Consider the following 57,157-nt stretch of genomic DNA (forward strand, 5'->3'; position numbering starts at 1 on the left):
CGCTGCGCTTACCGGGGCTACAAAACCGTACCCCGGACAAAGTGCGCAGCACCGCCTCCGGCGAAAATTACGCCATGTTCGCTCCATTATCTCCTTTCAACGCAAAATAAAACCCCGTCATGGCAATCCCTTCGCCATAATCCACTTTTTCCCTGCCCCTGCGCTGGCGATGATCGCGAAAACCGTGCTTGCGAAAAAAAATGTGAATCCAATCACATATAAAAATATAACAATTATATAACATTTAGTTTACTAATTAATTTGTCTGCGTGACGTGGTACGCCCGACAAGACAGATTGCAGTCTTTGCTGGAGCAATATAACAATGACAGAAAGTAGCATTACCGAACGGGGCGCGCCGGAACTGGCCGATACCCGTCGTCGTATTTGGGCAATTGTTGGCGCTTCCTCGGGGAATCTGGTTGAATGGTTTGATTTTTACGTTTACTCATTCTGCTCGCTCTATTTCGCGCACATCTTCTTTCCATCCGGAAATACCACCACCCAACTGCTGCAAACGGCAGGCGTATTTGCCGCCGGATTTCTGATGCGTCCTATCGGTGGATGGCTGTTTGGTCGGATCGCTGACCGCCGGGGACGTAAAACGTCCATGCTTATCTCGGTCTGCATGATGTGCTTTGGCTCACTGGTGATTGCCTGTCTGCCGGGTTATGCGGTGATCGGCACCTGGGCCCCGGCGCTGCTGCTGCTGGCGCGTCTGTTCCAGGGGCTGTCTGTTGGCGGAGAATACGGCACCAGTGCGACCTATATGAGTGAAGTCGCGGTGGAGGGAAAGAAAGGCTTCTATGCCTCCTTCCAGTACGTTACGCTGATTGGTGGTCAACTGCTGGCTGTATTAGTGGTTGTGGCGCTCCAGCAGGTGCTTAGCGATGAAGATCTCCATGCCTGGGGATGGCGTATTCCTTTTGCCCTCGGGGCGGTACTGGCTATCGTCGCGCTGTGGCTGCGTCGCCAGCTGGACGAAACCTCGAAGCAGGAGACCCGGGCGCTGAAAGAGGCTGGCTCATTTAAAGGGTTGTGGCGCAATCGCCGGGCCTTTGCGATGGTGTTAGGCTTTACCGCCGCCGGATCGCTGACCTTCTACACCTTCACCACCTATATGCAAAAGTATCTGGTCAACACGGCGGGCATGACGGCCAGCACCGCCAGCGTGATCATGACCGCGGCGCTGTTCGTTTATATGCTGGTTCAGCCGCTATTCGGCGCCTTCTCGGATAAAGTTGGCCGCCGGACCTCCATGCTGTGCTTTGGCGTGCTGGCGACGTTATTTACCGTGCCTATTCTCAGCGCCTTGCAAAAAGTGAGCTCACCCTATGCCGCCTTCGGCCTGGTGATCTGCGCCTTACTGATTGTCAGTTTCTATACCTCGATCAGCGGCATCCTGAAAGCAGAGATGTTCCCGGCTCAGGTTCGCGCGCTTGGGGTCGGGTTGTCCTATGCCGTCGCGAACGCATTGTTCGGCGGCTCTGCGGAGTACGTCGCGCTGTCGCTTAAGTCGGCAGGGATAGAGCACGCGTTCTACTGGTATGTGACGGTGATGGCCGCCATTGCCTTCCTTGTCTCCCTGATGTTGCATCGCAAAGGGAAGGGGTTGCGTCTGTAACGCTTACTGATGAGCCAACTGCCATACAGCGTAGCCGGTGGTCGCGCCGGCGACATCCCAGGCAAAATCCTTCCAGCTCCAGCCGCTCCCAGCCGGGCGGCTGTCCCAAAGCTCTTTTGAGGCGCCAAGGCTGACGGAAAACATCAGGCCGATAGCGGCGCTGCGGTCCCGGCTGTAACCCTGATGTTGCGCATATTCATTGCCAGCGGCAGAGAGCATCGCTGAGGCCAGAAAATGCTGGGCTTTGTCCTGACCGGACCATGCATCATTTGCCATGTGGCTGCAGCCGGTTAACAGCAGCGAAGCAATCACTATTATCGTACGCATAGCGCTTCCAGAAAAAAGCCCCGTCGAGGCGGGGCTGATAGTCAGAGAATACGGCTGATCAGCCGGTCAATGCGGATCCGCCGCAGGCGGCGGATCAGTTTTCGCACTTTCACCGGATAGTCGGCGATACTTTGCAGATCCCGATAATGTTTCACTACCGTGGTGTGGGTGCGGATGAGCTTCAGCTCTTTCTCCCGCATGGCCCCCAACTGCCGCTTTGGATCGTGGATCAGAATGGCGTTTTCCAGATCGAGCCGCCAGGCGCGCGGGTTCAGGTTGTTGCCAGTGAGCAGCATCCACTCATCGTCAACCCACATGCCTTTCAGGTGGTAGCTGTTATCATCATCCTTCCACAGGCGGACGATCAGCTGATCGGTATTGACATAATACTGCAGCCGGCTGAGGAAACGCCGCAGGTTGATCTCATACAGATAGGGAAGGGCGCCGATGATTTTAAACGGCTGATCTTCAGGAATGTAGAAATCGTTAGCCGTTTTATCGCCGACAATAATCTCCACCTGTTTTCCATCGCGCAGCAGCTGGATGATATTTCTTACCAGTACGGCAGGGAGGTTGAAGTAGGGGGTGCAGATCGTCAGCTTGTGTTCGGCACAGGGCATCAGGTGAAAGATGGTTTTATTCAGCAGGCTCGATTTACCCAGGCCTACCAGCGGGGTGACGGAGAGTTCTTCGTCACCAGCGGTGCCGACAAAATGGTAGCTGCGGTCGCGGAGCTCCTGACGGTACTGGCGAATGTCGTTTTTGATTTCCGGGCTTTTTGGCCGATCCGGTCTGTCGAGACGGTTAACGCCGCGCCCCTGAACCAGATTGTTGTCGACCCAGTCGAACATGATGTCCGCCATTTTGCCGTTACGGATGCACTGATAGCGATCATAGCGATACTTATCATGCTGATGCAGATAAACATCATTCAGGCTGGCGCCGCTGTAGAGGACGCAGTCATCAATAATAAAGCCTTTGAAATGGAGAACGCCGAGCGCCTCCCGAGTGTTAATCGGCACGCCGTAAACGGGGATATCTACCCCTGGATTTTCATTGGCCATCCGACAATACCAGTCGGCATTGGTATTAGAGGCGGCGGCGCCGATACGGCCACGCTGAGCGCGGTGCCAGTCCACCAGAACGCGGACATCCAGTTCCGGACGCTGGCGTTTGGCGTCATAAAGGGCCTGCAAAATTCCTTTTCCGCCATCATCTTGCTCCAGATAGAGCGCAATAATGCATATACGCTGAGTGGCGTGGGCAATCCGGGTCAGTAACGCTTCCCTGAATTCCGCAGGGGCGTAAAAGAACTCTACATCATCAACTGACTGAGAAAGCTTAGGGAGTTGGGCAAGGTGTTGTTGATGTTTATTACGCTTAAATTTTGACAACATCACAGTGCGTTTCTTCTCTGTTTATTGAAGGGTCTTCTGTACCATGCAGACGACGTAAGCGGGCAATAATACCATTACTACCCGCTAATGTGGTCAACAATTGCGGTCAGCGTCGCGCGATTATCCCTGATTCAGGGGCAGCGACAGGCTGACAATCCCATCTTCCAGCTGAATATCGACGGTGAATCCCAGCTTTCTGGCGAGGCCTATCATGCCTCGGTTATTTGGCATCGTAATACCATTAAGGCGCCGCAGGCCATGGCTTTGCGTATAGGCGATCAGCTTTTCCAGCAACCTTCGCCCCAGGCCTAACCCTTTTAAATCTGAACGGACCAGAACGGCAAACTCGGCGTCAATATTATCGGGATCGGAGATCGCCCGCGTCACGCCGAGGATCTCGCTCTTCTCTGCGCTGGTCCTGACGGCAACGAACGCCATTTCTCGATCGTAGTCGATCTGGGTCATATTGGCTAAGTCGTCATGGGTAAATTCGTTGATCTCACTAAAATAGCGATAATAGAGATCTTCTTTGGTGACCTGGGCGATAAATGCGAGCAACTGTGGCTCATCTTCCGGGAGGATCGGCCGGAACAGACAGCGATCGCCATTTTTCATCACCACCCACTCCTCCAGTTGGTGCGGATAGGGACGAATAGCGAGACGGCTTTCACTGTCGCCGCTGAAGGGAGCAAGCCCCAGGGTAACGTCCAGCGCCGTAAACTCGTTGCCGGAGGCGAGCAGGGGATGAATATCCAGGCGCTGGATCTCCGGGCAGTCGACGATCAGGTTCGAGACCTGAACCAGCAGCTGGCTTAAGCCAGCGATATCCAGCGGGCGCAAGGCGCTGCGGCCGCGGATCTTCTTATTTTTGATCGCCTGGATCACCAGATAACGCGCCAGGTTCATATTCAGCGGCGGCAGCGCCACGGCGGCCTGGTCCTCGGCCCGCCACTCCACGCCGCCCTCGCCCAGCATAATCAACGGGCCGAAGACGGGATCGTGCTCAACCACTACTCTTAGCTCCTGGGCGCCAGCGCGATTGGCCATGCTTTGCACCAGCAATCCATGGATGCGCGCCTGGGGCCAGGCCAGTTTGACGCGATCGATCATCGCATCTGCAGCCTGCTGCACCTCGGCGGCGGTACGCAAATAGAGCATGACCCCCTGTACTTCTGATTTGTGCGGGATATCCGGAGAACGCAGCTTCAGCGCAACCGGATAGCCTATCTGCTCAGCGATATGCACCGCTTCCGCGCTGTCAGCGGCAATCCAGGTTGGCAGCGTGTGGATGCCATAGGCCCGAAGCACCGGGCTGACCTCGTGAGTATCCAGCGTGGTGGCGCCGTCTTCTATCGCTTGCTGCAGCAGAGCATGCGCCTCGCTGGTATTGGCGGTTAAGGAGTCTGGTAGCACCGGCGTCTCGCGCAGTTGTTTCTGGTTGCGACGGTATTCCACCATATGCATAAAAGCGGTGATCGTGCCCTCCGGCGTACGGTAGGTAGGGAGGCCGGCATCGCTGAATAAACGTCGCGCTTCCTGAGAGGAAAATTCGCCGCACCAGTTGGTCAGTACGGTGACATATTTACCGCGCGGGTGATGCTTCAGAGCGTCAATCAGGGCCAGGGCACTCTCGGTGCCCGGCGCGGCGGCGCTGGGAGAGTGGATCACCAGCAGCGCGTCATAGTCCTGACTGTTGAGCAAAACATTCACCGCCCGCTGATAGTGTTCGCTACTGGCGTCATCGCGTAGATCCAGCGGGTTGGCGATCTCCACGCCAACCGGCAACGCCTGGCGCAGGGCGTCGCGCGTCTCCTCGCTGAGAGCCGCCAGCTTACCGTTTCGCAACCAAAGCTCATCCAGCGCCAGCGCCGCCGGCGCCGCACCGTTGCTGACGATCATCAGTTTTTCACCGCGCAGCGGGCGCATGTGGCTGAGCGTTTCCACCGCAGAGAACAGCTCATGGGTATCCTGCACCCGCAGCAGACCAGCGCGCTGAATGGCCGCATCCCATGCCGGGTCCATCCCGGAATTGGCGTGCAATAGCTTCTGCGCCGCCGGACTACGGCCGCTTTTAATCACCAGGATAGGTTTGTTTCGCGAAGCGCTGCGCGCGGCGGAGACAAAGCGGCGCGCGTCGCTGAGATGCTCGAGGTACAGCAAAATGGCGCTGGTCTTGCTGTCGCGGGCCAGAAAGTCCAGCAGGTCATCGACATCAATATCCAGGCTATCGCCCAGGGCGATGAAGTAGGAAAAACCCATCTCGCGCTGTTGCGCCCAGTCAAGGATAGTATTGGAGACGGCGGCCGACTGCGAGATAAAGGCCAGTTTACCGCGATGGATCGGCACCGGTGAAAAGCTGGCGTTCAGCCCTTGCCATGGGGCCAGCAGTCCGAGACTGTTGGGGCCGAGCAGACGCATCTGATAGCGCGCGGCGCATTCGAGCAGCGCCGGGTACTGTTCCGGCTGCGAAGAGAGGATGATGCAGGTCTTGCAGCCTTTTTGCCCTAAGGCTTCGAGCAATTCGAGATTACGCCTGGCGTTAGTACAGAGCACCGCCAGATCCGGGGTAAACGGCAGGCTCTCGATGGTAGGCCATGCCAGTACCCCAAGAACCGCCTTCCAGGCGGGGGTGACCGGCATCACCGGGCCATTGAAGCCGCCGGCTAACAGGTTGCGCATCATGAGATAGCCAGCGCGCTGCGGCTTCATTGATGCGCCAATAACGGCGATGGACTTTGGTCGCAGCAGCGCTTCCAGGCCTCGTTGGCTCATACCGGTCTCCTTTCATCCCAGTGACCGAATGATTTTAAACGTTTTCCACCTGGCCCGCTGTGATACTGCCCTTATGCTGGGTTTTTCCCGCCAGATAGCGGGTCCGGAAGCGGGTGAAGTGCTCGCCAAGCGCAGCGGCGGCCGGGGCATCGCCCGCCAGATCCAGCAGGGCGATGGCCACTTCCGCGGTACAATATTGTCCGTCGGCGTGCGCCTCGCGCAGATGGTAGGCAGAGATGCGCGACAGATCGACGGAGATAATCGGCAGCGCGTCGAGATAAGGACTCTTACGGAACATTTTGCGCGCTTCGGTCCAGGTGCCGTCGAGCATGATAAACAGCGGCGGTTTACCGGACGGCGGCGCGCTCAGGACCTGGCGATCCGGCCCGGCATAGGAGGCCGGAAATACGACCATGGGCTGATAATCAGGATGGGCGACCAGATCGAGCAGCGCCTGCGGCGGTTCGGTACGCGACCACTGAAACGCTTCGGTATCTGGCAGAATATCGGCGATGAGCCGGCCAGTGTTGCTGGGCTTCATCGGTTCCGTATCAAACATCACCAGGCAGAAGCGGCTGGCGGCCTGCGCTGAGGTTAACGTGGCGCACAGGCACTGCTTGAGCGGCAGCAGACAGCGCTGGCAGCGGCGGATGCGATTGCCGCGCGCAAGGAAAGGGCGGGTAGCTCGCGCGAGACGTTCGGCGCGCAGGCGAAGGACAGCGTTATCAGTCATGGGAGTCGCTAGTGAAAAACGCTATTGTCGCAGAGGTGAAAACGGGGCACAAGCGGTGCCCCGGAAGGGTTATTGTTGGCCGGCTTCGTTAAGCCAGCTATCGAATGGCGCTTTTGGCACTGCGCCATTGAGCATGTCGATCACTTCGCCATTTTTGAACATCATAATGGTCGGGATGCTGCGGATACGAAACCGGGCGCTAAGCTCACGTTCCGCTTCGGTGTTGACTTTCACAAAACGCATCTTCCCGCTACGCTCTTCCGCGACGTCTTCAAAGATCGGCCCGAAGCTACGGCAGGGTCCGCACCATGGCGCCCAGAAATCGACAACGACCGGCAGATCGTCCTTCAAGAGTTTATCCAGCGTTGCCCCGGTCGCGTTGATGACGTCGCCGTCAAAAAGATCGTGACCGCAGCGTCCGCACTTTGCGCCATCCGCGCTACGATCGTCCGGGAGGCGGTTCAGAGCCTGACAACTGGCACAAACGGTATTCATAACTAACCTCTGGTTATGGGTTGCAACGTGGCACTTGGCCGATATGTTTCTGTGATGTTACATATTATCGATGAAGTGTTATTTGAGGACAATGCGTTTTGTTCGATGAGTGCAATAGAGGCCGGCTTTTAAACGAAATCATGGCGAAGCGATGGCACATCGGGTAATCTGCGCGCTTCGCGCAGCGCAGGTGGAGAAAATTGATGAGCGACGAACTGAAAAATAAAAGCGGCAAGGTCAAAGTGATGTATGTCCGCAGTGATGATGATTCTGACAAACGCACCCATAACCCACGTACCGGGAAAGGGGGAGGTCGTCCAGGAAAATCTCGTGTTGACGGCCGCAGCCGCCCTGCGCGTGACGAACGAAACAGCCGCGGCGACGATCGCAAACGTGACGACCGTAAGCGTGACGATCGCAAACGCGATGATTTTCATCGCGACGATGCGTCTCCGTGGCGTACCGTTTCCCGCGCTCCTGGCGATGAGACGCCGGTAAAAGAAGATCACGGCGGGATCAGCGGGAAGAGCTTTATCGATCCGGAAGTGCTGCGTCGTCAGCGTGCGGAAGAGACCCGCGTATATGGCGAAAACGCCTGCCAGGCGCTGTTCCAGAGCCGTCCGGAAGCTATCGTTCGCGCCTGGTTTATTCAGAGCGTGACGCCGCGCTTTAAAGAGGCGCTGCGCTGGATGGCGGCCAACCGTAAGGCCTATCACGTGGTGGACGAAGCCGAGCTGGCGAAAGCCTCCGGCACCGAGCACCACGGCGGCGTCTGCTTCCTGATCAAAAAACGCCACGGCACTTCTGTTGCTCAATGGGTCGCGAAGGCCGGGGAAGAAGATTGCGTTCTGGCGCTGGAAGATGTGGGTAACCCACATAATCTCGGGGCGATCATGCGCAGCTGCGCGCACTTTGGCGTGAAGGGCGTGGTGGTTCAGGATGCTGGCGTGCTGGAGTCCGGGGCGGCGATCCGTACGGCGGAGGGCGGTGCGGAGCATGTTGAACCGATCACTGGCGACAGCTTTATCGATACCCTCGATCAGTTCCGCAAAGCGGGCTACGCGATTGTCTCAACGTCCAGCCATAATGGTACCCCGCTGTTTAAAGCCGAGCTGCCGAAGAAAATGGTGCTGGCGTTAGGCCAGGAACGTGATGGTCTGTCCGATGCGGCGATTTCCAGCGCCGATCTCAGCGTTGCCATCGACGGTACCGGCAACGTTGAAAGCCTGAACGTCTCTGTGGCGACCGGCGTCCTGCTGGCGGAATGGTGGCGTCAGAACAAGGCGTGATTCGCCTGCCTGAATGCAAAAAAGCCAGCTGATGCTGGCTTTTTTTTATGGCTGTCAATCACTCGCTTTCAGCGGGAAGGACCGGCATCCAGTCGATCGGCGTTTCGCCGCGGTCAACCAGCCACTGGTTGGTCTGTACGAAATGGTTGCAGCCAAAGAAGCCGCGATGCGCAGAGAGCGGTGATGGATGCGGCGCCTTCAGCACGCAGTGGCGCTGACGATCGATAATCGCGCCTTTCTTCTGCGCATGGGAGCCCCACAGCAGAAAAACTACTCCCTCGCAATGCTCATTGATTAAAGCGATAACCTTATCGGTAAAGGTCTCCCAGCCCAGACTGGCGTGCGAGTGCGCCTGTCCGGCGCGGACGGTCAGGACCGTATTCAGCAGCAGCACGCCCTGTCGTGCCCAGCTTTCGAGATAACCGTGGGTGGGGCGGGTAAAGCCGGGGATCGTGGCCTCCAGCTCTTTATACATATTCAGCAACGAAGGCGGGATCGCGACGCCCGGACGAACTGAGAACGCCAGACCATGGGCCTGACCCGGGCCGTGATAGGGGTCCTGGCCGAGAATGACGACTTTGACATCGCCCAGTTCAGTAAAGCGAAACGCATTGAAGACGTCTTTTTGCGGTGGATAGATGGTAATCCCCGACTGGCGCTCTTCGGCGACGGTCTTCAGAGTATTGAGAAAATAGGGTTGTTGCTTTTCATCCGCCAGCACGTCATGCCAGGTTAAAGGGGTGGTCATCTTGCTCTCCTGCAAAAGGGTCATCGCTATAGCTTAACGGCTTCTTTCTATAGAACAAAATCGGCACGGCTTGATACCAGCTTTTATGCAAAAAAAATTGAAAATTTACAAAATTATTTATAGCTCACAATGGCGTAACTTGATGTAAAACAATAAAAACCTCCTATACCCACGTTGGGTGAGTGGTTTTTATTGATTTATATCAAGGAATGCCGAGGGGGCGGCTGATATATATACACTCATACAACAATGGTTTTACCAATTGGCCGCGAAGAGGCCAAAATCGAATAAACACTGCCTGGGAGGCATCAAATGATTACTGGTATCCAAATTACTAAAGCGGCAAACGACGACCTGCTCAACTCTTTCTGGCTGCTGGATAGCGAAAAAGGCGAAGCGCGCTGCCTGTGCGCCAAAGGTGGTTTTGCGGAAGATGATGTGGTTGCGGTAAGTAAACTGGGTGAAATCGAATACCGTGAAATCCCGGTGGACGTGAAACCGGAAGTGCGCGTCGAAGGCGGTCAGCACCTGAACGTTAACGTGCTGCGTCGCGAAACCCTGCTGGACGCGGTTGAGCATCCGGAAAAATATCCGCAGCTGACCATTCGTGTTTCCGGCTACGCGGTACGCTTCAACTCTCTGACGCCGGAACAGCAGCGCGACGTTATCGCCCGTACCTTTACCGAAAGCCTGTAAGGCTAACGCCAGATGTGAAAACGCCGGGATATCCCGGCGTTTTTTTTACTCATCGCTGGACGCTGATGGCGTCCCGGCCGCGCTTGGCTTCCGGCGCTTACCGATATTTTTCGTATCGCGGTGGCGCTTCTTCACCCGCGGTTTCTCTTTTTCATCTTTTTTCTTCTGCGCACGCTTCGCCAGCACTTTCTTCGATGGCTTACCCGTCAGCTTCTCGCTCGGCGCACGGGTCGTCGGGCGCAGTTCATCGATAACTCTGGCTTTCAACGGCTCTTCAATATAGCGACCAATCTTACCCAGCAGCAGGTGGTCATGAGCCTCGACCAGAGAAATGGCGGTCCCTTTTTTACCGGCGCGGCCGGTACGACCGATACGGTGCAGGTAGGTATCCGCGGTACGCGGCATATCGAAGTTAAAGACGTGGCTGACGTCCGGAATATCGATACCGCGGGCAGCGACGTCGGTGGCGATCAGCACGTTGACGCGGCCGTCGGTCAGGCGCTTGATAGCTTCGTTTCGCTTGGCCTGCACCATCTCGCCTTCCAGCCAGCAGGTGTTAATCCCGGCCTCACGCAGCCAGTTAGCCAGCTCATGCACGCGCTCACGCTTACGCACAAACACGATAGCGCGGGTGGCTTCCGGCTGTTGCAACAGATTCACCAGCAGTTTGGTTTTATGTTCGATATCGTCGGCGCGGTAGTACCACTGATGGATTTTCTTACGCTCGCGGGTTGACGGATTGGCGGAAACTTCAACCGGCTCCTCCAGCAGACGCTCAGCGAAGTCTTTGATCGCATCGCCTTCCAGCGTCGCGGAGAACAGCATAGTCTGCTTGCGCCAGCGAGTTTCACCGGCGATGGTTTCGATATCCTGGGCAAAACCCATATCCAGCATGCGGTCGGCTTCATCGAGGATTAGGGTCTCGACGGCGCGGCAGTCGAAATTCTCTTCTTTAATATATTGCAGCAGGCGACCGGTGGTGGCGACTACGATGTCCTGGTTTTCGCTGAACACTTCCGCGTGGTTCATGTACGCCACGCCGCCGGTAATGGTAGCGATGTCCAGATGGGTATGCTTCGCCAGCTCGCGGGCGTGGTCGGCTACCTGCATCGCCAGCTCACGGGTCGGCGTCAGGATAAGAATGCGCGGCGGGCCGGATTTCTTACGCGGGAAATCGAGCAGGTGCTGCAACGCTGGCAGCAGATACGCCGCCGTTTTACCGGTGCCGGTCGGCGCTGAACCGAGAATGTCACGGCCATCGAGCGCAGGCGGAATAGCGGCGGCCTGAATGGCTGTCGGGCGAGTGAAACCTTTATCCTGGAGGGCTTCCAGCAGGTTTTCGTCGAGTTCAAGTTCGGAAAAAGTCGTTACAGTCATGTTCTACCTCTGAGTGGGCCGCCGATTATAGACGTTACTGACGTAATGTTCATCTGTTTGTAAGGCTATCTGTTCTCCGGTATTGTGCATAGCCTTAGGTTCAGGAGTTTTTGTCGGCAAGGTTATTGAGGATGTCTCAGTCGAAGTTTGCGCTGCCGCGCAATGGTTTTACCTTCAAACGGTTCTTTGTCGCTCACGATCGCTGCGCCATGAAGGTGGGTACCGACGGCATTTTGCTGGGCGCCTGGGCGCCGATTGCCGGAGTGAAGCATGTGCTGGATATTGGCGCGGGCAGCGGCTTGCTGGCGCTGATGCTCGCGCAGCGTACCGGAGATGATGTGCATGTCGAGGCGGTAGAACTGGACGAAGAGGCCGCCGCTCAGGCGCGGGAAAACGCCCTCGCGTCGCCGTGGGCTTCGCGGATTGAGGTCTGGCAGGCCGATATTCATCAGTGGCAGCCGTCGCAAACTCGACGCTATGAACTGATAATCAGTAATCCGCCCTTTTTTGCCGAAGGCGTGCCATGCGCGACCTCGCAGCGAGAGCAGGCGCGGTACACCACTACGCTCGATCACGCCTCCCTGCTGACCTGTGCCGCAGAGCATATTACCGAAGAAGGTTTTTTTTGCGTGGTGTTGCCGGTGGATATTGGTAATGCGTTCATCGAACGGGCAAGGGCGATGGGCTGGCATCTGCGACTGCGTACTGACGTGGCGGAGACCGAGCTGCGACCGCCGCATCGGGTGCTGCTGGCTTTCTCCCCGACGGCAGGGGAGTGTTTCAGCGACAGGCTGGCGATCCGCGGGCCAGAGCAGCAATATTCGGAAGGCTTTACCGCTCTGACCGAGGACTTTTATCTCTTTATGTGAGCCAGGGGCGAGAGTATCGACGGGCCGCTGTCAGGCAGCGGCTGCGGATAGTCGAGGGTATAATGCAGACCGCGGCTCTCCTTACGCAACATCGCGCAGCGTACGATAAGCTCCGCCACCTGCACCAGATTGCGCAGTTCCAGCAAATTATTCGAGACGCGGAAGCGGGCGTAATACTCATCCAGCTCCTGCTGGAGCATGGTAATGCGCCGCAGGGCGCGCTCCAGCCTGCGGGTGGTGCGCACAATCCCCACGTAATCCCACATCAGCAGGCGCAGTTCGTGCCAGTTGTGCTGGATAACCACCAGTTCATCCGGGATCTCCACCTGACTTTCATCCCATGCTGGCAGCGTGGCGACCTTCTGGGCGAGCGGCAGGCGCCGGGCAATATCCTCCGCGGCGGACCAGCCATAGACCAGGCACTCCAGCAACGAGTTCGACGCCATACGATTCGCGCCGTGCAGCCCGGTGTAGCTAACTTCGCCGATGGCGTATAAACCATCGACGTCGGTGCGGCCATTATCATCCACCATCACGCCGCCGCAGGTGTAATGCGCGGCGGGGACGACCGGCACCGGCTCTTTGGTTAAATCAATTCCCAGGCCGAGCAGCTTTTCATAAATCATCGGGAAATGCTGGCGAACAAACGCCTCGGGTTTATGGCTGATATCAAGGAACATACAGTCTACGCCCAGGCGCTTCATTTCATGGTCGATGGCGCGGGCGACGATATCGCGCGGGGCCAGCTCGCCGCGCTCGTCAAAGTCCGGCATAAAGCGGGTGCCATCCGGGCGTTTAAGGTGGGCGCCTTCGCCGCGCAGCGCTTCAGTAAGCAGGAAATTACGCGCCTGGGGGTGATATAGCGCGGTGGGGTGGAACTGGTTAAACTCCAGATTCGCCACCCGACATCCCGCCCGCCAGGCCATCGCAATCCCGTCTCCGGAAGAGACGTCGGGGTTAGTGGTATATTGATAAACCTTCGCGGCCCCGCCGGTAGCGAGTACTACGGCTTTCGCGCTGCAGGTTTCCACCCGCTCTTTATTACGATTCCAGATCCATGCCCCGACCACCCGGCGGGTGCCCGGCAGGCCAATCTTATCCGATACGATTAAATCGACGGCATTGCTGCGCTCAAGGATGCGGATATTAGGATGGGCAAGCGCTTTATCGACCAGCGTCGTCTCTACCGCTTTGCCGGTGGCGTCGGCGGCGTGAAGAATGCGCCGATGGCTGTGCCCCCCTTCGCGCGTGAGATGATAGCTCTCTTCGCCATTGGCCTGGACCTGGGTGTCAAACAGCACTCCCTGATCGATAAGCCACTGGACGCATGATCGGGCGTTGCTGGCGACGAAGGTGACCGCATGACGATCGCAGAGCCCCGCGCCGGCGATGAGGGTATCTTCGACATGGGATTCAATACTGTCCGTCTCATCGAAGACGGCGGCAATCCCACCCTGGGCGTAGAACGTCGAACCTTCGCTGATCGGCCCTTTACTCAGCACGGTCACCGAACTGTGCTCAGCCAGGCGCAGGGCAAGGGAAAGACCGGCAGCGCCGCTGCCGATAATCAACACATCACAAGAGAAGTCAGGAGTGGTATTCATTGTCTTTGTTTAATTTACTAAACACATTTAGCTCACAATAGCACCGGTCCGTGAGGAATCGTACAATTTTTTTGTCTGCTGTTGTGACGGCTAAACAAAAGGCGAACGGAAACGGCGTCTTGCGCGCTGAAAATGAGACGCGGGGAAGGTTGATGGCATTGGATTTTATAGTGAAATAAACGGCGTGTTACGATACCCTTCAGACGGGCCTGCGCTTTTTCTTATTGACTTACCTATCGTTTAGCAACCTGGGCATATAATGATTGATAACGATCTGCCGCCGTTGCCAGACAAAAAACAAAAAGCGTAACGGAACTTTATTGTTTTCATGCACTCCAACAGTCAGCTTGCTCATAATGCAGATTTTGGGTGGTGTTTTGAAGACGCATGGGAATTGGGTTTGGGGAGACATTACCTCGGATGAGCGAGCAGTTAACGGATCAGGTCCTTGTTGAACGGGTCCAGAAAGGAGATCAGAAAGCGTTTAATTTGCTGGTAGTGCGCTATCAGCATAAGGTCGCGAGCCTGGTTTCCCGCTATGTACCGCCGGGCGATATCGCTGACGTTGTTCAGGAATCGTTCGTTAAGGCATGGCGTGCGCTGGACTCTTTCCGGGGAGATAGCGCTTTTTACACCTGGTTATACCGTATCGCCGTCAACACGGCGAAGAATTATCTGGTTGCTCAGGGGCGCCGTCCGCCGTCCAGCGATGTTGACGCCAACGAGGCGGAAAACTTCGAAAGCGGCGGGGCGTTGAAAGAAATTTCGAACCCTGAGAACTTAATGTTGTCAGAAGAACTGAGACAAATAGTTTTTCGTACCATTGAATCGCTCCCGGAAGATTTACGCATGGCAATTACGTTACGGGAGCTGGATGGCCTGAGCTATGAAGAGATAGCCGCTATCATGGATTGTCCGGTTGGGACGGTGCGTTCGCGTATCTTCCGGGCGCGAGAAGCTATTGATAATAAAGTTCAACCGCTTATCAGGCGTTGACGATAGCGGAATACTGGAAAAGGGTATCAGGCATGCAGAAAGAAAAACTTTCGGCTTTAATGGATGGTGAAACGCTGGATAACGAACTGCTCAACGAGCTGAGTCGTTCTTCTGAGATGCAAAAAACCTGGGAGAGTTATCACCTTATCCGCGATACGCTGCGTGGCGATACCGCTGAGGTGCTGCAATTTGATATCTCCGCCCGGGTGATGGCCGCCATTGAAAATGAGCCCGTTCGTCAGACGGCGCCGCTTATTCCTGAATCTCAGCCCGCGCCGCATCAGTGGCGGCAGATGCCGTTCTGGAACAAGGTGCGTCCATGGGCCAGCTCCCTGACTCAAATGGGCGTTGCCGCCTGTGTATCGCTTGCGGTTATCGTCGGCGTCCAGCACTATAATGGTCAGTCTGATTCCGCTCAGCAGCCAGAAGCGCCGGTGTTCAATACGCTGCCCATGATGGGTAAAGCAAGCCCGGTAAGTCTTGGCGTGCCGGCTGACGCGTCAGCGGGAAGCGGCCAGCAGGCGCAGGTCCAGGAACAGCGCCGCCGAATTAACGCCATGCTGCAGGACTACGAACTGCAGCGCCGCCTGCACGCTGAGCAGCTTCAGTTTGGCCAGGCCCAGACTCAGCAGGCCGCAGTCCAGGTACCGGGCTATCAAACTTTAGGAACACAATCGCAGTAATGAAGCAACTTTGGTGTGCCATGTCGCTCATGGCAGGCAGCCTGTTGTTCTCTGTCAACGCCTCGGCTGATACATCGTCCGGGGCGTTGTTGCAGCAGATGAACCTGGCCAGCCAGTCTCTCAATTATGAGCTGTCTTTTGTTAGCATCAGCAAACAAGGCGTTGAGTCGCTGCGCTATCGTCACGCGCGACTGAACAACCAACCGCTGGCGCAGTTGCTGCAGCTGGACGGTCCGCGCCGGGAAGTGGTCCTGCGCGGCACGGAAATCAGCTATTTTGAACCCGGTCTCGATCCGTTCACCCTGAACGGCGACTATATCGTCGATTCGCTGCCATCGCTGGTATATAGCGATTTCAAACGCCTCTCCGCGGCGTATGATTTTATCTCCGTGGGCCGTACCCGTATCGCTGACCGCCTCTGCGACGTGATCCGCGTCGTGGCTCGCGACGGCACGCGCTACAGCTTTATCGCCTGGCTGGATGCTGAAACCAAGCTGCCGCTGCGCGTCGATTTGCTCGACCGCGACGGGGAAACGCTGGAGCAGTTCCGGGTCGTCTCCTTCAACGTTGGCGATAACGTCAGCGCCAGCATGGAGACGCTGGCAAAAGCGAATTTGCCGCCGCAGCTGTCGGTGCCTGAAGGAGGCGACAAAGCCAACTTCAACTGGGCGCCGACGTGGCTCCCGCAAGGCGTGACTGAGGTTTCCAGCAGCCAGCGCCGTCTTCCCACCTTTGACGGTCCGGTAGAATCACGTCTCTATTCCGACGGCTTGTTCAGCTTCTCGATCAATATCAACCGCGCCACGGCGGCCAGCAGCGACCAGCTGTTGCGCACCGGCCGACGCACCGTCAGCACGACGGTGCGCGATAACGCGGAGATAACCGTAGTGGGTGAGCTGCCGCCGCAGACGGCGAAGCGTATCTCTGACAGTATTAAATTCAAGGCAGTACAATGATTAAAGAGTGGGCTACCGTGGTTTCCTGGCATAACGGCGTGGCGCAGGTGCACTGCGACGTTAAAGCCTCCTGCAGCAGCTGCGCCTCCCGTGCCGGCTGTGGTAGCCGGGTGCTAAACAAGCTGGGGCCGCAGACCAGCCATACCATTAGCGTGCCCTGCGAGCAGCCGTTGGCCGCGGGGCAAAAAGTGGAGCTGGGGATCGCTGAAAGCAGCCTGCTGGGCTCAGCGATGCTGGTGTATATGGCGCCGCTGGCGGGGCTGTTTGTAATGGCGTCTATTTTTCAGGTGCTGTTTGCCAGCGATATTGCGTCACTTTGCGGCGCGCTGCTGGGCGGCGTCGGCGGCTTCCTGGTGGCGCGCGGTCTGTCGCCGCGACTGGCGGCACGTCAGTCCTGGCAGCCGGTGATTTTGAACGTCGCACTGCCGCCGGATCTGCTGCGTGTTGATACGCCTTCCTCCGACATGGGCCAGTGATTTCACTGGCCCTTATCTTTATTTACCTTTCCTGTTACAACGCCACAATTTCTGCGGGTATGCTGGATCTAACAGCATTTCCTGGTTTCGCGGATGTAGTGTAGAATGCGGCGTTTTCGGATTAAAAAACGTCAGGCACAGTACAGCGGCCTCATGATACTCGTAAGGCATAATTAACTCTAAATATGAAGAATATACGTAACTTTTCGATCATCGCTCACATCGACCACGGTAAGTCGACGCTGTCTGACCGTATCATCCAGATTTGCGGTGGCCTTTCTGATCGTGAAATGGAAGCCCAGGTTCTGGACTCCATGGATCTTGAGCGCGAACGCGGGATCACCATCAAGGCGCAGAGCGTCACCCTGGACTATAAGGCCAGCGACGGTGAGACCTACCAGCTGAACTTTATCGACACCCCGGGCCACGTGGACTTCTCTTATGAAGTTTCCCGTTCTCTTGCCGCGTGCGAAGGCGCGCTGCTGGTGGTAGACGCCGGGCAGGGGGTAGAAGCCCAGACCCTGGCCAACTGCTACACCGCCATGGAGATGGATCTCGAAGTGGTTCCGGTACTCAACAAGATCGACCTGCCTGCGGCCGACCCTGAGCGCGTAGCGGACGAGATTGAAGATATCGTCGGGATCGACGCCCACGACGCGGTGCGCTGCTCAGCGAAAACCGGCGTCGGCGTGACCGACGTGCTGGAGCGTCTGGTGCGCGATATCCCACCGCCGGAAGGCGATCCGGACGCGCCGCTGCAGGCGCTGATTATCGACTCCTGGTTCGATAACTACCTCGGCGTGGTGTCGCTGGTGCGGATTAAAAACGGCACCATGCGCAAGGGCGACAAGATCAAGGTCATGAGCACCGGCCAGGTCTATAACGCTGATCGTCTGGGCATCTTCACCCCGAAACAGGTTGACCGTACCGAGCTGAAATGCGGCGAGGTAGGCTGGCTGGTCTGCGCGATCAAAGACATCCTCGGCGCGCCGGTGGGCGATACCCTGACCGCCGCCCGCAACCCGGCAGACAAAGCGCTGCCTGGCTTTAAGAAGGTGAAACCGCAGGTGTATGCCGGCCTGTTCCCGGTGAGCTCCGATGATTATGAAGCTTTCCGCGACGCGCTGGGCAAACTGAGCCTTAACGATGCCTCTCTGTTCTACGAGCCGGAAAGCTCTACCGCGCTGGGCTTCGGCTTCCGCTGCGGCTTCCTCGGCCTGCTGCACATGGAGATCATTCAGGAGCGTCTGGAGCGTGAATACGATCTCGACCTGATCACCACCGCGCCAACGGTAGTCTACGAAGTAGAGACCACCTCCAAAGAAGTTATCTACGTCGACAGCCCGTCCAAGCTGCCGCCGCTGAATAATATTCAGGAGCTGCGCGAGCCGATCGCCGAGTGTCACATGCTGCTGCCGCAGGAGTTCCTCGGCAACGTGATTACCTTGTGTGTCGAGAAGCGTGGGGTGCAGACCAACATGGTTTACCACGGTAAACAGGTGGCGCTGACCTATGAAATTCCGATGGCGGAAGTGGTTCTCGACTTCTTCGACCGCCTGAAGTCCACCTCCCGCGGCTATGCGTCGCTGGACTACAACTTCAAACGCTTCCAGGCGTCGAACATGGTTCGCGTCGATGTGCTGATCAACGGTGAACGCGTCGATGCGCTGGCGCTGATCACCCACAACGATAACGCGCCGTATCGCGGCCGCGAGCTGGTGGAAAAGATGAAAGATCTGATTCCGCGTCAGCAGTTCGATATCGCGATTCAGGCGGCCATCGGTAACCACATTATCGCGCGCTCTACGGTGAAACAGCTGCGTAAAAACGTCCTGGCGAAATGCTACGGCGGCGACGTCAGCCGTAAGAAAAAGCTGCTGCAGAAGCAGAAAGAAGGTAAGAAGCGTATGAAGCAGGTCGGTAACGTTGAGCTGCCGCAGGAAGCGTTCCTCGCCATTCTGCACGTTGGTAAAGACGGCAAATAACCCTAAGGAGTTGGCATGGCGAACATGTTTGCCCTGATCCTGGTGATTGCAACCCTGGTGACGGGCGTTTTATGGTGCCTGGACAAGTTCATTTTTGCACCGAAACGTCGTGAACGTCAGGCCGCTGCTCAGGCAGCGACCGGCGAGCAACTGGACAAGAAGACGCTGAAGAAAGTCGGCCCGAAACCGGGCTGGCTGGAAACCGGCGCATCGGTTTTCCCGGTGCTGGCGATCGTTCTGGTGGTACGTTCATTTATTTATGAGCCTTTCCAGATCCCTTCAGGTTCGATGATGCCAACGCTGCTCATCGGCGATTTTATTCTGGTGGAGAAATTTGCCTACGGCATTAAAGATCCTATCTACCAGAAAACGCTGATCGAGACCGGCCATCCGAAGCGCGGCGACATCGTGGTATTTAAATATCCGGAAGACCCGCGTCTGGACTACATTAAGCGCGCGGTGGGGTTACCGGGTGATAAGGTCACCTACGATCCGGTTGCCAAACAGGTCACTATTCAGCCGGGCTGCAGTTCCGGACAGGCCTGCGGCAACGCGCTGCCGGTGACCTATTCCAACGTGGAGCCGAGCGATTTTGTTCAGACCTTCTCCCGCAGCAACGGCGGCGAAGCGAGCAGCGGTTTCTGGCAGTTGCCGAAGGGCGAAACCAAAGCCGACGGCATTCGTCTTACCGAGCGTCAGGAGACATTGGGCGACGTGACGCACCGAATTCTGATGGTGCCGATTGCCCAGGATCAGGTTGGGATGTACTACCATCAGTCCGGTCTGCCGCTGGCCACCTGGATTGTGCCGCCCGGTCAGTACTTCATGATGGGCGACAACCGGGATAACAGCGCCGACAGCCGGTACTGGGGCTTTGTGCCGGAAGCCAACCTGGTCGGAAAAGCAACCGCTATCTGGATGAGTTTTGAAAAGCAGGAAGGTGAATGGCCGACCGGCGTGCGGTTATCGCGCATTGGTGGAATTCATTAATTTCCTCTGCTGAATTCACGTCGCTGCTGTTATCGCAGCGGCGTGAATTATTTAGTATTTAAATCCATTCAAACTAACGACATCCCGTGTCGTTGCGTATAGAATATCCCCCCGAAGTTTTTGGTTGTCGCTCTGCCGGGTGACACTGCACACGAAAGCGTATTGGTCTGTTTCAAATTACTGTTTGAAGCGAATGCTCAGGTCGGTTTCGTGTGCTGCATCTTTGACGCATTCATTTATTGGTAACGCATGAACCCCATCGTAATTAATCGGCTTCAACGAAAGCTGGGCTACACTTTTCATCATCAGGAGCTGTTGCAACAGGCATTAACTCACCGCAGTGCCAGCAGCAAACATAATGAGCGCCTGGAATTTTTAGGTGACTCCATTTTAAGTTTCGTGATCGCGAATGCGCTGTATCATCGCTTTCCTCGTGTCGATGAAGGCGATATGAGCCGTATGCGCGCGACGCTGGTGCGTGGCAACACGCTGGCGGAGATCGCCCGCGAGTTTGAGCTGGGCGAGTGTCTGCGCCTCGGGCCGGGAGAGCTGAAAAGCGGCGGTTTCCGTCGCGAATCGATTCTCGCGGATACCGTTGAAGCGTTAATTGGCGGGGTTTTCCTCGACAGTGATATTCAGAACGTTGAACGCTTAATCCTCTCCTGGTACCAGACCCGTCTGGACGAAATCAGTCCGGGCGATAAGCAAAAGGATCCGAAGACGCGTCTGCAGGAGTATCTGCAGGGACGTCATCTGCCGCTGCCGTCTTACCTGGTGGTCCAGGTTCGCGGCGAAGCGCACGATCAGGAATTTACTATCCACTGCCAGGTCAGTGGCCTGAGTGAACCGGTGGTTGGCACAGGTTCCAGCCGTCGTAAGGCGGAGCAGGCTGCCGCCGAACAGGCGCTGAAAAAGCTGGAGCTGGAATGAGCGAAGAAAAAAGTTATTGTGGGTTTGTCGCCATCGTGGGTCGTCCAAACGTTGGCAAATCCACGCTGTTGAATAAGCTGCTTGGGCAGAAGATCTCGATCACCTCCCGTAAAGCGCAGACCACCCGTCACCGCATCGTCGGTATCCATACCGAAGGGCCGTATCAGGCGATTTACGTTGATACTCCGGGCCTGCATATGGAAGAGAAGCGTGCCATTAACCGCTTAATGAACAAAGCGGCCAGCAGTTCGATTGGCGACGTGGAACTGGTCATCTTCGTGGTGGAAGGCACTCGCTGGACGCAGGACGACGAGATGGTGCTCAACAAGCTGCGCGACGCGAAAGCGCCGGTGATCCTCGCGGTCAACAAGGTGGATAACGTGCAGGAAAAAGCGGATCTGTTACCGCACCTGCAGTTCCTCGCCAGCCAGATGAATTTCCTCGATATCGTACCGATCTCAGCGGAAACCGGCACCAACGTTGATACCATCGCGGCGATCGTGCGTAAGCATCTGCCGGAAGCGATCCATCACTTCCCGGAAGATTATATTACCGATCGCTCACAACGCTTTATGGCCTCCGAAATCATCCGTGAAAAACTGATGCGTTTCCTCGGCGCTGAGCTGCCGTACTCCGTCACCGTGGAAATCGAACGTTTCGTCAGCAACGAGCGCGGCGGTTACGATATCAACGGCCTGATCCTCGTCGAGCGCGAAGGGCAGAAAAAGATGGTGATTGGCAACAAAGGCGCCAAAATTAAAACCATCGGTATCGAAGCGCGTAAGGACATGCAGGAGATGTTTGAAGCGCCGGTGCACCTCGAGCTGTGGGTGAAAGTGAAATCCGGCTGGGCCGATGACGAGCGCGCCCTGCGCAGTCTCGGTTACGTTGACGACCTCTGAGTTAACGCAACGTGGATGGATGGCAGCGCGCCTTTGTCCTGCATAGCCGTCCGTGGAGCGAAACCAGCCTGATGCTGGACGTCTTCACGGAAGAATCCGGTCGTGTGCGCCTGGTTGCCAAGGGCGCACGCTCCAAACGCTCTAATCTCAAAGGCGCTTTACAGCCCTTTACCCCCTTGCTGGTTCGCTTCGGCGGTCGCGGCGAAGTCAAAACCCTGCGCAGCGCGGAAGCCGTTTCGCTGGCGCTGCCGCTCAGCGGCATCACCCTCTACAGCGGTCTCTACGTTAACGAGCTTATCTCCCGCGTGCTGGAGCACGAAACACGCTTCTCCGAACTCTTTTTCGACTACCTGCACTGCATTCAGGCGCTCGCCGGGGCCAGCGGCTCGCCGGAGCCCGCGCTGCGGCGTTTTGAGCTGGCGCTGCTCGGGCACCTGGGGTATGGCGTGGATTTTCTCCACTGCGCCGGGAGCGGCGAGCCGGTAGACGACACCATGACCTACCGCTATCGTGAAGAAAAAGGCTTTATTGCCAGCCTGGTGATTGATAACAACACGTTTACCGGGCACCATTTGAAAGCATTGGCGAGTCGCGAGTTTCCTGATGTTGATACGCTGCGCGCCGCGAAGCGCTTTACCCGTATCGCCCTGAAGCCCTATCTCGGCGGCAAACCGCTCAAGAGCCGGGAGTTGTTTCGCCAGTTTATGCCCGCGCGAAAGGCGCGAGCCGATAATACGAATAATGATTAACGAGGATTGTCATGGCTGAATTATTGTTAGGGGTCAATATTGACCATATCGCGACCTTGCGTAACGCCCGCGGCACCGCTTACCCGGATCCGGTTCAGGCGGCTTTCATTGCCGAACAGGCCGGCGCCGACGGCATTACCGTGCATCTGCGCGAAGACCGTCGCCATATTACCGATCGCGATGTGCGTATCCTGCGCCAGACGCTGCACACCCGCATGAATCTTGAAATGGCGGTCACCGAAGAGATGCTGACGATCGCCTGCGAAACCAAACCGCACTTCTGCTGCCTGGTGCCGGAGAAGCGTCAGGAAGTGACCACCGAAGGCGGGCTGGACGTCGCCGGCCAGCGCGACAAGATGCGCGATGCCTGTCAACGCCTGGCGGATGCCGGCATCCTGGTCTCCCTGTTTATCGATGCGGATGAAGCGCAGATCAAAGCGGCGGCGGACGTTGGCGCGCCCTATATCGAAATCCACACCGGCTGCTATGCCGATGCCAAAACCGACGCCGAGCAGGCCAGGGAGCTGGAACGTATTGCCAAAGCGGCCACCTACGCCGCCAGCCTCGGCCTGAAGGTGAATGCCGGCCACGGTCTGACCTACCACAACGTGAAAGCGATTGCTGCGCTGCCGGAAATGCATGAGCTGAATATCGGTCACGCGATTATTGGCCGTGCGGTGATGAGCGGCCTGAAAGAGGCGGTGGCGGAAATGAAGTGTCTGATGCTGGAAGCGCGCGGCTAATGGCCATTCTCGGGTTGGGTACCGACATCGTCGAGATCGCCCGCATCGAAGCGGTGATCGCCCGCAGCGGCGATCGCCTTGCCCGCCGGGTGCTGAGCGACCATGAATGGAGCATCTGGGAGCAGCACCAGCAGCCGGTGCGTTTCCTGGCGAAACGCTTTGCGGTCAAGGAAGCGGCGGCGAAAGCGCTGGGAACCGGGATCCGTAACGGGCTGGCGTTTAACCAGTTCGAGGTTTACAACGACGAGCTGGGCAAGCCGAAGCTGCGGCTATGGGGTGAAGCAAACCTTTTAGCTGAACGCATGGGAGTAAGCGCTATTCACGTTACTCTCGCTGATGAACGCCACTACGCCTGCGCCACGGTGATTGTCGAAAGCTAGCCAGGAGGGCGGTTAAATTTTATCCGCGTGGTGCATCAGCACGAATTTATCCCACAGCTGTTCTTCACTCTCGACGTGTGCCGGATCTTTCAGGATCGTATTCGGGATCGGGCACACTTTCTGGCAGGTTGGCGTGTCGTAATGACCCACGCACTCGGTGCAGCGGTCGCTGTTAATCTCATAAATGCTCTCACCCATCGAAATGGCCTCATTCGGGCACTCCGGCTCGCACATATCGCAGTTGATGCATTTTTTGGTAATTAACAGCGCCATCAGGAAAGTCTCAGAAACAACACAAACAGGGCGGGCATTATACGCCCATTTTCTGCTCAGACCAGCTTTTTCACCAGCGCTTCGCTATGGCGAATGCGCTCCGGCGCCCGCTCCAGATCCTGCTGCACCAGCCCCATAAACAGCAGATCGGTGAGCATCATTTGCGCGCTGGTGGAGGAGATGGCCGCGCTGCGCGTCGCCTGTTCTTCGGCGATAGTATACAGGCAGTGGGTCGCCTGCTGTTGCAGGGCGTTCGGGCTAAACCCGGTGATCGCCAGGATCTTACAGCCGACGCGCAGCGCTTCACCGGCCGCCATATTGATCTCCCGGCGCTCGCCGGAGTAAGAGATCGCCAGCAGAAGATCGTCGCTGGACATGGCCTGCACCGTCGCCAGCAGGGCATGCATATCCTGCTCAGAAACAGCGTTGATGCCGATCTTCATCAGCTTCCAGCTAAAGTTACGCGCCACCAGGCCGGAGGCGCCAATCCCGGTGACGATCACTCGCCGGGCGTTGCGCAGCAGCGTGACGGCTTCCCGTAGCGTCTCTTCAGTGTTGACGTCCAGCGAGGCATGCATGGCGGCGACATTGTCTTTAATGAGTTTCTCGCCGACCAGACGCAGCGGATCGTCACCGCGAATGTGGTTATGCACCGGGACGGAGTGCGGATCCGGGCTACTCGCCAGCGCTTCACTAAGGGCCAGCTTCAGCGCCGGAAAGCCTTTGAATCCCAGCTTCTGGGCAAATTTAACCACGCTGGACTGACTCACACCGGCTTCCGCTGCCAGCTGCTGCGAGCTGAGGTGCCGGGTCTCATCGGGCTGGCTCAGAATATAATCGGCCAACTTTTTGTCGCTCGCCGCCAGGGTGGGATAGCGCTGACGAATACGCGTTAAACAGTTCATTGGAGCTCCGCTGGAGCCGTCCGGCTCGTGACTGACAGAATTTTTATTCGATTATAAGGGGTATACCATGAATTAAAAATTCTTAAGCCACAATTTTTCCTTCGCCTGCTACTTTAATTCTTTCTTAACGGCAGGGGATGTTTTCCCTCGACATGGCGTCAGGCTGTTAAGCTTACCCTAACGAGAAGCGAGTTCTGAGATAAAGGAGGCAGTTTGCAGCACACTGAACGGAGAGTGGTGTTTTTCGATCTGGACGGAACCTTACACCAACAGGATATGTTCGGCAGTTTTCTGCGCTATCTGCTGCGCCATTTGCCGCTGAACCTGTTGCTGGTGGTGGCGATGGGGCCGGTGATCCTTGCCGGACTGGCAGTGAGCGGACGGGCGGCGCGCTGGCCGATGAGCCTCCTGCTGTGGGCGACAACCTTTGGCCGCCGCGAGGCGGTGCTGAAGCGGCTGGAAGCGGAGTTTGTCGGCTGGTTTCGCCATCATGTGACGGCGTTTCCGGTAGTTCATGCGCGGCTTACCGCCTACCTGACCAGCACCGATGCCGACGTCTGGTTGATCACCGGCTCGCCGCAGTCGCTGGTGGAGCAGGTCTATCGCGATACCCTCTGGTTGCCGCGGGTGAATCTGATAGCCAGCCGCACCGCGCGCCGCTGGGGCGGCTGGGTATTGACCCTGCGCTGCCTGGGGCATGAAAAGGTGGTACAGCTGGAGAAAAAGATTGGCGCCCCGCTGCGGCTGTATAGCGGCTATAGCGATAGTGAGCAGGATAATCCATTGCTCGGCTTTTGCCAGCATCGCTGGCGGGTAACCCCTCAGGGAGAGCTTCAGCAGCTGGAGTAATAGTGTGTAATTGATAGCGCCCATGTATAATGCGCCCCGCTTTTTCTGCTGGAGTGGCCGCTGTGTCTGACCTCGAACTCAATGATGAATACTGGATGCGTCATGCCCTGACGCTGGCGAAACGCGCCTGGGAAGAGGGCGAGGTGCCGGTGGGCGCGGTGCTGGTGCATAACAATCAGGTCATTGGCGAGGGTTGGAACCGGCCGATAGGCCGTCACGACCCCACCGCCCATGCGGAGATTATGGCCTTACGCCAGGGCGGACTGGTGCTGCAAAACTACCGCCTGATCGACGCCACGCTGTACGTGACCCTCGAGCCCTGCGTCATGTGCGCGGGCGCGATGGTGCACAGCCGTATCGCCCGCCTGGTGTTTGGCGCCAGGGATGCCAAGACCGGCGCCGCCGGCTCGCTGATGGATGTTCTGCACCACCCGGGAATGAACCATCGGGTTGAGATTAGCGAAGGCGTGCTGGCAGAGTCCTGCTCTGCCATGCTGAGCGACTTCTTCCGCTGGCGGCGGGAAGAGAAAAAAGCGCTGAAGAAAGCCCGGGAGCAGACTGGGGAAAGTTAATACAGGTGGCCGGGGAGTTTCATCCGGGCATTATCCATCTGCTTATCGGCGCGAAACTTGAAAAAGGGCAGGGTGGTCTCCTGCGGCTGTTCGAGCTCATTGGGGAGCACGGCCGGGTAATCCTCCGCCAGGGCCAGCGTTTGCTGCTGCTGGCGCTCCTTCTCTGACAAATAGCCGACAAGGCTTATCTGATATTTGCGGATGTTTTCCACATAGGCGTAGGCCTCATGGCCGCGGGCATAGCCGTATTTTAGTTTGCTGTAATAGGGTTTCTGGCTCAGCAAGGGTAAACGCAGCTTAACGTCCGCCCAGCTGTTAGGATTGCCTTTCTGTTTGCGGGTGAGCGCCATGGCGTCCAGCATATGGGCATAACCCATATTATAAGCGGCCAGCGCAAACCAAATGCGTTCATCTTTCGGGATCGAATCCGGCACTTTATCCATCATATCCTGCAGGTAGCGCATGCCGCCGTCGATACTCTGCGCCGCATCGGTGCGGTCGGTTAGACCCAGGCTTTGTGCCGTATTGCGTGTGAGCATCATCATACCGCGCACGCCGGTAGGGGAGGTGGCCTGCGGATCCCAGTGGGATTCCTGCCAGGCGATGGCGGCCAGCAGGCGCCAGTCAATCTCGCGGGCGTATTTTTCAAACAGCGGCTGCACCTCCGGAAGAATATTTTCCACCGCGCGCAGGAAGGTGCGGGTATCGACATAATCGAAATCGTTGCCGTGGCCGAGGTACTTCTCCTCGAGGCGCGCCAGGGTGCCGTCTTCATTGATGTTGTTGAAGAAATCAAGCATTGCCGCCGACAGCGAATTATCGTCGTCCCGGGCGCTAAACCAGGTGACCGGCTGTTCGTCGGTGATATCGAGGGCCACCGCCAGCTCCGGATGGACGCGCTGAAACAGGCTGACGGCCACCGAGTCGGCGATGGTGTAATCAAGTTTACCGTCAATCACCGCCTGCATCAGCGCCGTGGTACCGCGTTTTTCGTCCACGCGCCAGGCAAGATCCGGGTATTTCTCGGCTTTTAAGGTCTGCAGGTCGTTGATCGCCACGTGGCCCGGAGCGATAGTGAGCTGCTCGGCGGTCAGCGCCGCGAGGGTGCGCGGCCGGGTATTGCCGACGCGGTAGACCAGCTGTTGCGAAACAGAATAGTAGGTGGGGCCGGCCTGATAGTTTTTCACTCGCTCCTGGTTATAGACCAGTCCGGCGGCCAGCATATCGGCCTGACCGTCGTCGAGGTCGTCAAACAGCTGGCTGATGTTTTGCCGGACGGTTATCTTAAGCGTTACGCCAAGGTAGTCGGCAAACTGCTTCGCCAGTTCATAATCCAGACCGAACGCTTTATTGTTCATGGTGGCGAAGGTCATTGGCGAGTTGATGGTGCTGATGCGCAGCTCGCCGCGAGCGATAATGCCCGCCACCCGGTTCTCGGGTTTACCAGACCAGGGGATCGACGGCCACAGGGCCGCCGCCAGCAAAAGGGTGACAATGCCGATCAGCAGATAATTAATCTTTAATTTTTTCAGAGAGTTAATCTTCTGCAGCTTCAGGTTCCTCAGCAGGCGATGTCCGGAAAAAACGCAAGGTTGTCGTCGAATGTGCGGCATTCTGCTTAATAATGCGCCAGTTGGCAACTTATTCGCGATGGTCGTCACATTTATTGATAAACAGCATCAATGATTTTATTTCTACGCAAACGGTTTCGTCGGGGCGCAGGATTCACTATAATGACGCCCGTTTCCCCCCCTGGCTCACCCTGAAAGCTTCGAAGACGAGAGACTTATGATGGAAATTTTGCGTGGTTCACCTGCACTGTCGGCATTCCGTATTAATAAACTGCTGGCACGATTTCAGGCGGCCAACCTTCCGGTAAGCGCCATATATGCCGAATATATTCATTTTGCCGATCTGAATGCCCCGCTGAGCGCTGACGATCGCGAGCGCCTGGCGCGACTGCTTCAGTATGGCCCGAGCTTAAGCAGCCATACCCCGACCGGTAAATTACTGCTCGTGACCCCTCGCCCTGGCACCATCTCTCCCTGGTCTTCTAAAGCTACCGATATCGCTCACAACTGCGGTCTGGCGCAGGTTGTGCGTCTTGAGCGCGGCGTGGCGTATTACGTTGAAGCCTCAACCCTGACCGAAGCGCAGTGGGCCGCGGTGGCGGCGGAGCTGCACGACCGCATGATGGAGAGCGTCTTCGACGAGCTGGAAGCGGGCGAGAAGCTGTTTGCTCACCATCAGCCGACGCCGGTCACCAGCGTCGACCTGCTGGGCGAAGGGCGTCAGGCGCTGATTGACGCCAACCTCCGTCTGGGTCTGGCGCTGGCCGACGACGAAATTGACTACCTGCAGGACGCGTTTACCCGCCTGGGACGCAACCCGAACGATATCGAGCTGTATATGTTCGCCCAGGCGAACTCAGAGCACTGTCGCCACAAGATTTTCAACGCCGACTGGATCATCGACGGCGAACAGCAGCCGAAGTCGCTGTTCAAAATGATCAAAAACACCTTTGAAAAAACGCCGGACTACGTGCTGTCGGCCTATAAAGATAATGCCGCGGTGATGGAAGGGTCTGAAGTCGGGCGCTATTTCGCCGACCATCAGACCGGGCGCTACGACTTCCATCAGGAGCCGGCGCACATTCTGATGAAGGTGGAAACCCATAACCACCCGACGGCCATCTCTCCATGGCCGGGCGCGGCAACTGGCTCCGGCGGCGAAATCCGCGATGAAGGCGCCACCGGCCGCGGCGCGAAGCCGAAAGCGGGCCTGGTGGGCTTCTCGGTTTCCAACCTGCGTATCCCGGGCTTCGAACAGCCGTGGGAAGAAGATTTCGGTAAACCGGATCGCATTGTCACCGCCCTGGACATCATGACCGAAGGCCCGCTGGGCGGCGCGGCGTTTAACAACGAATTTGGTCGTCCGGCGCTGAACGGCTACTTCCGCACCTATGAAGAGAAAGTCACCAGCCACAATGGCGAAGAGCTGCGTGGCTACCACAAACCGATCATGCTGGCCGGCGGTATCGGCAACATCCGCGGTGAGCACGTGCAGAAGGGCGAGATTACCGTCGGCGCGAAGCTGATCGTGCTGGGCGGCCCGGCGATGAATATCGGCCTCGGCGGCGGCGCGGCGTCTTCTATGGCCTCCGGCCAGTCCGATGCCGATCTCGATTTCGCCTCCGTACAGCGTGACAACCCGGAAATGGAGCGCCGCTGTCAGGAAGTGATCGACCGCTGCTGGCAGTTGGGCGACGCCAACCCGATCCTCTTTATCCACGACGTTGGCGCCGGCGGTCTCTCCAACGCTATGCCGGAGCTGGTGAGCGACGGCGGCCGCGGCGGTAAATTCCAGCTGCGCGATATTCTCAGCGATGAGCCAGGGATGAGTCCGCTGGAGATCTGGTGTAACGAATCGCAGGAACGTTATGTTCTGGCGGTCGCCCCGGAGCAGCTGCCGCTGTTCGACGAACTGTGCCGCCGCGAGCGCGCGCCTTATGCCGTTATCGGCGAAGCCACCGCTGAGCAGCATCTGAGCCTGAGCGACAGCCACTTTAACGATCAGCCGATCGACCTGCCGCTGGACGTCCTGCTCGGCAAAACGCCGAAAATGACCCGCGACGTGCAGACTCTGAAAGCTCAGGGTAGTGCACTGGATCGCCAACCGATTACCCTTGCCGATGCGGTTAACCGCGTTCTGCATCTGCCGACGGTGGCCGAGAAAACCTTCCTCGTCACCATCGGCGACCGCACCGTGACCGGTATGGTCGCCCGCGACCAGATGGTTGGCCCGTGGCAGATCCCGGTGGCCAACTGCGCGGTGACCACCGCCAGCCTCGACAGCTACTATGGCGAAGCGATGGCGATGGGCGAGCGCGCCCCGGTCGCCCTGCTGGACTTCGCGGCCTCTGGCCGTCTGGCGGTCGGCGAAGCGCTGACCAACATCGCCGCCACGCAGATTGGCGAGCTGAATCGCGTGAAACTGTCAGCTAACTGGATGGCCGCCGCAGGTCACCCGGGCGAAGACGCTGGCCTGTATGAGGCGGTAAAAGCGGTAGGCGAAGAGCTGTGCCCGGCGCTGGGCCTGACCATTCCGGTCGGTAAAGACTCGATGTCGATGAAAACCCGCTGGCAGGAAGGCAGCGAGCAGCGCGAGATGACCTCTCCGCTGTCGCTGGTCATCTCTGCCTTCGCCCGTGTCGAAGATGTCCGTCATACCGTCACGCCGCAGCTTTCGACGGAAGATAACGCCCTGCTGCTGATCGACCTCGGTAAAGGGCACAACGCGCTGGGCGCGACGGCGCTGGCGCAGGTCTATCGCCAGCTCGGCGACAAGCCGGCTGACGTGCGCGATGTCGCGCAACTGAAAGGCTTCTGGAATGCGATGCAGGCCCTGGTGGCGCAGCGTAAACTGCTGGCCTACCACGACCGCTCCGACGGCGGTCTGCTTGTCACGCTGGCGGAAATGGCCTTTACCGGCCACTGCGGCGTGGAAGCGGATATCGCCGCGCTGGGCGACGACCATCTGGCCGCGCTGTTCAACGAAGAGCTGGGGGCGGTGATTCAGGTCCGCGCCGCAGACCGTGAGGCGGTGGAAGCCATTCTGGCGGTTAACGGCCTGGCGGACTGCGTGCATTACCTCGGTAAAGCGGTTGAGGGCGATCGCTTCGTGCTGACCGCCGGCGGTCAGACGGTGTTCAGCGAAAGCCGCACCACGCTGCGCATGTGGTGGGCGGAAACCACCTGGCAGATGCAGCGTCTGCGCGACAACCCGGCCTGCGCCGATCAGGAGCATGAGGCGAAAGCCAATGATGCCGACCCGGGCCTCAATGTGAAGCTCTCGTTTGATATTAACGACGACGTCGCCGCCCCGTACATTGCCACCGGCGCGCGGCCGAAAGTGGCCGTCCTGCGCGAGCAGGGGGTGAACTCCCACGTTGAAATGGCGGCCGCCTTCCATCGCGCCGGCTTTGACGCCATCGACGTGCATATGAGCGACCTGCTGGCCGGCCGGACCGGTCTGGGCGATTTCCATGCCCTGGTAGCCTGCGGCGGCTTCTCCTACGGCGACGTGTTGGGCGCGGGCGAGGGCTGGGCGAAGTCGATTCTGTTCAACGAGCGCGTGCGCGATGAGTTCGCGACCTTCTTCCATCGTCCGCAGACGCTGGCGCTCGGCGTGTGCAACGGCTGTCAGATGATGTCCAACCTGCGCGAGCTGATCCCGGGCAGCGACCTGTGGCCGCGCTTTGTGCGCAACCAGTCTGACCGCTTTGAAGCGCGCTTTAGCCTGGTGGAAGTGACGCAAAGCCCATCCCTGCTGCTGGAAGGCATGGTTGGCTCACGGATGCCGATTGCGGTCTCCCACGGCGAAGGTCAGGTGGAAGTGCGCGACAGCGCGCATCTGGCTCAGCTGGAGAGCAAAGGTCTGGTGGCGCTGCGCTTCGTGGATAACTTCGGCAAAGTGACCGAAACCTATCCGGCGAACCCGAACGGTTCCCCGAACGGTATCACCGCGGTGACCAGCGAAAGCGGGCGCGCGACCATCATGATGCCGCACCCGGAACGCGTCTTCCGCACCGTAAGCAACTCCTGGCACCCGGAGAACTGGGGCGAGGATAGCCCGTGGATGCGTATCTTCCGTAACGCGCGTAAACAGCTGGGTTAATCTTCCCGCCGCGCTTCACGCGAACGTATCAGCCCCCTGCCTGACAGGGGGCTTTTTTTTATCTGTGATGGTCGGCACGCCAGGGTGTCGGGAATTGCCGACAACTGCGATATTGCAGTGTCGTCAATAGGCGACACTTAAGTTATTGATTTAAATGATGAGTAATCGGTAGCCTATTTGGTGTCGCTAAATAGCGACAACGCGGGTGAAAAATAAACAGAGGTAGTTCGACTGTTCTTGCGGTTAATGTCATATATATCAGTATGTTAATAAAATGTTTTGAGAGCTGGCATAGTTCATGCATAATATTAACCAGTGGCTCATTCACCTTCTTATGTCAGCCCCTTCGGGACGCGCTACATAAACTTCGAATGACGCACAAACAGGTGCCTGCCGTCCAACTCCTGATAACAGCCTGGCTTTATCAGACATCGGGCGAAACGTCGAGTAAGGCACCGCCTCATTCCTGAACAAAGCCAGGCCTTGCGCCTGGCTTTGTTGTTTCTGCGGCGCAGTAACCAGCGGTAGCGCTTTTCTCCGGCGCTCTCCTCAGTTAGCATCGACCAGAGCTAATGATTGAGACAACATCCTTGAAGCGACTCTCTCTTTTCCCCCGTTCGCTGCGTCAGCTGGTGACGCTCTCTTTTGTGCTGATCCTGCTGCCATTGCTGGTGCTGGCCTGGCAGGCCTGGCAGAGCCTGAACGCCCTTAGCGCCCAGGCGGCGCATATTAACCGTACCACCCTGGTCGACGCCCGACGCAGCGAGGCGATGATCAATGCCGCACTGGAGATGGAGCGCAGCTATCGCCAGTACTGCGTGCTGGACGATCCGACGCTGGCGCGCGTCTATCAAAACCAGCGGCAGCGCTACAGCCAGATGCTGGACGCCCACGCCGGCGTGCTGCCGGACGAGAAGCTCTGGCAGGCGCTGCGTCAGGATGTCAGCGATCTGGCGCAGCTGCAGTGTAAAAATAGCGGACCCGATGCCCAGGCAGCCGCCAGACTGGAAGTTTTCGCCAGTAATAACAGCGATATGGTGCAGGCGACCCGGGCGGTCGTCTATTCTCGTGGCCAACAGCTGCAGCAGGAGATAGCCGAACGCGGCCAGTTTTTCGGCTGGCAGGCGCTGGTGCTGTTTCTGCTGAGCCTGGCGCTGGTGCTACTCTTCACCCGCATGATTATCGGCCCGGTGAAAGGCATCGAAAGAATGATCAATCAGCTGGGGGCAGGAAAGTCGCTGGACGACGCCGCATTGTTTACCGGCCCGCGCGAGCTGCGATCGGTGGGCAAGCGCATCATCTGGCTCAGCGAGCGCCTGGCGTGGCTGGAGTCGCAGCGGCATCAATTTCTTCGCCATCTGTCGCATGAGCTGAAAACCCCGTTGGCCAGTATGCGTGAAGGTACCGAGCTGTTGGCCGACCGGGTCGCGGGGCCCCTGACCCCTGAGCAGCAGGAGATTGTCGAGATCCTCGACAGCAGTAGCCGTAACCTGCAAAAGCTGATTGAACAGCTGCTGGACTATAACCGAAAACAGGCCGACGGCCCGGTGGCTCGCGAAGCGGTGGACCTGGTGGAACTGGTGGAAAACGTCGTGGCGGCGCACAGCCTGCCCGCGCGGGCTAAACTGATGCATACCGAACTGACGCTGCAGGCGCGGCGTTGCCTGGCAGAGCCTGCGCTATTGATAAGCGTAATGGATAATCTCTACTCCAATGCGGTGCACTATGGTGCTGAATCCGGTAACATCCGTATCCATAGCTACCGGCACGGAGATCAGGTGCGTATTGATGTCGCCAACAGCGGCGAACCGATCCCGGCCGCGGAAAAAAACATGATATTCGAGCCTTTTTACCAGGGGAGTCACCAGCGTAAAGGGGCCGTTAAGGGCAGTGGACTGGGGTTGAGTATCGCCCGCGACTGCGTCCGGCAGATGCAAGGGGAGCTCAGCTTAGTTGATGCGCCCGCCGGGCAGGTCTGTTTTCGCATTACGCTTCCCTCAGCGCCGGAATAATCCAACTTATGAATCGATATCGGGGAACTATGTCCCAATTCCTGGCCTGGCGCCGTTCCCTCAGCGGATGGCTGCTTTCAGGCATTGCTTGTCTGACGCTGGCGGGGTGTTCCGCCGGCTTTTCACCGCATACCGCGGAAGGTACCGCCGCCCCCGGGCAGGCGCAGCATCAGGTGGCCGATTTTGTCGCGGTAGACTGCGCGGATATCTGGGCGCACAGCAGCGATGCCAGCGACAAAAATCCCCTCTACTGGCTGCGGGGCATTGACTGTGCCGATCGCCTCGCGCCGGCGCAGGCGCGGGCGGAGGCGAAACGCCATACCGACGACAGCTGGCAGGACGCGTTCCGTCGCGGCATCCTGCTTGCTGATGCTAAAATTACCCCTGAGGAGCGCCGCGACCTGGTGGCGCGTCTCGATACCTTCAGCCCGCAAATCGCCGTTCAGGTCCGCCCGCTGTATCAGCTCTGGCGCGACGGCCAGACCCGTCAGCTGCAGCTGGTGGAAGAGCGTGCCCGTTACGCGAAGCTTCAGCAGTCCAGCGATAGCGAACTGGAGACACTGCGTCAGCAGGAGCTGGCGCTGCGCGAGCAGCTGGAGCTGACCACCCGCAAGCTGGAGAACCTGACGGATATCGAACGCCAGCTCTCCAGCCGCAAGCCGGGCGGCAATTTCGGCAGCGAAAAAGTGCCGGAGGTGATCCATGACGATCCGTAAACCGGCGCGTTTACTGCTGGTGGATGACGATCCGGGACTGTTGAAGCTACTGGGCATGCGCCTGGTCAGCGAAGGCTACAGCGTGGTCACCGCCGAGAGCGGGCCGGAAGCGCTGCGCGTGCTGGGGCGTGAGAAAGTGGATCTGGTGATTAGCGATCTGCGGATGGATGAAATGGACGGCCTGCAGCTGTTTAGCGAGATCCAGAAGGGCCACCCCGGCATGCCGGTGATCATTCTCACCGCTCACGGTTCGATTCCCGACGCCGTGGCGGCTACCCAGCAGGGGGTGTTCAGCTTCCTGACCAAGCCGGTCGATAAAGATGCCTTATATAAAGCCATTGATGAGGCGCTGGAGCAGCGCTCGCCGGCCACCGACGAAGCCTGGCGCCAGGCGATTGTAACCCGCAGCCCGCTGATGCTGCGCCTGCTTGAGCAGGCCGGGATGGTGGCGCAATCGGATGTCAGCGTACTGATTAATGGCCAGAGCGGGACCGGGAAGGAGATCGTCGCCCAGGCGATCCACAACGCCAGCCCGCGTCATGATAAGCCGTTCGTGGCGATCAACTGCGGCGCGCTGCCGGAACAGCTGCTCGAATCCGAACTGTTTGGCCATGCGCGGGGCGCTTTTACCGGCGCGGTCAGTAACCGTGAAGGATTATTCCAGGCCGCTGAGGGTGGTACGCTGTTTCTCGACGAGATCGGTGATATGCCGGTTGCGTTGCAGGTGAAGCTGCTGCGCGTCCTGCAGGAGCGCAAGGTGCGCCCGCTGGGCAGCAACCGCGATATCGAAATCAACGTGCGGATTATCTCCGCCACCCACCGCGACCTGCCGAAGGCGATGGCCCGCGGCGAGTTTCGTGAAGACCTGTTCTACCGCCTCAACGTAGTGAACCTGAAAATACCGCCGCTCTCCGAACGTACGGAAGACATCCCGCTGTTGGCCAACCATCTGCTGCGTCAGTCCGCCGATCGCCATAAGCCGTTCGTGCGGGCGTTTTCCAGCGATGCAATGAAGCGGCTGATGGCCGCCAAATGGCCGGGCAACGTGCGCCAGCTGGTGAACGTGATCGAGCAGTGCGTGGCCCTGACTTCGTCGCCAGTGATCGGCGACGCGCTGGTTGAGCAAGCGCTGGAGGGCGAGAACACGGCGCTGCCGACCTTCGTGGAGGCGCGCAATCAGTTTGAGCTGAACTACCTGCGCAAGCTGCTGCAAATTACCAAGGGCAACGTCACTCACGCCGCGCGGATGGCAGGGCGCAACCGCACCGAATTCTATAAGCTGCTGTCGCGCCATGAGCTCGACGCCAACGACTTTAAAGAGTAGCTCCGCACTATAGCGCAAGTTATGATACGGTAAGCAACCGGTTACGCGATTAAGACAGGAACCCCATGAAAAAGATTGATGCGATTATTAAACCTTTCAAACTGGATGACGTGCGTGAAGCGCTGGCCGAAGTCGGCATCACCGGGATGACGGTAACGGAAGTGAAAGGCTTTGGCCGCCAGAAAGGGCACACCGAACTGTACCGTGGTGCCGAGTATATGGTCGATTTTCTGCCGAAAGTAAAAATTGAAATTGTGGTGACCGACGATATCGTCGATACCTGTGTGGATACCATCATCCGTACCGCACAGACCGGTAAAATCGGCGACGGTAAAATCTTTGTCTTCGACGTGGCGCGGGTCATTCGTATTCGTACCGGCGAAGAAGACGACGCGGCGATTTAACGCTCGCCGCTCGCTGCAGTATTGCCGGGTGGCGCTGCGCTTACCCGGCCTACAGATCCCCGCGTCGTCGGGGCTTACAGCACCTTATGCGGGCCGAAGCATTCGTAATGAATGTTGTCTTTGTTGACCCCTAATTCGACCAGCTGCTTCGCTGCAAACTGCATAAACGCTACCGGGCCGCAGAGATAATACTGCATCTGCGGGTCGCGAATATTGTCCGCCACTGCTGCTAAATCCATCAAACCTTCGCTATCAAAACGTCCAGCCTGACGGTCGGCCTCAGTCGGGGTGCGATACCAGACGTGAGAGGTAAACGCCGGCAGCGCCGCGCCGAGCGCCTTCACTTCATCGGCAAAGGCGTGAACGTCGCCATTTTCCGCCGCATGGAACCAGTTCACCTGACCCTGATGACCGCTCTTCGCCAGCGCATCCAGCATCGCCAGCATCGGCGTTTGCCCGACGCCGCCGGAGAGCAGGGTGACTGGCGTCTGCGGCTTAACGTTAAGGAAGAAATCTCCCGCCGGGGCGGCCAGATAGACCACATCGCCTTCGCTGGCATGGTTATGCAGCCAGCTGGAAACCTGACCGCCTTCCTCGCGTTTAACCGCAATGCGGTAGCCTTTGCCGTCCGCTTTGCGGGTCAGGGAATACTGGCGGATTTCCTGATATTCGAAGCCTTCCGGTTTCAGCCAGATGGCCAGGTACTGGCCAGGCTGGTAATCGGCGACCGGCTGGCCATCAACCGGTTCGAGCTCAAAGCTGGTGATAAGCTGGCTGCGCGGGGTTTTCTTCACGATGCGAAACGCGCGGGTCCCTTCCCAGCCGCCGGTTTTACTGGCGTTTTGCTGATAGATCTCGGCTTCACGGCCGATAAAGACGTTCGCCAGCACGCCGTAGGCTTTACCCCAGGCATCGAGCACTTCCTGGCCCGGACTGAACATTTCATCGAGGGTCGCCAGCAGATGGCTGCCAACAATATTGTACTGCTCCGGTTTGATCTGGAAGCTGGTGTGTTTCTGGGCGATCTTTTCCACCGCCGGCAGCAGGGCAGGCAGGTTATCGATATTGCTGGCGTAGGCGGCAATAGCGTTGAATAACGCTTCACGCTGATCGCCGTTGCGCTGGTTGCTCATGTTGAAGATCTCTTTGAGCTCCGGATTATGCGCGAACATACGATCGTAGAAATGGGCGGTTAATTTCGGGCCGGTCTCTACCAGCAGGGGAATGGTGGCTTTTACCGTGGCGATGGTTTGAGCGTCAAGCATAGCGTGCTTCCTTATGTGTTATCTTAATGATGCATTTTAAATGCATCTTAAAGAAATAACCCTGCGTTGTAAATGGTTCTTTAACACATTCCCCCGATCCAGTTACAACATGAAGAATTTGCATCACAAACCTGAAAAGAAATCCGTTGATACTGAGAGAGGCGTTATTGCTCAAAGCCTTGTGTCATGCGGAGCCAATCGTTTGCGTAAAATCCTTTGTCAAGACCTGTTATCACAGAATGATTCGGTTATACTGTGGGCCGTTGTCCAATCGGACCGCCTTTTTAGGCCGAAATTTTATTGTTAGCTGAGTCAGGAGATGCGGATGTTAAAGCGTGAAATGAACATTGCCGATTATGATGCCGAACTGTGGCAGGCTATGGAGCAGGAAAAAGTACGTCAGGAAGAGCACATCGAACTGATCGCCTCCGAAAACTACACCAGTCCGCGCGTTATGCAGGCGCAGGGCTCTCAGCTGACCAACAAATATGCTGAAGGGTATCCGGGCAAGCGTTACTACGGCGGCTGTGAATACGTCGACGTGGTTGAACAGCTGGCAATCGACCGCGCGAAAGAACTGTTCGGCGCTGACTATGCTAACGTCCAGCCGCACTCCGGCTCCCAGGCTAACTTTGCCGTCTACACCGCGCTGCTGCAGCCGGGCGACACCGTGCTCGGTATGAACCTGGCGCAGGGCGGCCACCTGACTCACGGCTCCCCGGTTAACTTCTCCGGCAAACTGTACAACATCATCCCTTACGGTATTGATGAGTCCGGTAAAATTGACTACGACGACATGGCGAAGCAGGCTCAGGAACACAAACCGAAGATGATCATCGGTGGTTTCTCCGCTTACTCCGGTATCGTTGACTGGGCGAAAATGCGTGAAATCGCTGACAGCATCGGCGCTTACCTGTTCGTCGATATGGCGCACGTGGCAGGCCTGATTGCCGCTGGCGTGTACCCGAACCCGGTTCCGCATGCTCACGTTGTGACCACCACCACCCACAAAACCCTGGCGGGTCCGCGCGGCGGCCTGATTCTGGCGAAAGGCGGTAGCGAAGAGCTGTACAAAAAACTGAACTCTGCAGTGTTCCCAAGCGCGCAGGGCGGCCCGCTGATGCACGTTATCGCGGCGAAAGCGGTGGCGCTGAAAGAAGCGATGGAGCCAGAGTTTAAAGTTTACCAGCAGCAGGTTGCGAAAAACGCTAAAGCGATGGTGGAAGTGTTCCTGAACCGCGGCTACAAAGTGGTGTCTGGCGGTACTGAGAACCACCTGTTCCTGCTGGACCTGGTGGATAAAAACCTGACCGGTAAAGAAGCTGACGCTGCCCTGGGCCGCGCCAACATCACCGTCAACAAAAACAGCGTGCCGAACGATCCGAAGAGCCCGTTCGTAACCTCCGGTATCCGTATCGGTTCTCCGGCAGTGACTCGCCGCGGCTTTAAAGAAGCGGAAGTCAAAGAGCTGGCTGGCTGGATGTGTGACGTGCTGGACAATATCAATGACGACGCGGTCATTGAGCGCGTGAAAGGTAAAGTGCTGGATATCTGCGCCCGCTTCCCGGTATATGCGTAAGCGTTAGCGTTGACATCAAAAAGGCCGCGTATGCGGCCTTTTTTGCGTCTGGAGATTAGCGGCGGTCGAGGGAGATCGCCCCGGGGCCGGTTACCGCCAGCAGCAGGAAAGCGCCGGCGATGCTGACGTTTTTCCAGAAGTTAATCATGTTCGGCAATACCGCATCGCCAGTCATATCCCAGTAGTGATGGCCAATCACCGCCGTGCCCAGGGTGTAGAAAATAAAGATGACCGCCAGCGGGCGGGTGAAAAAGCCGAGCACAATCAGAATCGCGGCAGGCACTTCCATAATGACGGCGATAATCGCCGCCAGGGTCGGCATCGGCGCGCCGGAGGCGGCCATGTACTGCACCGTACCGTCAAAGCCCAGCAGTTTGGGGTAGCCAAAAAGAATAAACAGAATCACCACGGCGATGCGGGCGATAAGCAGCAATAGAGAGCGGGAAGCGCCAAAATCAAAATAGCGGAGTGTGTTCATAATCAGCTCGTTATGAGAGACGTGTGATTTAAACGTAATACACAAATTTGCGCTCCGCCACGTTCGTTTATGACTAAACCAGCGTCTGCAATTGCTCCTCAACGTACAGATAACCTATCCCCATCAGCTGCTGGGCGCGTGTCAGCTGGCCAAAGCCAATTTGGGTGGCGTGCGCTCGCGGCGTATCCCGGTGGTCAAAGGGGTTGAAACCCGTTTGTTTGACGATACTTTCCAGCCACTGCTCACCGAAGGCGCAGCTGCGCCCGTAAAGCCATATTTGATTAATATTTAATATATTCAGGAAATTATAGAGGCTTAAGCCAATCGCGTTGGCAGCGTTATCAACCCATGCGCGAATTTGCACATCTCCCTCTTTCCAGGCCTCAATGAGCGACGCCGTGGTTAACTGCTCAGGGGAGAGCGTTGCTTCAGGCTGCGTTTTGAGCCACATTCGGGCCTGTTTTTTCAGCGCGCTGAGAGAGGCGACGGTTTCGAGGCAACCGTATCTTCCGCAGTCGCAGGCTTTGCCGTCAGGATTGACAATCGTATGCCCAATCTGCCCGCTGCCGTACAGACTGCCGCGATAAATATGATCGTTAATCACAAATGACGAGCCGATACCGTAGTCGACGTTGATCACGCAAAAATCCTGCTGTGTACCCTGATGCTGCCACTTCTCCGCCAGCGCCAGCATCACGCAGTCGTTATCCACCCGAACCTGCACGCCAAGCCGCTCCTCAAGCAGATACTTTATTTCGATCGGTGTTTTCCAGCGTGCCTGGGGCATGGTTTGTGAAACGCCGGTAATCGGATCAACCTGTCCATGCACGCCAAGGGCGAGATTGATGCTGTGCTGCGGGTAGCGGCGGTGGATATGCCGCCAGCATTCAACGATGGCCTCAAGCAGGGCCTGAGGAGTGGGCGCGTTGACCGGCAAATGCTGATGACCATCCACTGCCAGCAGGCGGGCGTCGGCAAGCTGATATTCAATGCTGGTCGGGGTGATATTCATGCACAGTGTCCAGGCGCCGTGCTCGGGGATCTGGTAGCTGCCGCTGTTCACGCCCCGTTTGCTCAAGTGTTCCGTTGAGTGACCGATCAATCCCTCGCTAAGCAGCTCGGCCAGAATATTGCTCACCGCCGGAATGGAGAGACCGGTGAGTTGAGAGAGCTGTGATTTACTGAGCTGCTTTTCCCGCCACAGATGGGAAAGAAAAATCGACTTATTGGCCTGCCGGACCCGGGCGTTATTAAAGCCAGTACGCTGCATACACTTAACTCCCTTAACTATATTGCGTGAGCATTGCGCATTTTAACAGCGAATTGGCGATATAGACTCCTGTTATTGCAACTTTTACTTCGTTTTGTTTAGTGGAGGCATCATGTACGGTTCGGTTAAGGTCTGGCAGGAAATCATTTCATTACCAACGTGGACGACGGGAGCGGAAGATCCGAACCCTATGTTTCTGGAAAAACGTGTTTATCAAGGATCTTCCGGCAGCGTCTATCCCTACGGCGTGATTGATACCCTGACCGGCGAACGCGAAATGCGCGATTATCAGGCAGTGTGGATGGAGAATGATTTCCTTCGGGTCATGCTGCTACCGGAGCTTGGCGGCCGTATTCACCGGGCATATGATAAAGTCAAACAACGTGATTTCGTCTATTACAATGAGGTGGTTAAGCCAGCCCTGGTAGGGCTGCTCGGGCCCTGGATCTCCGGCGGAATCGAATTTAACTGGCCGCAACATCACCGGCCGACGACCTTTAAGCCGGTCGATTTTTCTATTCAGCAGGGAGAAAACGGCGCGCAGACCGTATGGATGGGGGAAGCGGAGCCCATGCGCGGTTTGCAGGTTATGGCCGGGTTTACGCTCTATCCTGACCGCGCGCTGATTGAAATCACTGGCAAGATCTTCAATGGTAACGCCACGCCGCGCCATTTCCTGTGGTGGGCCAACCCTGCAGTAAAAGGCGGCGATGCCCACCAGAGTGTATTCCCACCCGATGTCACCGCTGTATTCGACCATGGTAAGCGTGATGTTTCCGCTTTCCCGATTGCCACCGGTACCTACTACAAAGTGGACTATTCTGCGGGGGTTGATATCTCCCGTTATAAAAACGTCCCGGTACCCACTTCGTATATGGCGGAGAAGTCGGATTACGATTTTGTCGGCGCTTATCATCATGACGAGCGAGGCGGGTTACTGCATGTTGCCGATCACCATGTCTCTCCTGGCAAGAAACAGTGGAGCTGGGGGTACGGGGATTTTGGCCAGGCCTGGGATCGAAATCTGACTGATGAAAATGGCCCTTATATTGAGCTGATGACCGGCGTCTTCACCGATAACCAGCCTGACTTTACGTGGCTTGCGCCTTATGAAGAGAAGGTGTTTGTGCAAAATTTCCTTCCCTACAGCGAGTTAGGGATGGTGCAAAATGCCAATACACAGCTGGCACTGAAGCTGGTTCGCGAGTCTGGGCAACTGCAGCTTGGCGTATATGCCATTGCTCCGCTAAATCATATCGTGGTTGAACTCAGCGCTGACCATCAGCCATTGTACGAAACTCAGCTGACGCTGAAGCCCGGTGAGAGCTGGCAGCAGACGCTGCCGGAAAATGGCGTCGGGCGCTTAACCCTCAAAGTGAAAACCGCCGAGAACCAGCCGCTGCTGGATTATCAGGAACATATTACCCAACAGACGCCGCTGCCCGAACCAGCTATAGCGCCCGCGTTACCGGAAGCGATCCACAATGGCGACGAGCTCTATTTTATCGGCCAGCACCTTGAACAATACAACCACGCAAGCCGCTACGCCGGGGATTACTATCGTCGGGCGGTTGAGCTCGATCCGCAGGATTATCGCAATAATGTTGCCCTCGGTACCCTGGCGTTCAACAGTGCCGACTGGGCGCTGGCGGAACAGTGTGCCCGTGCTGCGCTACAGCGCGCGCATCGTTTGAATAAGAACCCGCGAGATGGCGAAGCCAGTATGCTGCTTGCCAGCGTGCTGGAAAGGATGGGGGATGATGCAGGCGCCTGGGATCACTATTACAAAGCCTCCTGGAGCGGTAACTGCCGTGACGCCGCCTGGTGGTCGCTGGCGAGGCTGGCGATGAAGCGCGGTGATGTTGCCGATGCGCTGGAAAAAGTAAACACCAGTCTGCGGTTCAACGCCAGCAATCCTCTGGCGATGGGGTTGAAAGCGCTGGCATTAGCCAACAGTGGGCAGAAGAAAGCAGCGCTGGAGTTTATTTTCGCCTCTCTTGAGCAATACCCATTGAGCTATCCGCTGCACTGCGCGCGCTGGATGATTGAGCGGAGCGACGACGCGCGAGAAGCCCTGCTGCGCATCACGGGGCGCAGAGGGGTCAACGCCAGCCTGCTGGCGGGTTGGTTGCTCTCTATCGGACAGACGTCGGCGGTGAAAGAGGTTCTTGCGGTTCTGGACAGTCAGGAAGCGCTGCCGATGCTCTGGCGTGCGTCGCTAAGTGATGATGCCAATGAACGCCAACAGTTTATTGCCGCCGCCGAGCACTGCCATGCGCACAATGTTCGTTTCCCTAACTCACTCGATGAAGTTCAGATGCTGCAGTCGCTGGGCGACAGCGCTTTTGCCCGCTATCTACTCGGTTGCTTCTGGTACAGCAAACGTCGCTATGACGAGGCGGTGAGCTGCTGGCGCGAGACGCTCGAAAAATCTCCCGATTATGCGCCCGCTCATCGTCTGCTGGGCGTTTACTCGTGGAATAAACAGCAGGATGCAACGCAGGCGCTGGCTTATCTGCAGCGCGCCGTAGCGCTGGAGCCGGACAATGCGCGCTTCCTGTTTGAACTCGATTTTTTGCAAAAATTACTGGCCAGGCCGGTACATGAGCGACTGACGACGCTGGTGGAACGTAAAGCCGTGGTGCTGAAGCGGGACGACCTGACCGCTGAGCTGCTAAGCCTGTGGAACGCGTCCGGTCATTATGCCGATGCCGCCGCGATTCTGGATACGCGCGTATTCCATCCCTGGGAAGGAGGAGAAGGGAAAATCACCGGCCAGTATTTGCTCAATCAGCTCCATCTGGCATTACAGTTCATCGAGCGTGGGGCGTTTAAACAGGCCACGGACTGTCTGAAAGCCGCATTACGCTATCCCGACAATCTGGGGGAGGGGCGACTGCCTGGGCAAACGGACAACGATATCTGGTATTTGCTGGGCTACTGCGCAGAACAGGCTGGGGATGCGCAGCAGGCGGCGGAATATTACCAGCTTGCCCGGCAAGGGGGCTCAACGCTGGACGCCGGGCGGTACTACAACGATCAACCCGCCGATTACCTTTTCTGGCAGGGCATTGCGCTGCGTAAGAGCGGTAACCCAGCGCAGGCCGAGCAGCACTTCCGCCATTTTATCGACTGGGCCGCGCAGCATCGGGATGACGTTCCGCAAGTCGATTTTTTTGCCGTCTCTCTTCCGGACCTGGTGGTTCTCGATGTATCAGCGCAGCAGAGACATCTGCAGCACTGCTTGTTTATTGAAGCGCTGGGCCATCTGGGGCTGGGCAACGTATCCGCCTGCCAGCAGAGGATGCAGCAGCTTCTGCAAATAAATCCGGCTCATGATAAGGCGCATCTGATTCGCCATGCCCTGCAAAGCGGCATTTTTTCCTGAACCTCAATGGGCGGGCTCGGCCCGCCTGAACCCTACTGTTCCCTGCGTTTCCCTTATAGAGGAATCATTATGAACAACGCGCAGACACATCTGAAAATGGGCTACGTCTGGACGATTTGTCTGGTCGCCGCCTGCGGTGGTTTACTGTTTGGCTATGACTGGGTGGTGATTGGCGGCGCTAAGCCATTTTATGAAGCCTGGTTTTCAATTACGGACCCGGCGCAGTCCGGCTGGGCGATGAGCTCAGCGCTGTTGGGCTGTATTTTCGGCGCATTAATTTCGGGATGGTGCGCAGACAAACTGGGGCGCAAGCTGCCATTAATTCTTTCCGCCGTGCTGTTCAGCGCGTCGGCCTGGGGGACGGCGGTCGCCAGTCATTTCGATATGTTTGTGGTTTACCGCATTGTGGGCGGCGTAGGGATTGGTCTGGCTTCCGCTCTCAGCCCGCTTTACATTGCCGAAGTCAGTCCGGCAGAGAAAAGAGGGCGTTTTGTCGCGGTCAATCAGCTCACCATCGTGATTGGCGTACTGGCCGCTCAGTTAATCAATCTGATGATTGCTGAACCGGTGGAGCCGGGGGCGACGCAGCAGATGATTGTGGACAGCTGGAATGGGCAGATGGGCTGGCGCTGGATGTTCGGTGCGGAACTGGTGCCGGCGCTGGCGTTTCTGGTCCTGATGTTTTTTGTCCCCGAGTCGCCGCGCTGGCTCATGAAGGCCGGTAAACCGGAGCGCGCCCGGGCTGCGCTGGAACGCATTGGTTCTGCCGACTATGCCGACAGGATCCTGCGTGAAATCGCGCATACCCTGGAAAAGGATAACAATAAAGTCTCCTACGGCGCGCTGTTGGCTCCCCAGGTGAAACCGATTGTGATCATTGGCATGGTGCTCGCCATATTCCAGCAGTGGTGTGGGATTAACGTCATCTTTAACTACGCGCAGGAGATTTTTGCCTCGGCGGGGTTCGATATTAACAGCACGCTGAAATCTATCGTCGCGACGGGCGTCGTTAATCTGGTCTTTACCATTGCGGCGCTGCCGCTGGTGGATAAAATCGGTCGCCGTAAATTAATGCTGCTTGGCGCTTCGGGATTGACGCTGATCTATGTGCTGATCGCCGGCGCTTACGCCATGGGCATTATGGGGTGGCCGGTACTGTTGCTGGTGCTGGCGGCGATTGCTATTTATGCGTTGACCCTGGCGCCGGTGACCTGGGTGCTGCTGGCGGAGATTTTTCCCAACCGCGTACGTGGACTCGCGATGTCTTTAGGTACCCTGGCGCTGTGGATCGCCTGTTTCCTGTTAACCTATACTTTCCCGCTGCTTAATGCCGGTCTGGGCGCGGCAGGAAGCTTCCTGCTGTATGGTGTCATTTGCGCTGCCGGCTACCTCTATATCCTGCGCAACGTCCCGGAAACGAAAGGTATCACCCTCGAAGCGCTGGAAGAGCAGCTGGCGCAGCGTCATACGGGCGTGAATGCGGCGAAGCAGGAGCAGATGCGCTAATGGCGGAAGAGTGGATTCTGGAGAACGCGCATCTGCGGATGTGCGTCTCTTCTCTGGGCGGCAAAGTGCAAAGTTTATTCTCGCGGCAATATCAAGCGCCGGTGCTATATGAAAATCCCGCCGGCGGCATGTTTCCGATGCTGCCATTGGCCAATCGCGTCGCCGGCAACCGTTTTATTTTTCATGGGCAGGAGATTGTCCTGCCTCGCCACCATGCCGACGAGTATTTCTTTCTTCACGGTGACGGCTGGTTACAGCGCTGGGATATTATTGAGTACGGCGCCGAGTATTGTGTATTACAGCTGCGTCGGCAGCATGCCTGCGGTTTCGATTATCTGGCGCAGCTCCGCTACCAGTTGCTGCGTAACCAGCTGATAGCGGAGCTAACGCTTACCCACTATGGGGAGGTCCCTGCGCTTTACGGCTGCGGCTTTCATCCCTTTTTCCCTTTCGATGAACGCAGCAAGGTTCAGTTCCAGGTCAGCGGTTACTGGCCGGAAGGGGAAAATCACTTACCTCTCAACTGGCAAGGAAACTTGCCCGACTATGCCAATTTCAGCGTGGCTCAGTTCGGTGAAGATCGTTGGCTGAACGTGGGTTATTCCGGCTGGGGCGGGCGGGCGAGGGTAAGCAATGACGTGATGAATATCACAATTCTATCGCAAACTCCGTGGTTGATGCTGTTCAGAATGCAAGGTGAATCATTCCTTTGCCTCGAGCCGCAAAGCCATCCGGTAAACGCCCACAACATGGACGGGCAGCCGGGGCTGCGAGTTTTAGGCGCGGGAGAGAAGCTGAATTTTTCGCTGAAAATCATCATCGAGGGGGCATAAATAACGAGCTATCAGCAGACAAGAGCATCTTGCGCCCGCCGGGGTTTATCGCCAGACTATCGCCACCATTCGGGAGGAAATCATGGTCTTGCACTCCACGCGCTGGCTGGCGCTCAGTTATTTCACCTACTTTTTTAGCTACGGTATTTTTCTGCCCTTCTGGAGCGTCTGGCTGGCCGGAAACGGGCTGACTCCGGAAACCATCGGCATTTTGCTTGGCGCCGGTCTGGTGGCCCGTTTTCTCGGCAGTCTGCTGATTGCCCCGCGGGTGAGCGATCCCTCCCGGCTGATCGCCGCGCTGCGCGTGCTGGCGCTGTTAACCTTGCTCTTCGCGCTGGCCTTCTGGGCCGGCAGCCACGTAGCATGGCTGCTGGCGATCATCATCGGCTTCAACCTGTTCTTTTCGCCGCTGGTGCCGCTGACGGATGCTCTGGCCAACACCTGGCAAAAGCAGATCACCATGGACTATGGCCGGGTGCGGCTATGGGGCTCTATTGCCTTTGTGATTGGTTCGGCGCTGACCGGCAAGCTGGTGAGCCTGTTCGATTACCGGGCGATCCTGCTGATGCTAAGCCTGGGGGTCGCCTCGATGCTGCTCGGCATGCTGCTTAAGCCGTCGGTGATGCCCCAGGGGGAGTCGCGCCAGCAGCAGGGGGCCGGAATGGCGGCCTGGCTGACGCTGGTGCGCCAAAGCTGGCGCTTTCTCGCCTGCGTTTGTCTGCTGCAGGGAGCGCATGCCGCCTACTATGGCTTTAGCGCCATCTACTGGCAGCAGGCCGGCTATTCCGCCTCGGCGGTCGGTTATCTGTGGTCGTTAGGCGTGGTGGCGGAAGTGGTGATCTTCGCGTTGAGTAAAAAGGTGTTCCGCCGCTTCAGCGCCCGCGACCTGCTTTTGCTCTCCGCCGTCTGCGGGCTGATTCGCTGGGGACTGATGGGCTGGACCACGGCGCTGCCGGGACTCATCCTTGCGCAGATCCTTCACTGTGGCACCTTCACGGTGTGTCATCTGGCGGCGATGCGCTATATCGCCGCCCGTCAGGGTAGCGAAGTGATCCGTCTGCAGGCCGTCTACTCCGCGGTGGCGATGGGCGGCAGTATTGCCATCATGACCGTCTTCGCCGGTTTCCTCTATCAGCACCTGCACCAGGGCGTATTCTGGGTGATGGCCCTGCTGACGCTCCCGGCGATGGCTATACGGCCAAAAGCGGTGGCGGCCTAGTCCTCGAGCATGGCGCAGATATGCTGCTGCTGGCGTTCAGTGAAGTAGTTCTCCGCGTGGATCAGCGGCGGCGAAAACAGCGGCAGCGCCGTCGCATAGGGGGTGACGATAAGCGTCACCCCTTTGGGCGCACCTTCCTTCTGAAAGCGCTCTACGCTCTGGTATTTGATATTCAGCGGCAGCAGCGTTAGTTCGCGCAGCTGTTGTTCCAGGGCCTCTTCAATAGCTGGGTTGTCATCGGTTAGCAACAGCACCTGTTTCTCGTGCAGGTCGCTTTTCTGCATCAGCCAGGCGCCAAAGATCACCGCGATTAAACCGGTCTCTTCCTCATTAAAACGGATGTGCCAGGCCTCCTCGAATTCGCTCAATGCCGCCTGGGTGGTACGCAGTAAGCGAGGGTAGAGCCGGGTCACTTCCTCTGTGAGCGTGCTGTCGATGCCGATAGCAAACACGCTGCGGATCAACGCCTGCGACAAATGAATATAGAGTTGATCGCTGAGCCCCTGCTCATCACTGAACGCTCTGCCAGCGAGGATCTGAAAGCGGTGGATCAGGCCGGAGATAGCCAGCCGCAGGCGGCGATCGTGCGGGTGACCGTCGCGGACCGGGTCGGGGGTTTTGAGCAACATAAACAGCAGCGAGAGGAAAAAAGGTTCTCCGACATGGGGCGGAGCGCCGACCCGACGCTGCCAGTGGCGGACAATCTCCTGCGCCAGGGTGAACTCGGCGGCGGTTTGAGCCCAGCGTTGCTGTTCCTCATTGAAGTCCGGAGAGTATCCCCGGTGATGTTCGAGCAGACAGTACTGCAGGTACAAGCGCAGAAACTGCACGTCGCGGCAGTCAAACTGGCGATTGAGCGCCCGCGCGCAGCGGTTCACCAGCGCCTGCAGATTGGTATCATCGTATAAGGTGCGGGCAATGCCTTCCTGTTTAAGCTGCGTTTTCAGCGCCGGGGTAAAATGATGATTAACGAACTGTGGGCAGAGGCGCAGCCCCCGCCGCAGCGCATGCAGCAGACATAAACGTTGGTCGAGCGCGGCGCCTTCAATCCGATAGCTGCCGTCCACCTGTGACTGGAGGGTCAAACGGTGGTAACGCTGAATTTCGCGTCCGGTCTCCTCAATATCCTGCCGGACCGTGGTCTCATCAACGAGGTTGATCCTGCCAAGCCGTTCAGTCGTCACCGACTGTCCGGGCAGATAAAACATCAGGAGCACCTGGCTACGGCGCTGTGGACTGGAAAGCGCAGATGGTGGTTCAATGACGGTCATCATCTGGTAAGTTCCAGTTAGGGTTTCCGCTAAGGATAGACAATGACCGCGGCGTGGGCAGGGAAGAGCGTCCGCTTTTACTCAGGATTGCTGGCGAAGTTCACAGAATTTTTCACGTGAGGAACAGATGAACAGAGTGAAACAATGCACAAGCGCGGCGTTTTGCATGGTTTTATCATGGTCGGCCGCTGCGCATCCGCATAGCTTCATCAGCCTGCAAAGCGAGCCGGTGGTCAAGGACGGTCTGCTGAGCGCCTTTAAAATGCGCTGGACGATGGATGAAATTACCTCATCGGATCTGCTCTATGATGCCGGAAACGCCAAACCGGGCAGCGAAGTCTGGAAAAAGCTGGCGGCGGAGGTGATGGCCAACGTGCTCGGTCAGCACTATTTCAGCGAGCTGTGGCATAACGGTCAGCGGGTTAAATTTGACAATCGTCCCGACGGTTACGGCCTCGAACGTGACGGACTGCAGGCGGTACTCACCTTTACTCTGCCGCTGGCGACGCCGCAACCCATTGCCGGGCAGACGTTTACCTTTTCCACCTTCGACCCGACCTACTACGTCGATATGTTTTATGACAAGGATAGCGATTTTTCCCTGCCCGCAGGGTTGCGGGCCGCCTGTAAGGCAACGGTGATGACGCCAAAACCGAACGACAAAATGCTCTCATACGCCCAGTCGCTGGATAAAGCGGATGCGCCGCCGGAGGATATGGCGCTGGGCAGCTATTTTGCCCAGAAGGTGACCCTGACATGTCAGTAATTTTTACTCCGCGCGCGCGATCTTCGCGCTGGAAAGCGCTGTGGCCGCTGGCGCTGTTGCTGGCTGTGAGCATCATCGGCGGCATTTGGCTGTGGCGGGCGTGGCCGCAGGTGCTGATGCAGAGCGCAGTCTGGCAGCGTTCGCTCAATCTGGAACTCAGCCGCCTGCTGCAGGCGGTGGCGGAGAACCCGGCGGCGGCAGGGCTGTCGCTGCTGGGGGTTAGCTTGGTTTACGGGGTGCTCCATGCCTTAGGGCCCGGACACGGTAAAATTGTCATTACGACCTGGCTTGCCACCCATCCCGCGAAGCTGAAATCAAGCATTGGCCTGACGCTGGCCGCCTCTTTATTACAGGGGCTGGTGGCCATCGCGCTGGTGGTCGTGGTGCTGGCGCTGCTGCAGCTGCCGGCGCGCCAGCTGCACCTCAGCAGTTTCTGGCTGGAGAAGGGAAGCTATTTGCTGGTGGGTGCGTTAGGGCTGCTGCTGTGCTGGCGGGCGTTAAAAAAGCTGCGTCTGCTGCTGCGCCGGCCAACGTTTACCGCTTTTACCCCGCATCATGTTCATAACGAACACTGCGGCTGCGGGCATCAGCATCTCCCGGCCCCGGAGCAGCTGCAGGCCGGCGACGACTGGCGGGCTCGCGCCGCGATTGTCCTGTCGATGGGCATGCGTCCCTGCTCGGGGGCGATCATGGTTCTGCTGTTCAGCAAGGTAATCGGCGTTTTTGGCTGGGGGATGGCGGCGGCGCTGGCGATGGCGGCGGGAACCTCGTTGACTATCACGGCGCTGGCGCTGTTGGTGCATGGGTTCCGCCAACTGGCGATCCGCCTCAGTCGCCATCAGGCGCCAGCGTTATGGAAGCAGGTTAGTTGGGCGACGCTGGCGCTGGCCGGCGGCGTCATATTGCTGGCGGCGGCAGGGGTGATGTGGCTCAGCGCCGTCCCTGCCGGCGGTGGGATCCGTCCGTTTTAGACAGACGCCGGGCGCAAATCCTAAAGTGGGCGCCAGCGCTTGCCGCTGGCGAAGCGATGCTCTAGTTTTCCGCTTTTCGGCGGATGACAAGGAGTCGCTATGGCCGCAAATATCGTTTCTCCCGCGCAGAGCGGGCGGTTCTATTATGGCTGCGCCGGCGCCGCCGGGCTGCTGGCGGGCCTGGCGCTCGTATTCTGGTTTCCAGCCCTGGCCAGCTGGTGGCCGTCAGATCTGGTGCGTGTCTACCACGCTATGCCGTATGTTATGCGATTCGGGGTGGCGAGTGTCGCGGATATTCCGCTGGTGGCCTACGCCACCCTAACGCTGTCGGGCTTCGTGCTGGCCTTTTGCCATCCCGGTCACAGTAAACTGCCCATTGTTGCCTGGGCTGTGCATAACCAGCCCTCGCCGCGGGAGATGGTCGACTGGATCCTGCGCAGCTGGGTGTTGCAGTTCGGTTTTCTGGTGATCATTTTCTGGCGTTTCGCGTTTATGGGTAAGCTAAGCAGCGACAGGCTAATGCAGATCGTGGGCATCTTTAACGACGTATGCTATCTGGCCACGCTGGTGCTGGCTGGAATACTGCTGCGCGACGGCTGGCGCGACTTTCAGGGCGTTGCCGCACCGGCAGGCAATATTCGCATTCCGCTGATCTTTGCCCTGAGCTTTTATCTGCCGTTTCAGCTGGTATGGATTTTACTCAGTGCGCAGCAGTATGAGCTGCCTCTGTGGGGATGGCTGCTGCTGGTTCCGGCGATGGTCGGCGTGCTGTTAGCCCGCCTGGCGACGGTAGGGATAGCGCTGTGTTTCCGGCGCTGGCTGGGGACGCAGGGCTGTCTGCGCTGGCGCGGACCGCTGGCCTTATTTAGCGGCCTGACGGTGCTCTGTATTGGCGGCAATGCGGTGATTCGCCAGATCCTCAACATGATAAAATGACATAAAAAAAGGAAGCCGCGGCTTCCTTTTTGACATCAGTAAGAGATTAACGCTTCAGCGCGTCGCTCAGCTGCTCGCGCATGTTCGCCAGCATCGCTTTCACCACGCGCGGGTTACCGGCAACGATGTTGCCCGTCAGCATATAGTTATGACCGCCGGTGAAGTCGCAGACAATCGCGCCAGCTTCACGGGCGATCAGCTCGCCTGCGGCGAAATCCCATGGTTTCAGGGCGATCTCAAAGTAACCGTCAACGCGGCCGGCGGCCACATAGGCCAGATCCAGCGCGGCAGAGCCGGTGCGACGGAAGTCGGCACATTCGGTAAACATGTTGCCGAGAATATTCATGTAGGTGGTGGCGTGCTGCTTCGCTTTGAACGGGAAGCCGGTCGCGATAATGGTGCCGTCGAGGTCGCGAGCGTTGCTGCCGCGCAGACGGTAGCCGTTCAGCTGCGCGCCCTGGCCGCGGGTCGCGGTAAACAGTTCGTTACGCATCGGATCGTAGACCACCGCGACTTCAGTACGCCCTTTGATGCGTACGGCGATGGAAACAGAGAAGTGCGGCAGACGTTTAACGAAGTTGGTGGTGCCATCCAGTGGATCGATAACCCATTGAACATCCTGCTCTTCGCCAGCGTGTTCACCGCTTTCTTCGGTGATAATGGTGTGCTGCGGGTAAGATTTGCGAATGGTTTCGATAATAATCGCTTCGGCGGCTTTATCGACGTTGGTCACAAAATCATTGCTGCCTTTCTGGCTGGTTTCTACGGTGTCTGGCGTTTCGTAGTGTTTGGCAATTAAATTACCCGCCTTGCGCGCGGCGCGCACGGCGATGTTCAGCATCGGATGCATCGGTCTCTCTCACTGGATGTTAAAGAACGGGAAAAAACGGCGCATATAATAGCAGCCAAATCTGCTTATGTCTCCGTTTTATGGTAGCATGCACGAATAATCTTTAGCCGAAGAACCATAATGCTGCAAAATATTCGAATCGTACTGGTAGAAACCTCCCATACCGGCAACATGGGCTCCGTAGCCCGCGCGATGAAAACCATGGGCTTAACTAACCTGTGGCTGGTCAATCCGCTGGTCAAACCCGATTCGCAGGCGATAGCCCTGGCCGCGGGCGCCAGCGACGTGATCGGCAACGCGCAGATTGTCGATACCCTTGATGAAGCGCTGGCAGGCTGTAGCCTGGTGGTTGGCACCAGCGCGCGCTCCCGCACGCTGCCGTGGCCGATGCTCGACCCGCGCGAATGCGGTCTGAAAAGCGTCGCCGAAGGTCAGCATGCGCCGGTGGCGCTGGTCTTTGGCCGCGAGCGCGTTGGTCTGACCAACGATGAACTGCAGAAGTGCCACTATCACGTGGCGATCGCCGCCAACCCGGAGTACAGCTCGCTGAACCTGGCGATGGCGGTGCAGGTTATCGCCTATGAAGTGCGGATGGCCTGGCTGGCGGCGCAGGAGCAAGCGCAGCCGGCGGTTGAGCATGAAGAGGCGCCGTACCCGCTGGTGGACGATCTGGAGCGATTCTACGACCATCTTGAGCAGACGCTGCTGGCGACGGGCTTTATCCGCCCGAATCATCCGGGGCAGGTGATGAACAAGCTGCGTCGTCTGTTCACCCGCGCGCGTCCAGAAAGCCAGGAGTTGAACATCCTGCGCGGCATGCTGGCGTCTATTGAGCAGCAGAATAAAGGTAAGTAACCGCGTTAACGCCGGATGGCGCTTCGCTTATCCGGGCAACGAATCGGGCTCGCCTGGCGCGATGAAGGTATCAGGCTATGCGGAAGTAAAACGGCACGGAAAGCCAAATACCTGACTAAAACAGTCAAGTAAATAGTTGACCAAATTACTCGGGAATGTCAGACTTGGCCCTGCTATGCAATACCCATATTAATAAAAAGCCCGGCCAGGGGCGAGTTTGAGGTTAAGTAAGACATGAGACTGACATCTAAAGGGCGTTATGCCGTGACCGCGATGCTTGACGTTGCGCTCAACTCTGAAACGGGCCCGGTGCCGTTGGCAGATATTTCAGAGCGTCAGGGAATTTCGCTTTCCTATCTGGAACAGCTGTTCTCTCGCCTGCGTAAAAATGGCCTGGTTTCCAGCGTTCGTGGCCCAGGTGGTGGTTATCTGTTAGGTAAAGATGCCGGCAGTATCGCCGTCGGCGAAGTCATTAGCGCCGTGGATGAATCCGTTGACGCCACCCGTTGCCAGGGCAAGGGCGGCTGTCAGGGCGGCGATAAATGCCTGACTCACGCGCTGTGGCGCGACCTGAGCGAGCGCCTGACCGGCTTCCTGAACAATATCACCCTCGGGGAACTGGTGAATAACCAGGAGATCCTCGATGTTTCCGGTCGTCAGCATCAGCACGAAACCCAGCGCAATGCGCGCACCCAGGACGCGATTGACGTTAAACTGCGCGCCTGAGTGACCCGTCCCGTTTCGGGCTGCGGCTGACAGGGCAAGGCGGCGCGAAACGGCGGGACAACGATTATAAAGAGCTTTCAGAATCAGGCCGGGATGCTCCGACATTCCGTGTACTCGGTCGTACATCAAGCCGGTTGCCTGATTCCTTGCATTGAGTGATGTACGGAGTTTAAGAGCAATGAAATTACCGATTTACCTCGATTACTCCGCAACCACGCCGGTGGACCCGCGTGTTGCCGAGAAAATGATGCAGTTCCTGACCATGGACGGGACCTTTGGTAACCCGGCCTCCCGTTCCCACCGTTTTGGCTGGCAGGCTGAAGAGGCGGTTGATATCGCCCGCAATCAGATTGCCGAGCTGGTCGGCGCCGACCCGCGCGAAATCGTCTTTACCTCTGGTGCGACTGAATCCGACAACCTGGCGATCAAGGGTGCAGCCAACTTTTATCAGAAAAAAGGCAAGCACATCATCACCAGCAAAACCGAGCATAAAGCGGTTCTGGATACCTGCCGTCAGCTGGAGCGCGAAGGCTTCGAAGTGACCTACCTGGCGCCGCAGAGCAACGGGATTATCGATCTGAAAGAGCTGGAAGCAGCGATGCGTGACGACACCATCCTGGTTTCCATCATGCATGTGAATAACGAAATCGGCGTGGTGCAGGATATCGCTACCATCGGCGAGATGTGTCGCGCCCGCGGTATCATTTACCACGTAGACGCCACCCAGAGCGTGGGCAAGCTGCCTATCGATCTGAGCCAGCTGAAAGTTGACCTGATGTCCTTCTCCGGTCACAAAATCTACGGTCCGAAAGGCATCGGTGCGCTGTACGTGCGTCGTAAGCCGCGTATTCGTATCGAAGCGCAAATCCACGGCGGCGGCCACGAGCGCGGTATGCGTTCCGGTACTCTGCCTGTTCACCAGATCGTCGGCATGGGTGAAGCTTACCGTATCGCCAAAGAAGAGATGGAAAGCGAGATGGCGCGTCTGCGCACGCTGCGCAACCGTCTGTGGAACGGCGTGAAGGATATGGAAGAAGTGTACCTCAACGGCGACCTCGAGCAGGGCGCGCCGAACATTCTTAACGTCAGCTTCAACTATGTTGAAGGCGAGTCGCTGATTATGGCGCTGAAAGACCTGGCGGTTTCCTCCGGTTCAGCCTGTACTTCCGCGAGCCTTGAGCCATCCTACGTGCTGCGCGCGTTAGGCATGACTGATGAACTGGCGCACAGTTCTATTCGTTTCTCTTTAGGTCGTTTCACTACCGAAGAAGAGATTGACTATGCCATCGATCTGATTCGCAAATCCATTGGCCGTCTGCGCGAGCTTTCTCCGCTGTGGGAAATGTTCAAACAGGGCGTGGATCTGAACAGCATTGAATGGTCACATCACTAATTCGGCACCAATAAGGAGAATTCATCATGGCTTACAGCGAAAAAGTTATCGATCATTACGAGAATCCGCGCAACGTCGGCTCTTTTGACAACAGCGACGAGAACGTCGGCAGCGGCATGGTCGGCGCGCCGGCCTGCGGCGACGTGATGAAGCTGCAGATTAAAGTCAACAATGAAGGTATCATTGAAGACGCGCGCTTCAAGACCTACGGCTGCGGTTCCGCTATCGCTTCCAGCTCCCTGGTTACCGAGTGGGTGAAGGGCAAATCGCTGGACGAAGCGCAGGCGATCAAGAACACCGATATCGCCGATGAACTGGAACTGCCGCCGGTGAAAATCCACTGCTCGATCCTGGCGGAAGACGCGATTAAAGCCGCGATTGCGGATTACAAAAGCAAACGTGAAGCAAAATAATTAGTTGAGGTTTTGTTATGTCGATTACTCTTAGCGACAGTGCAGCAGCGCGAGTCAATGCCTTCCTGGCGAACCGCGGTAAAGGGTTTGGCCTGCGCCTGGGCGTAAGAACCTCCGGCTGCTCGGGTATGGCCTATGTACTGGAGTTTGTTGACGAGCCGGCGGCTGAAGACACCGTGTTTGAAGACAAAGGCGTGAAGGTCGTGATCGACGGCAAAAGTCTGCAATTCCTCGACGGCACTCAGCTGGACTTCGTCAAAGAAGGCCTCAACGAAGGGTTCAAATTCACTAACCCTAACGTCAAAGATGAGTGCGGCTGCGGCGAAAGCTTTAACGTATAATCGGTACTCCTCAACCCCACCGCGGTCACGCCGCGCGTGGGGTTTTAATTTAGATGCATGACCCTGAGGTTACTATGGACTATTTCACCCTCTTCGGGTTACCAGCCAGCTATACCCTCTCGCTTGAACAACTGGCTGTCCGGTATCAGGATCTGCAGCGCCAGTACCATCCGGATAAATTTGCCAGCGCGCCTGCGGCGGAACAGCTTGCGGCGGTTCAGCATTCCGCCACTATAAACCAGGCCTGGCAGACGCTGCGCCATCCGCTGACTCGCGCAGAATATCTCCTTTCGCTGCATGGCTTCGATCTGGCCAGCGAGCAGCATACCGTTCGCGATACCGCGTTCCTGATGGAACAGCTGGAATTGCGCGAAGAGCTGGATGAGATCGGCCAGGCGAAAGACGACGCGCGGCTGGAAGGTTTTATCAAACGGGTGAAAGCGCTGTTTGATACCCGTCAGCAGCTGATGGTTGACCAATTGCATAATGAGAGCTGGGAGGCGGCGGCGGACACGGTTCGTAAGCTCCGTTTCCTCGATAAACTGCGCAGCAGTGCTGAAGAACTCGAAGAAAAACTGCTCGATTTTTAATTTTCGGAAGCAATTATGGCCTTATTACAAATTAGTGAGCCCGGCCTGAGCGCCGC

At 57.5% G+C, this 57,157-nt stretch carries 54 protein-coding genes (1 of these 54 cut by a window edge); 38 read left to right on the forward strand and 16 right to left on the reverse strand.

The window, feature by feature from the left end; translation table 11 throughout:
• Positions 1–324: 324 nt before the first annotated feature.
• Positions 325–1,623, forward strand: coding sequence for an MFS transporter (locus KHQ23_RS13395; protein ID WP_004144368.1), 1,299 nt, complete (start codon positions 325–327; stop codon positions 1,621–1,623).
• A gap of 3 nt (positions 1,624–1,626) precedes the next feature.
• On the opposite strand, the gene KHQ23_RS13400 is transcribed toward KHQ23_RS13395, so the two are convergent.
• The 5 genes from KHQ23_RS13400 to trxC all read right to left on the reverse strand — a co-directional run bounded on the left by KHQ23_RS13400 (position 1,627) and on the right by trxC (position 7,347).
• A complete protein-coding gene (locus KHQ23_RS13400) occupies positions 1,627–1,950 on the reverse strand; it encodes a YfiM family lipoprotein (RefSeq protein ID WP_002914095.1) in 324 nt (107 codons plus the stop codon).
• A gap of 41 nt (positions 1,951–1,991) precedes the next feature.
• Entirely contained in the window at positions 1,992–3,347 is a 1,356-nt protein-coding gene (gene pssA, locus KHQ23_RS13405) for a CDP-diacylglycerol--serine O-phosphatidyltransferase (protein WP_004180947.1), read from the reverse strand.
• A 120-nt stretch (positions 3,348–3,467) separates the two neighbouring features.
• Complete coding sequence (pat, locus tag KHQ23_RS13410) at positions 3,468–6,119, reverse strand: protein lysine acetyltransferase (RefSeq protein ID WP_015958811.1); 2,652 nt, start codon at positions 6,117–6,119, stop codon at positions 3,468–3,470.
• A gap of 34 nt (positions 6,120–6,153) precedes the next feature.
• Positions 6,154–6,852 carry a tRNA-uridine aminocarboxypropyltransferase gene (gene tapT, locus KHQ23_RS13415; protein ID WP_002914092.1) on the reverse strand — a complete coding sequence of 233 codons (699 nt, stop codon included), beginning with the start codon at positions 6,850–6,852 and terminating at the stop codon, positions 6,154–6,156.
• 69 nt (positions 6,853–6,921) lie between these two features.
• Positions 6,922–7,347, reverse strand: a complete 426-nt coding sequence (gene trxC / locus KHQ23_RS13420) for a thioredoxin TrxC (protein WP_032434918.1) — start codon at positions 7,345–7,347, stop codon at positions 6,922–6,924.
• Positions 7,348–7,550: 203 nt separating this feature from the next.
• Here trxC and KHQ23_RS13425 point away from each other — a divergent pair, with 203 nt between their 5' ends.
• Positions 7,551–8,636 carry a tRNA/rRNA methyltransferase gene (locus tag KHQ23_RS13425; protein ID WP_002914089.1) on the forward strand — a complete coding sequence of 362 codons (1,086 nt, stop codon included), beginning with the start codon at positions 7,551–7,553 and terminating at the stop codon, positions 8,634–8,636.
• Positions 8,637–8,694: 58 nt separating this feature from the next.
• On the opposite strand, the gene ung is transcribed toward KHQ23_RS13425, so the two are convergent.
• Positions 8,695–9,384 (reverse strand): uracil-DNA glycosylase, encoded by a 690-nt coding sequence (ung, locus tag KHQ23_RS13430; protein WP_002914088.1) that lies wholly within the window; start codon positions 9,382–9,384, stop codon positions 8,695–8,697.
• 312 nt (positions 9,385–9,696) lie between these two features.
• Between ung and grcA the strand changes: the two genes are divergently transcribed.
• Positions 9,697–10,080, forward strand: a complete 384-nt coding sequence (gene grcA, locus KHQ23_RS13435) for an autonomous glycyl radical cofactor GrcA (RefSeq protein ID WP_002914084.1) — start codon at positions 9,697–9,699, stop codon at positions 10,078–10,080.
• Positions 10,081–10,125: 45 nt separating this feature from the next.
• Here the strand turns inward: grcA and srmB are convergent, their stop codons facing one another.
• Positions 10,126–11,457: an ATP-dependent RNA helicase SrmB gene (gene srmB, locus KHQ23_RS13440; RefSeq protein WP_002914082.1), complete on the reverse strand. Its 1,332-nt coding sequence runs from the start codon at positions 11,455–11,457 to the stop codon at positions 10,126–10,128.
• A gap of 131 nt (positions 11,458–11,588) precedes the next feature.
• On the opposite strand from srmB, the gene KHQ23_RS13445 reads away from it, so the two are divergent.
• The gene (locus tag KHQ23_RS13445; RefSeq protein WP_002914079.1) at positions 11,589–12,326 is read left to right on the forward strand and encodes a tRNA1(Val) (adenine(37)-N6)-methyltransferase; all 738 of its coding nucleotides are present in this window, start codon (positions 11,589–11,591) and stop codon (positions 12,324–12,326) included.
• Here the strand turns inward: KHQ23_RS13445 and nadB are convergent.
• Entirely contained in the window at positions 12,311–13,930 is a 1,620-nt protein-coding gene (gene nadB / locus KHQ23_RS13450) for an L-aspartate oxidase (RefSeq protein WP_004180927.1), read from the reverse strand. The two genes, KHQ23_RS13445 and nadB, sit on opposite strands and share 16 nt — an antisense overlap.
• A 328-nt stretch (positions 13,931–14,258) precedes the next feature.
• Between nadB and rseD the strand changes: the two genes are divergently transcribed.
• From rseD to acpS, 12 genes are all read left to right on the forward strand, one after another.
• Positions 14,259–14,354, forward strand: coding sequence for a rpoE leader peptide RseD (gene rseD / locus KHQ23_RS26625; RefSeq protein ID WP_121980491.1), 96 nt, complete (start codon positions 14,259–14,261; stop codon positions 14,352–14,354).
• Complete coding sequence (gene rpoE, locus KHQ23_RS13460; protein WP_002914074.1) at positions 14,351–14,926, forward strand: RNA polymerase sigma factor RpoE; 576 nt, start codon at positions 14,351–14,353, stop codon at positions 14,924–14,926. Before rseD ends, rpoE begins: the two co-directional genes overlap by 4 nt.
• Positions 14,927–14,958: 32 nt before the next feature.
• Positions 14,959–15,609, forward strand: coding sequence for an anti-sigma-E factor RseA (rseA, locus tag KHQ23_RS13465; RefSeq protein WP_002914072.1), 651 nt, complete (start codon positions 14,959–14,961; stop codon positions 15,607–15,609).
• Positions 15,609–16,565, forward strand: a complete 957-nt coding sequence (rseB, locus tag KHQ23_RS13470; protein WP_002914070.1) for a sigma-E factor regulatory protein RseB — start codon at positions 15,609–15,611, stop codon at positions 16,563–16,565. Before rseA ends, rseB begins: the two co-directional genes overlap by 1 nt.
• A complete protein-coding gene (gene rseC / locus KHQ23_RS13475; RefSeq protein WP_004144354.1) occupies positions 16,562–17,041 on the forward strand; it encodes a SoxR-reducing system protein RseC in 480 nt (159 codons plus the stop codon). The genes rseB and rseC overlap by 4 nt, the downstream gene beginning before the upstream one ends.
• Positions 17,042–17,226: 185 nt before the next feature.
• Positions 17,227–19,026, forward strand: a complete 1,800-nt coding sequence (gene lepA / locus KHQ23_RS13480) for a translation elongation factor 4 (protein WP_002914069.1) — start codon at positions 17,227–17,229, stop codon at positions 19,024–19,026.
• A 15-nt stretch (positions 19,027–19,041) separates the two neighbouring features.
• Complete coding sequence (lepB, locus tag KHQ23_RS13485) at positions 19,042–20,016, forward strand: signal peptidase I (protein ID WP_002914067.1); 975 nt, start codon at positions 19,042–19,044, stop codon at positions 20,014–20,016.
• Between the two features lie 249 nt (positions 20,017–20,265).
• Entirely contained in the window at positions 20,266–20,946 is a 681-nt protein-coding gene (rnc, locus tag KHQ23_RS13490; protein ID WP_002914065.1) for a ribonuclease III, read from the forward strand.
• Entirely contained in the window at positions 20,943–21,848 is a 906-nt protein-coding gene (gene era, locus KHQ23_RS13495) for a GTPase Era (protein WP_002914063.1), read from the forward strand. Before rnc ends, era begins: the two co-directional genes overlap by 4 nt.
• Positions 21,849–21,859: 11 nt before the next feature.
• Positions 21,860–22,597: a DNA repair protein RecO gene (recO, locus tag KHQ23_RS13500; RefSeq protein WP_002914062.1), complete on the forward strand. Its 738-nt coding sequence runs from the start codon at positions 21,860–21,862 to the stop codon at positions 22,595–22,597.
• Between the two features lie 11 nt (positions 22,598–22,608).
• Entirely contained in the window at positions 22,609–23,340 is a 732-nt protein-coding gene (gene pdxJ, locus KHQ23_RS13505; protein WP_004888422.1) for a pyridoxine 5'-phosphate synthase, read from the forward strand.
• A complete protein-coding gene (gene acpS / locus KHQ23_RS13510) occupies positions 23,340–23,720 on the forward strand; it encodes a holo-ACP synthase (RefSeq protein WP_004144351.1) in 381 nt (126 codons plus the stop codon). Before pdxJ ends, acpS begins: the two co-directional genes overlap by 1 nt.
• Before the next feature lie 12 nt (positions 23,721–23,732).
• Here the strand turns inward: acpS and KHQ23_RS13515 are convergent, their stop codons facing one another.
• Together KHQ23_RS13515 and KHQ23_RS13520 are read right to left on the reverse strand one after the other, a co-directional pair.
• A complete protein-coding gene (locus tag KHQ23_RS13515) occupies positions 23,733–23,993 on the reverse strand; it encodes a YfhL family 4Fe-4S dicluster ferredoxin (RefSeq protein ID WP_004888420.1) in 261 nt (86 codons plus the stop codon).
• 56 nt (positions 23,994–24,049) lie between these two features.
• On the reverse strand, positions 24,050–24,898 hold the full coding sequence (locus tag KHQ23_RS13520) for a MurR/RpiR family transcriptional regulator (protein WP_004144349.1): 849 nt from the start codon (positions 24,896–24,898) through the stop codon (positions 24,050–24,052).
• A 213-nt stretch (positions 24,899–25,111) separates the two neighbouring features.
• Here KHQ23_RS13520 and yfhb point away from each other — a divergent pair, with 213 nt between their 5' ends.
• Positions 25,112–25,747, forward strand: coding sequence for a phosphatidylglycerophosphatase C (gene yfhb / locus KHQ23_RS13525; protein ID WP_004180922.1), 636 nt, complete (start codon positions 25,112–25,114; stop codon positions 25,745–25,747).
• Positions 25,748–25,809: 62 nt separating this feature from the next.
• Positions 25,810–26,319: a tRNA adenosine(34) deaminase TadA gene (tadA, locus tag KHQ23_RS13530; protein ID WP_004180920.1), complete on the forward strand. Its 510-nt coding sequence runs from the start codon at positions 25,810–25,812 to the stop codon at positions 26,317–26,319.
• Here tadA and mltF read toward each other — a convergent pair.
• Entirely contained in the window at positions 26,316–27,932 is a 1,617-nt protein-coding gene (gene mltF / locus KHQ23_RS13535) for a membrane-bound lytic murein transglycosylase MltF (protein ID WP_004144346.1), read from the reverse strand. The two genes, tadA and mltF, sit on opposite strands and share 4 nt — an antisense overlap.
• Positions 27,933–28,107: 175 nt before the next feature.
• On the opposite strand from mltF, the gene purL reads away from it, so the two are divergent.
• From purL to glnB, 5 genes are all read left to right on the forward strand, one after another.
• Positions 28,108–31,995 carry a phosphoribosylformylglycinamidine synthase gene (gene purL, locus KHQ23_RS13540; RefSeq protein ID WP_004185139.1) on the forward strand — a complete coding sequence of 1,296 codons (3,888 nt, stop codon included), beginning with the start codon at positions 28,108–28,110 and terminating at the stop codon, positions 31,993–31,995.
• 590 nt (positions 31,996–32,585) lie between these two features.
• Complete coding sequence (locus KHQ23_RS13545; RefSeq protein WP_004888415.1) at positions 32,586–34,007, forward strand: HAMP domain-containing sensor histidine kinase; 1,422 nt, start codon at positions 32,586–32,588, stop codon at positions 34,005–34,007.
• Between the two features lie 29 nt (positions 34,008–34,036).
• Positions 34,037–34,723, forward strand: coding sequence for a two-component system QseEF-associated lipoprotein QseG (gene qseG, locus KHQ23_RS13550; RefSeq protein WP_002914033.1), 687 nt, complete (start codon positions 34,037–34,039; stop codon positions 34,721–34,723).
• Positions 34,710–36,047 carry a two-component system response regulator GlrR gene (gene glrR, locus KHQ23_RS13555; protein ID WP_004149357.1) on the forward strand — a complete coding sequence of 446 codons (1,338 nt, stop codon included), beginning with the start codon at positions 34,710–34,712 and terminating at the stop codon, positions 36,045–36,047. Before qseG ends, glrR begins: the two co-directional genes overlap by 14 nt.
• 65 nt (positions 36,048–36,112) lie before the next feature.
• On the forward strand, positions 36,113–36,451 hold the full coding sequence (glnB, locus tag KHQ23_RS13560; RefSeq protein ID WP_002914032.1) for a nitrogen regulatory protein P-II: 339 nt from the start codon (positions 36,113–36,115) through the stop codon (positions 36,449–36,451).
• A gap of 74 nt (positions 36,452–36,525) precedes the next feature.
• Here glnB and hmpA read toward each other — a convergent pair whose 3' ends face one another.
• Positions 36,526–37,716: an NO-inducible flavohemoprotein gene (gene hmpA / locus KHQ23_RS13565; protein ID WP_004185137.1), complete on the reverse strand. Its 1,191-nt coding sequence runs from the start codon at positions 37,714–37,716 to the stop codon at positions 36,526–36,528.
• A 325-nt stretch (positions 37,717–38,041) separates the two neighbouring features.
• On the opposite strand from hmpA, the gene glyA reads away from it, so the two are divergent.
• On the forward strand, positions 38,042–39,295 hold the full coding sequence (glyA, locus tag KHQ23_RS13570; protein WP_002914027.1) for a serine hydroxymethyltransferase: 1,254 nt from the start codon (positions 38,042–38,044) through the stop codon (positions 39,293–39,295).
• Positions 39,296–39,350: 55 nt separating this feature from the next.
• Here glyA and KHQ23_RS13575 read toward each other — a convergent pair whose 3' ends face one another.
• Positions 39,351–39,773 carry a DoxX family protein gene (locus KHQ23_RS13575; RefSeq protein ID WP_002914024.1) on the reverse strand — a complete coding sequence of 141 codons (423 nt, stop codon included), beginning with the start codon at positions 39,771–39,773 and terminating at the stop codon, positions 39,351–39,353.
• A gap of 73 nt (positions 39,774–39,846) precedes the next feature.
• Positions 39,847–41,043, reverse strand: a complete 1,197-nt coding sequence (locus KHQ23_RS13580) for an ROK family transcriptional regulator (protein WP_004214134.1) — start codon at positions 41,041–41,043, stop codon at positions 39,847–39,849.
• A gap of 112 nt (positions 41,044–41,155) precedes the next feature.
• Here KHQ23_RS13580 and KHQ23_RS13585 point away from each other — a divergent pair, with 112 nt between their 5' ends.
• The 4 genes from KHQ23_RS13585 to KHQ23_RS13600 all read left to right on the forward strand — a co-directional run bounded on the left by KHQ23_RS13585 (position 41,156) and on the right by KHQ23_RS13600 (position 47,989).
• The gene (locus tag KHQ23_RS13585) at positions 41,156–44,431 is read left to right on the forward strand and encodes a DUF5107 domain-containing protein (RefSeq protein ID WP_015958809.1); all 3,276 of its coding nucleotides are present in this window, start codon (positions 41,156–41,158) and stop codon (positions 44,429–44,431) included.
• 69 nt (positions 44,432–44,500) lie between these two features.
• A complete protein-coding gene (locus KHQ23_RS13590) occupies positions 44,501–45,937 on the forward strand; it encodes a sugar porter family MFS transporter (protein WP_002914018.1) in 1,437 nt (478 codons plus the stop codon).
• Complete coding sequence (locus KHQ23_RS13595) at positions 45,937–46,770, forward strand: aldose 1-epimerase (RefSeq protein ID WP_004899867.1); 834 nt, start codon at positions 45,937–45,939, stop codon at positions 46,768–46,770. The genes KHQ23_RS13590 and KHQ23_RS13595 overlap by 1 nt, the downstream gene beginning before the upstream one ends.
• A gap of 82 nt (positions 46,771–46,852) precedes the next feature.
• Complete coding sequence (locus tag KHQ23_RS13600; RefSeq protein WP_004149349.1) at positions 46,853–47,989, forward strand: 3-phenylpropionate MFS transporter; 1,137 nt, start codon at positions 46,853–46,855, stop codon at positions 47,987–47,989.
• Here KHQ23_RS13600 and csiE read toward each other — a convergent pair.
• Positions 47,986–49,263, reverse strand: coding sequence for a stationary phase inducible protein CsiE (gene csiE / locus KHQ23_RS13605; protein WP_009485450.1), 1,278 nt, complete (start codon positions 49,261–49,263; stop codon positions 47,986–47,988). The two genes, KHQ23_RS13600 and csiE, sit on opposite strands and share 4 nt — an antisense overlap.
• A gap of 124 nt (positions 49,264–49,387) precedes the next feature.
• Between csiE and KHQ23_RS13610 the strand changes: the two genes are divergently transcribed.
• From KHQ23_RS13610 to KHQ23_RS13620, 3 genes are all read left to right on the forward strand, one after another.
• Positions 49,388–50,026, forward strand: a complete 639-nt coding sequence (locus tag KHQ23_RS13610; protein WP_032434910.1) for a DUF1007 family protein — start codon at positions 49,388–49,390, stop codon at positions 50,024–50,026.
• Positions 50,017–50,997, forward strand: coding sequence for a nickel/cobalt transporter (locus KHQ23_RS13615; RefSeq protein ID WP_015958807.1), 981 nt, complete (start codon positions 50,017–50,019; stop codon positions 50,995–50,997). Before KHQ23_RS13610 ends, KHQ23_RS13615 begins: the two co-directional genes overlap by 10 nt.
• 99 nt (positions 50,998–51,096) lie before the next feature.
• Positions 51,097–51,933 (forward strand): hypothetical protein, encoded by an 837-nt coding sequence (locus KHQ23_RS13620; protein ID WP_015958806.1) that lies wholly within the window; start codon positions 51,097–51,099, stop codon positions 51,931–51,933.
• 46 nt (positions 51,934–51,979) lie between these two features.
• On the opposite strand, the gene suhB is transcribed toward KHQ23_RS13620, so the two are convergent.
• A complete protein-coding gene (gene suhB / locus KHQ23_RS13625; protein ID WP_002913995.1) occupies positions 51,980–52,783 on the reverse strand; it encodes an inositol-1-monophosphatase in 804 nt (267 codons plus the stop codon).
• A gap of 120 nt (positions 52,784–52,903) precedes the next feature.
• Between suhB and trmJ the strand changes: the two genes are divergently transcribed.
• From trmJ to hscA, 7 genes are all read left to right on the forward strand, one after another.
• Positions 52,904–53,638, forward strand: coding sequence for a tRNA (cytosine(32)/uridine(32)-2'-O)-methyltransferase TrmJ (trmJ, locus tag KHQ23_RS13630; RefSeq protein ID WP_002913994.1), 735 nt, complete (start codon positions 52,904–52,906; stop codon positions 53,636–53,638).
• 234 nt (positions 53,639–53,872) lie between these two features.
• Positions 53,873–54,364, forward strand: a complete 492-nt coding sequence (gene iscR, locus KHQ23_RS13635; protein WP_002913993.1) for a Fe-S cluster assembly transcriptional regulator IscR — start codon at positions 53,873–53,875, stop codon at positions 54,362–54,364.
• Positions 54,365–54,542: 178 nt separating this feature from the next.
• Positions 54,543–55,757 carry a cysteine desulfurase gene (gene iscS / locus KHQ23_RS13640; protein ID WP_002913992.1) on the forward strand — a complete coding sequence of 405 codons (1,215 nt, stop codon included), beginning with the start codon at positions 54,543–54,545 and terminating at the stop codon, positions 55,755–55,757.
• A 26-nt stretch (positions 55,758–55,783) separates the two neighbouring features.
• Positions 55,784–56,170, forward strand: a complete 387-nt coding sequence (iscU, locus tag KHQ23_RS13645) for a Fe-S cluster assembly scaffold IscU (RefSeq protein WP_002913991.1) — start codon at positions 55,784–55,786, stop codon at positions 56,168–56,170.
• 17 nt (positions 56,171–56,187) lie between these two features.
• Entirely contained in the window at positions 56,188–56,511 is a 324-nt protein-coding gene (iscA, locus tag KHQ23_RS13650) for an iron-sulfur cluster assembly protein IscA (protein WP_002913979.1), read from the forward strand.
• Between the two features lie 74 nt (positions 56,512–56,585).
• Positions 56,586–57,101 (forward strand): co-chaperone HscB, encoded by a 516-nt coding sequence (gene hscB, locus KHQ23_RS13655; protein WP_004174835.1) that lies wholly within the window; start codon positions 56,586–56,588, stop codon positions 57,099–57,101.
• Positions 57,102–57,116: 15 nt separating this feature from the next.
• On the forward strand, positions 57,117–57,157 hold the 5' portion of the coding sequence (hscA, locus tag KHQ23_RS13660) for a Fe-S protein assembly chaperone HscA (protein ID WP_004149343.1). The gene runs 1,810 nt beyond the window's last position; the window shows 41 of its 1,851 coding nt (coding positions 1–41); its start codon is at positions 57,117–57,119; the stop codon falls past the right edge of the window.

The organism is Klebsiella sp. 64, assembly GCF_018223915.1.
Classification (GTDB): Bacteria; Pseudomonadota; Gammaproteobacteria; order Enterobacterales; family Enterobacteriaceae; genus Klebsiella; species Klebsiella pneumoniae.

Bases quoted from the DNA above. Each gene is read 5' to 3' on its own strand.
- rseB (WP_002914070.1), top strand. From the start codon at position 15,609: ATGAAGCAACTTTGGTGTGCCATGTCGCTCATGGCAGGCAGCCTGTTG.
- suhB (WP_002913995.1), bottom strand. From the start codon at position 52,783: ATGCATCCGATGCTGAACATCGCCGTGCGCGCCGCGCGCAAGGCGGGT.
- era (WP_002914063.1), top strand. From the start codon at position 20,943: ATGAGCGAAGAAAAAAGTTATTGTGGGTTTGTCGCCATCGTGGGTCGT.
- KHQ23_RS13395 (WP_004144368.1), top strand. From the start codon at position 325: ATGACAGAAAGTAGCATTACCGAACGGGGCGCGCCGGAACTGGCCGAT.
- KHQ23_RS13595 (WP_004899867.1), top strand. From the start codon at position 45,937: ATGGCGGAAGAGTGGATTCTGGAGAACGCGCATCTGCGGATGTGCGTC.
- KHQ23_RS13620 (WP_015958806.1), top strand. From the start codon at position 51,097: ATGGCCGCAAATATCGTTTCTCCCGCGCAGAGCGGGCGGTTCTATTAT.
- glrR (WP_004149357.1), top strand. From the start codon at position 34,710: ATGACGATCCGTAAACCGGCGCGTTTACTGCTGGTGGATGACGATCCG.
- purL (WP_004185139.1), top strand. From the start codon at position 28,108: ATGATGGAAATTTTGCGTGGTTCACCTGCACTGTCGGCATTCCGTATT.
- iscU (WP_002913991.1), top strand. From the start codon at position 55,784: ATGGCTTACAGCGAAAAAGTTATCGATCATTACGAGAATCCGCGCAAC.
- qseG (WP_002914033.1), top strand. From the start codon at position 34,037: ATGTCCCAATTCCTGGCCTGGCGCCGTTCCCTCAGCGGATGGCTGCTT.
- iscS (WP_002913992.1), top strand. From the start codon at position 54,543: ATGAAATTACCGATTTACCTCGATTACTCCGCAACCACGCCGGTGGAC.
- KHQ23_RS13445 (WP_002914079.1), top strand. From the start codon at position 11,589: ATGTCTCAGTCGAAGTTTGCGCTGCCGCGCAATGGTTTTACCTTCAAA.
- hscB (WP_004174835.1), top strand. From the start codon at position 56,586: ATGGACTATTTCACCCTCTTCGGGTTACCAGCCAGCTATACCCTCTCG.
- lepB (WP_002914067.1), top strand. From the start codon at position 19,042: ATGGCGAACATGTTTGCCCTGATCCTGGTGATTGCAACCCTGGTGACG.
- KHQ23_RS13585 (WP_015958809.1), top strand. From the start codon at position 41,156: ATGTACGGTTCGGTTAAGGTCTGGCAGGAAATCATTTCATTACCAACG.
- rseD (WP_121980491.1), top strand. From the start codon at position 14,259: ATGCACTCCAACAGTCAGCTTGCTCATAATGCAGATTTTGGGTGGTGT.
- pat (WP_015958811.1), bottom strand. From the start codon at position 6,119: ATGAGCCAACGAGGCCTGGAAGCGCTGCTGCGACCAAAGTCCATCGCC.
- KHQ23_RS13590 (WP_002914018.1), top strand. From the start codon at position 44,501: ATGAACAACGCGCAGACACATCTGAAAATGGGCTACGTCTGGACGATT.
- iscR (WP_002913993.1), top strand. From the start codon at position 53,873: ATGAGACTGACATCTAAAGGGCGTTATGCCGTGACCGCGATGCTTGAC.
- KHQ23_RS13580 (WP_004214134.1), bottom strand. From the start codon at position 41,043: ATGCAGCGTACTGGCTTTAATAACGCCCGGGTCCGGCAGGCCAATAAG.
- ung (WP_002914088.1), bottom strand. From the start codon at position 9,384: ATGACCACCCCTTTAACCTGGCATGACGTGCTGGCGGATGAAAAGCAA.
- KHQ23_RS13575 (WP_002914024.1), bottom strand. From the start codon at position 39,773: ATGAACACACTCCGCTATTTTGATTTTGGCGCTTCCCGCTCTCTATTG.
- pssA (WP_004180947.1), bottom strand. From the start codon at position 3,347: ATGTTGTCAAAATTTAAGCGTAATAAACATCAACAACACCTTGCCCAA.
- rpoE (WP_002914074.1), top strand. From the start codon at position 14,351: ATGAGCGAGCAGTTAACGGATCAGGTCCTTGTTGAACGGGTCCAGAAA.
- tapT (WP_002914092.1), bottom strand. From the start codon at position 6,852: ATGACTGATAACGCTGTCCTTCGCCTGCGCGCCGAACGTCTCGCGCGA.
- KHQ23_RS13610 (WP_032434910.1), top strand. From the start codon at position 49,388: ATGAACAGAGTGAAACAATGCACAAGCGCGGCGTTTTGCATGGTTTTA.
- rseA (WP_002914072.1), top strand. From the start codon at position 14,959: ATGCAGAAAGAAAAACTTTCGGCTTTAATGGATGGTGAAACGCTGGAT.
- acpS (WP_004144351.1), top strand. From the start codon at position 23,340: ATGGCCATTCTCGGGTTGGGTACCGACATCGTCGAGATCGCCCGCATC.
- glnB (WP_002914032.1), top strand. From the start codon at position 36,113: ATGAAAAAGATTGATGCGATTATTAAACCTTTCAAACTGGATGACGTG.
- nadB (WP_004180927.1), bottom strand. From the start codon at position 13,930: ATGAATACCACTCCTGACTTCTCTTGTGATGTGTTGATTATCGGCAGC.
- rseC (WP_004144354.1), top strand. From the start codon at position 16,562: ATGATTAAAGAGTGGGCTACCGTGGTTTCCTGGCATAACGGCGTGGCG.
- glyA (WP_002914027.1), top strand. From the start codon at position 38,042: ATGTTAAAGCGTGAAATGAACATTGCCGATTATGATGCCGAACTGTGG.
- lepA (WP_002914069.1), top strand. From the start codon at position 17,227: ATGAAGAATATACGTAACTTTTCGATCATCGCTCACATCGACCACGGT.
- csiE (WP_009485450.1), bottom strand. From the start codon at position 49,263: ATGATGACCGTCATTGAACCACCATCTGCGCTTTCCAGTCCACAGCGC.
- KHQ23_RS13515 (WP_004888420.1), bottom strand. From the start codon at position 23,993: ATGGCGCTGTTAATTACCAAAAAATGCATCAACTGCGATATGTGCGAG.
- trmJ (WP_002913994.1), top strand. From the start codon at position 52,904: ATGCTGCAAAATATTCGAATCGTACTGGTAGAAACCTCCCATACCGGC.
- hmpA (WP_004185137.1), bottom strand. From the start codon at position 37,716: ATGCTTGACGCTCAAACCATCGCCACGGTAAAAGCCACCATTCCCCTG.
- iscA (WP_002913979.1), top strand. From the start codon at position 56,188: ATGTCGATTACTCTTAGCGACAGTGCAGCAGCGCGAGTCAATGCCTTC.
- mltF (WP_004144346.1), bottom strand. From the start codon at position 27,932: ATGCCGCACATTCGACGACAACCTTGCGTTTTTTCCGGACATCGCCTG.
- srmB (WP_002914082.1), bottom strand. From the start codon at position 11,457: ATGACTGTAACGACTTTTTCCGAACTTGAACTCGACGAAAACCTGCTG.
- rnc (WP_002914065.1), top strand. From the start codon at position 20,266: ATGAACCCCATCGTAATTAATCGGCTTCAACGAAAGCTGGGCTACACT.
- trxC (WP_032434918.1), bottom strand. From the start codon at position 7,347: ATGAATACCGTTTGTGCCAGTTGTCAGGCTCTGAACCGCCTCCCGGAC.
- KHQ23_RS13615 (WP_015958807.1), top strand. From the start codon at position 50,017: ATGTCAGTAATTTTTACTCCGCGCGCGCGATCTTCGCGCTGGAAAGCG.
- KHQ23_RS13425 (WP_002914089.1), top strand. From the start codon at position 7,551: ATGAGCGACGAACTGAAAAATAAAAGCGGCAAGGTCAAAGTGATGTAT.
- KHQ23_RS13400 (WP_002914095.1), bottom strand. From the start codon at position 1,950: ATGCGTACGATAATAGTGATTGCTTCGCTGCTGTTAACCGGCTGCAGC.
- KHQ23_RS13600 (WP_004149349.1), top strand. From the start codon at position 46,853: ATGGTCTTGCACTCCACGCGCTGGCTGGCGCTCAGTTATTTCACCTAC.
- KHQ23_RS13520 (WP_004144349.1), bottom strand. From the start codon at position 24,898: ATGAACTGTTTAACGCGTATTCGTCAGCGCTATCCCACCCTGGCGGCG.
- pdxJ (WP_004888422.1), top strand. From the start codon at position 22,609: ATGGCTGAATTATTGTTAGGGGTCAATATTGACCATATCGCGACCTTG.
- grcA (WP_002914084.1), top strand. From the start codon at position 9,697: ATGATTACTGGTATCCAAATTACTAAAGCGGCAAACGACGACCTGCTC.